The following is a 57,671-nucleotide window of genomic DNA, read 5'->3' on the forward strand; positions in this document are numbered from 1 at the left end:
ACTATTTAAGGCCTCCTCTAAGGTAGGATATAAATCAGAGAGCCTTTGTGTCACTTTGGCATGGGGAACTTGGCAAGCAGGCTCAAGCTCTTCCAAACTTTCTTCTAGCTCTTTTTTGGGTAAAGAGAGGCGGCGCTGCAACATAAAATAACCAATGGACTTTGGATGCATGTGCTCGTCTTGATCTTGGGAATTTTTAATGGCCAATGGAATGCTGGCATCAATCTCGATTGAATCTTCAAGCGTACGGATAGTAAAATCAAAGCCCTTCGCCTGCGCTATATATAATCGTCCTATCCACTCTTCCGGCCAATTGTTTAAACTCCAATCGACGACCTGCTGGGCGACTAATGACTGATGGACTAACGCCCCTATTCTCTCAAAAACCTTTTGCCCCATTTCTTTGATTAAAAGTTGTGAAATTTTCTCTCGAGATAATTTTTCTCCATGGAGAGAGTGCAAAAGCTTGTTATTAACGGTCAGGCTATTAAAGCGAGAACAGTCGACATAGAATTGAGAAGGAATAGAAAGCGTCTCCTCTGAATCTTCCAGTTTGTATGCCTTTGTCTCTAATAATGTCGGATCCACTAAAAGCATTCTCAATTGCTTATGCAAAGCAGGCGTATTGTCTTCCTCCCGAGAATGAAGAAAATGGCCTAATCGATTAACCAACTCCTTATAAGAGACGTCAGGAGAAAACTCTGTAATAGAAGCAGAGGGAGAATCGATCAGCACCCACTGATCTTCATCCTCTTTACATTCCTCTTCCTTTACCTCACTAGATAAGCTCGTCGGTTGAGCGGAAGCATTGGATAAACTAGAATAGAGCTGTGCGGGAACTCCATACATCATGCTTGTAATAGAAGACATGCTGATCCACCAATTATCTGAAGGAGATGTTTCTTTCGGGAGAATGCCCTTTTCTTTAGAAGGCTCTTGGGTAATGTCATCCCCTTTGTTTTTTTCAATCTGCTGCATAACAGATAAAAGATCTTGAATCGCTTGTTCAATAAAGTCAAATTCTCTTGTCTTATTTCCCCGGCTATTCCATAAAATGCCTAGCCCTTGAATGGCTTCTTGGATTTCATTCTCCTTTAAATCAATGTTTTGCCTGCCTTCAAAAGCATTTTGGACGAAAATTTTTACTTTATTTGTCAAGGTAGGCAAATAGCTTAAATCTTGCGTCCATCCGCTCCAAGTCGATAAGTAATCCGAGACTTTCTGCATACTTGAACGCGTAGAAGAAGGGACAACGGCAACCGTATGACTTGCTAAATAAAGATCGGAAGGAGTGCTTTCTACATGCACGAGATCTTTAAAACCATGTAAAATTGTTCTTGCTTGATCCAAATTAATTGATGATGAAAACATGATAAACCAAATGTAAATTATTAAATAAAAAACCATTATAATTTACATTTCTATAATAAAAATTAAACAAACATAAAAAAATAAATAAAAAATCAATTAAATCAAATTAAGAAAATACAAATAAATAGTAAATTATCAATTTAGCAACAAACTTAAAACTTTATTGTTAATAAAAATAAATCATAAAAATGGGAATTAAAAAAAAGCAGTGCGGTTGCACTGCTATGAAGTTTGTTTAAAAGATTCAATTCAGGTTATTAATGAACAAGCATCTAATTTTTGGCGTTAGCAGGAAGCGGGCACATGATTTTTAATTTTGCTTTAATCTTCTTTTCTTCACCTTTCACAATAGCCACTCCTGAGGGCATTCCAAAAGCAGGATTATAATCGTCTTGTATCTCGGAAACTTCTCCTTTCGCATTAAAGTGAATAAAGCGGCATCCCATGCCTTTAACCTCGTTTATCACGTTAAGGTAAGAGCGAAGCAACATCCTTGGATTGAATTGAATATAATTGGCAAAAGCGCCATCTGATTGTAAAAGGCTTAATTGTATATGAGCGAATGTGGCAGCGGGATCTACTTGAAGAGCAGAGATAGGTTTCAATTCTGTTTTAAAAGAAGATAAATAATTTTGATAGTTCGCCTCACTATATCTTTGTTTCCAAGTGAAGCTTTTGTTAGAAGGTAAAAATTTTTCCTTCAATTTTTTAAATCTCGAGGGTTTTTCATCTGTAATTTTTTTATATTCATCTGGAAATTCTTGTAAGACTAAGCTCTTCCATATATGATCTAAAGCTAATTTTGTTAGCTTATCCGATGAAGATAACGCGATCAATGTCTTCCTATCTCCCATTAGAGCGATATAGGCGATAATTTCATTGGGAAGCGTTAAAAAACTTATTGCACTCATTATTTCCTCTTTTATTTCAATAATATTATTTAGTTAACACTAAATATTATACACATAATTAATTAAAAATCACTGTTTAATTAATTAAATATAAACAGTTTATTCAATTTTTTAGGGATGTATGGGAATTCAAATTTGACTGGCATAAGAAAAAGGCTTGTTAGACTAAGCAAACCTGTGAATGGCGCAGGGCAGTCACCGTGGATAAAGGCGCAACCGGAATCTGCGGACAATACGGACAACCGTTTAAGCCACGTGAGTGGCGCAGCTTAAGGCGGTTGCAGATGATGTTAAATCCGTTCTTTTCAAAAACCGTTAAGGCAGCTGGAATAGCAGACGCGCGTTCTGGGTTGTCGCTTGGGCAACCTCTTCGATGGAAAGGCCTTTTAAAGAGGCGATAAAGGCAGCGGTCTCTATTAAAAAGGCCGGCTCATTGGGTTTGCCTCTGTATTTTTGGGGGGCAAGATAAGGCGTATCCGTCTCGATGAGCAGCTGAGAAAGGGGAACCTCTTTGGCGATTTGCTGAAGCTCGATGCTTTTTTTAAAGGTCACAATTCCGCTCAAAGATAGCATCCACCCTCTTTTGAGAACTTCTTCGGCCTCGGCAATCGTCCCCGTAAAGCAGTGAAGCACGCCTGGAGCATGGCGCTGGTTCATTTGATACTCGGCATCTAAGATTTCAAAGAAATCGGCAAAGGCCTCGCGGCAATGGATGACAACGGGAAGGCGGCACTCCAATGCTAAGCGCAGGTAGCGGCGCAGAAAATCTTGCTGAATAGGGCGGGAGGAGTGCTCGTAATAATAATCAAGGCCTGTCTCTCCAATCGCCTTCAGCTGGCCGCTTCTTGCATAAGCGGCAATCGCGTCAAAAACCGATTCGCCTTCTTTTTCCACGTCATGCGGGGTTGTAGAGGCTGCTTGATAGATCCAAGGATAGCGCTTGGAAAGCGCCAACCCTCTTTCTAAAGTCACCAAATCCGTACAAATATTGACAATAGACTGGACATGCGCCTGCTTGGCACGGTCCAATACGTCTTCCACGTGCTCAAACACGCCGGTATGGGTCAAATGGGCATGCGAATCTATCAAGGAAAACGCTGCGCCCGTCACTTTAATGCAATCTCCTCATCGGATCCTAGCGCCACATCTAAGTGCTGAAGAACAACTTCCGGCGTTAAGACTTGAGGCAGAATAAGGGGATCGCTTTGCTCGTCTTTACCATAAAGGACATAAAGCGGTACGCTATTGCGGCCGAATTTGCTCAATTCTTCGGTAATGACCGGATCATTTTTCGTCCAATCGGCTTTGAGCTTGACCACTCCGGCTTCGGCCAAGCTTTTTTCCACTTCGGCGGAAGACAGGACAAAATGGTTGGCTTGGCAAATCAAACACCATTTAGCTGTAAAGTCAATGAGGATGGGTTTGCCTTGTTTTCGCAGCTCAGCCACGCGCTCGGGCGAGAAGCTCTCCCAGCCATCCCACTCTCCTCCCTTGTGATGATTAGCAAGCGTCTCTTCTTTATACCAAGACTCGCGAGGAAACAGGATCGCTTGGCATCCTGCAACGACAAAAAGGCCGACAAAGGCATAAGCCAGCAGGCGTTTTTTGGAACTGATTACAGGACTGCACCCTTGGCCATAAATCCAGGCTCCGATGGCAAAGCAGAGGAAACCGGCGAGAAGGCAAATGAGCGAAAACGTATTGGTTTGCGCGCTAAAGACCCACATGAGCCAAAGAACGGTTGCCAAAAGAATAAATCCCATCAACTGTTTGAATATCTCCATCCAGGCTCCCGGTTTGGGAACAAAACGCAGGAAAGAAGGAAAAGCGGCGAGGAGAAGATAGGGAAAGCACATCCCTAAGCCCAGGGAGGTAAAAATCAATAATGCCTGAAAAACGGGCAAGGTAAAGGCAAAGCCAACAGCCGATCCCAAAAAAGGGCCCGTGCAAGGCGTTGCGACAGCGGTTGCCAAAACTCCACTAAAGAAAGAGCCTGTATTCCCCGATTGCTTATGAACCGTTTCGGCCTCTGTCTGCCCTACCCAAGAAGCAAAGAAGACTCCCCATTCAAACACGCCAAACAGGCTTAAAGAGAAAATGAAAAGAATGGAAGCCAAAATGACCACAAAGAGGGGTTCTTGCAATTGGAATCCCCAGCCGACTGCTTGTCCGTACGCTCTCAACATCAACATGACGGAAGCTAAAATCCAAAAAGAAATGAGGACGCCCAATGAAAATAGCAGTCCATGCTTGATGGTCAGTTTGCGGCTTTGGCCAGCCATTTTGACAAAGCTCATGATTTTGAAAGACATGACCGGCAAGACGCAAGGCATTAAATTGAGGAGCATGCCGCCTAAAAAAGCAAATAAAAGGGCCAATCCCAATCCGCCTTCAAACGAAAATTGAGCCGTAGAAACAATCGATCCGTTGCCGATGATAACAGGAGAGGACACCGACGGTTTCTCTGAATGGTCCAGCCAGCTAAGCAAATGCCCTTCACCCGCCTCTTGAATTGGACTGTCAATGTCAAAAGCCTGGACATTCTCATGCACGCCTTCTTGAGTATGCACGACTAAAACGCCTTTTAAAATCTGGCTCTTTGCCCCAATCTCATCGCTTCCCTTTAGATTGACAAAATAGCGATTTTTTTCCTTCGCACTAACGGCTACCGTCGGATCGACCGAATGATCGATCACATCTTTCTGCTCGGGAAAGAAATAAACGCCTGTGATCGTATTGGATGAGGCATGATGCTCATCATGTGGAACCTCTAATTGAACAATGCCCTCTTTGCGCACTGTTTGCACTTCTGCATGGGCTTTCGGCATTTTAGCCCGCGCCTTTTCAAATAACTCTGCCACTTCAGGCTTCGCTTGAGGCAAATGTGCCGCTATTTTAACAGGCAAAGACACAGGAGCGGATCCTGGCTGGCAGGTCAAGGCCGAGCAAACAAGCCATTTTACTTGCGCATCGAGCTGCATAGTTGAACCAACAGGAAGATCCAGGGGAGGCGTGATCGAACTGAGCAAGACAACTTCGCCCTTATAGCCAAATCCCACCATGTCGGCAACGGTAAATTTTTCAGGAAAGGGCCACTGAAGAGGACTGGCCTCAAATCCGGGAGGAAGCTTCCATTCCATTTTAAGAGGCATGCCTGCATCTCCTGGATTTTTCCAGTACACATGCCAGTCATCCTCAATATCGAGACGAACAGCGACCCAAAAGGGCTGACCGGGCTGAATCGTTTCTTCTTCCTGAATAAGTTGAACTTTTACGTGAGCAGGCCCGCCAAAACTTGCAAAAGTCTGTAAGGGCAAAGCCAACCCTATTAACAGTAATAAGAAACGGAAATAAGCTAACATTAAGCAACTCCTAACTTTATACGGCTCATCACTGAGCCTTTTAAATAAGGATGAAGTGTCTACTCATGGAGAATTCTAAAAAACTAGAACGCGCTGTCTTTAAAGTACTCTTTTAATCCCAAATTTTCCTCTCTTTTTTCTCATTTTGAATCAAAATGATCCAAAGAGGAGAAGGTTTCGAACAAAAATAGATGTCAGATTTCAATACTAGCTTTTAAAATCCCCGTATTAAGCAGAGAGTCATCAGTAATTTACTCTTTTATATTAGTCATTCTTGACAATATAGATTCTTATCGGTTATCAAATTTTAAACAAACAAGACAACTACAATAATAAATTTTTAATTTACAATCAAGTAAATTCATAGGAATGATAAAGGAATTATAAATGTATGTAAACCATAATATACTAGCTAGTAATCCTTTCTTTGAAGCGTATACTCAATCAGATGTTCTCGGCAAATTTATTTTTTTAGCCCTTTATGCCTTGTCCATTTGTAGTTGGATTGTATTACTTCATAAGATTTGGCTAACTTATCAAGCTAGGAAAAATGCCTTTCGTTTTTATGAAGCCTTTCAACTGCAGCGCCTCAATCCTTTAAGCCTTGACTGCGAAAATATCAATAAAAAGAAAATTCTCAATCCCTTTTTAGATCTTTACAAAGTACTGAAAAAACAATCTCTAGACGTGCTGGCTAAAAATCGTCATTTTAGCACGCTTCAATCTTCCCCGGCTACTCCAACGCCTAACGGACAGAATCCGACCGGCTATTTGAATTTAAGCGATATTGATTTTGTCGCCTCCCATTTATCGACTCAGATGGCCTCCCAAGTCAAATATCTAGAAAAAAACCTTTATATTTTATCCACAACTGTCAGCTTAGCCCCCTTCTTAGGCTTGCTAGGAACCGTATGGGGAATTCTGACGACTTTTTCCGAACTTCAAGCCCATCAAGCTGGAGGAGGAACCCACCAAATGGTATTGAGCGGCCTTTCATTGGCTTTAGCGACCACTGTTTTAGGATTAATTGACGCCATTCCCGCTTTAATTGGCTATAATTATTTGAAAAATACCATTCGCGATTTCGCTATGGATATGGAAGGATTCTCCAACGATATTTTAGCCGCCGTCGAGCTGCAGTATCGCAAAGTGGATGGATAACACCACTAAAAATTAGCACTAAAACTAATTTAGTGCTAAATTAGGACAAGAATTTTTCACTCGCGTCTAGTCGATTAACTCTTTGTAATTTAAGCGAGAAAAAAGCAATGACAAGAAGCCGCTTTTCGTTTTCCTCTTTTCAAACGCCGGATGAACCCACCGTCAATTTAACTCCTTTGATTGACGTGGTTTTTGTCATTTTGATTATGTTTATTGTCATTGCTCCTTTGCTTGAGCTGGATCAAGTCGAATTAGCCGACGCCCCGCATATGCCTTTGCAGACTTCTCAGTCAGTGCAAGAGAGTAGTCCCATTACCATTCACGTTCACCCGGATAATACGATTTGGTTCAATAATCAGCTTGTCAGCCTCGCGCAATTAAGGGAGCAGCTCAAGTTGGCCAAACAGCAGTTTCCAAAGATCAATCCGCAAGTTTTTCACGATAGGCGTGCGCAATTCGGCACTTATCAGTCTGTTAAGAATGCAGCAGAGGAAGCGGGATTTGCGCAGTTGGAAATTATTTTGAAACCGGCATAAGGCAAATGAGAAACAAGCATGCAAGGCCCTCTTTCTTCCCCTTCTTTTTTGGATTTGCAAAAGACTAAAGATCCTTCTTGGCTCTTTATCGCCTTATTTGTGATTGCCTGCCATTTGTTCGGCCTATGGCTTGGCCTCTCCTGGCCTGATGCCTCTCCTCATAAAGAGGCCCGCGCAAGAGTCATTGTCACAACGGTTCAACTGACCCCTTCTTTGCAACCCGTTTTGATGGCCGCTGTGGCGCAAATGCCTACGCCTGCTTCCCCTCCTCCGCAAGAAACAAAGAAGGCCGAAGAAGTGGAGAAAGAATTGAGCTTAGAGACACCTCCCTTTGTTCCCCTTATTCCCTTGCCAAGAGAAGCCCCCCCCTTACCCCCTCCTTCTCTTATGCCTACACCAGAACCGATACCGGAGCCTACGCCCCCCTCTTCTGAACCCGCTCCATCTGAAAGCAAAGAAGTAAAACCGCAAGAGGCCCCGCCTCCTGCTCCCAAAGCGGAAGAGAAAAAACAAAATCCGCCTGCTGCAAAAAAAATAGTCAAGCCAGCACCCAAAGAAGCGCCGGCAGAACCCAAAAAGCCAGCAACTGCCAAGAAACCGGCCACTCCGCTTCCTGCCAAAAAGCCGGCTGCTGAACAAGAAGCCAAAAAGCCGGCCAAAACGGAAGCCAATAAAAAAACGGAGGCCAATAAATCGGCCGCTGCTGAAGAAGCTGAGAAAAAGCGGCAGAAAGAGCAGGCTGCTGCCAAAGAAGCGGAAAAAAAGAGGCAGCAAGAGATAGCAGCAGCCCAAGAGGCGGCTCGCCAGAGAGAGAGAGAACTTCTTAGCAAAGCGAAGGAAAACCTTGCAAAAATGGGGGAAACGCGCGATAAAATTAATGCCGGCTCTTCTGTTAAACTGGAAGAAACTTCCATCCCCAAGCCCATCGAAAGCCTGCAGATTGACGCGCTTCCCGTAGGAGAGGCGGGTTCAGCGGCGCTAAGCGCTCAGGCCATTAGCTATCGAGACGAGATTGCCTTCCGGTTAAAATCAGGCTTGCGCTTGCCTGATTATGGAGCTGTCAAGATTAAATTGACCTTGAGCAAAACCGGGAAAGTCCAGCAAGTCGCCATTGTGAGCAGCGAAAGTCAGAAGAATAAGCAGTATATCGAGCGCGTTTTGCCCACTCTGCTGTTTCCTTCTTTTGGCAATCAATTCGAAGGGGCGTCTCAGTATACCTTTATGATTACACTTAATAACGACCACTAAGAGGATTTCTTAAAACTCATAATAGCCTATATTTGAGATTATTTTCTCCCTAGCAAGAAACGTGAAACAGAGGGACCATATAGAGTGAATATAGCCCCTCTATCTCACGTTTCCTTCTAAGGGAAAAGAACTCAAATCTAAGCCATTAGCAGCTTTAAGAAAGCCTCTAAGAGGGTCTTAAAACGCGAATTTGAATGGTATAGATAAGAAAAGGCCTGCTAACCTGAGTTTGCTAGACTAAACAAGCCACGTGAATGGCGCATGGGCAGTAGTCGTGGGTGAAGGTGCAGCCGAAATTCACGGACAACACGTACCAACCATCTTAAGCCGCGCGAGCGGCGCAGCTTAAGGCGGTTGCAGATGATGTTAAATCCATTCTTTTCAAAAACCAATCTTAGTGGTTTTAATACCTCCTCCAAGGGTGGATTAAAACCCATAATTAAAGGCTTTAATTATTCCATTTTTGAGGATTCCTATGCATATCGATCGATTTAAATTTTTATCTTTTTATTTGATAGGCTGGCTGGCCTTATCATGGATTCTACCCCTTCAAGCACAAGAAGAAGGGGATACGATCGTTGTACGGCTTGAAACGGAAAGTCCCCTTGTCCCTTTATATTTTCCTCCTTTGAGCACTGACCAAGCAGCCTTAACGGATGTTTATGCCCGTCAATTGGAGCAAGTCTTGGCCTTTGACTTGAACCACAACGGCTCAACCTACTTGGCCAAGCGCACAGCAGAAAATGACCAGCTGGCCCTAGGAGGCGAATTTGAGAGTGTCGGTTCCCTCAACGATTGGCAGGCGAAAAATATTTTTTACGTTGTCAAGGGACAAATCCGCGGAAAATCCCTCCACTTTTTAGTGTTGGACGTGAATGCACAAAATATTAAAACGCCGGAAGCGATTCCTTTGACAGGCGATCTAAGCCAAGACCGGCGCTTAATCCACCGCTTTGCAGACATGATGCACAAGGCCTTGTTTGGAACGGAAGGCATTGCGTCTACCCGCATCCTTTATACGATCAAGCGTCCTAATTCCAACAATCAAAAGCCGTTTGCAGAGGTATGGGAATCCGATTATGATGGAGCCAACGCAAGGCAAATCACCCAGGACAAATCGTTCTGCGTCACTCCCGCTTACATTCCGCCTAAGCCCGGCTATTTAACCGGTGGATTTTTGTACGTTTCTTATCAGCTAGGCCAGCCCAAGATCTATGTTGCCAATTTAAAAGATGGGGTCGGGCACCGCCTCACTTATTTAGGAGGAAACCAGCTCATGCCGGCCGTTTCCCAACAAAGAGATAAGGTCGCTTTCATCAGCGATGTGACCGGAAACCCAGACCTATTCCTGCAGCCCTTTAGCCCAGAAACGGGGGCGATAGGCAAGCCTCAGCAAATTTTCTCGGCCAAGCAAGCCACGCAAGGCTCTCCAACTTTCAGTCCCGATGGCAAGCGCATTGCCTTTGTTTCCAATAAAGACGGATCGCCTAAGATTTATATCATTACCATTCCACAACCCGGCACAAGCTTAAAAAACATTAAAGCCACGTTGATCAGCAAACAAAATCGGGAAAATTCCGCTCCTGCTTGGTCGCCGGATGGAAGCAAGATCGCTTATTGCGCCCGCTCTAAAGGCGATAGGCAAATTTGGATTTATGATTTTGAAACAAACCAGGAAAGGCAGCTGACGCAAGGCCCTGGAAACAAAGAAAACCCCTCATGGGCGCCCAATAGCCTTCACCTAGTCTTTAACTCTTCGGATGTCAATGACAGCAATTTATATTTAATCAATCTCAATCAAGCAGAAGCGAAACGATTGACCTTTGGTCCTGGAGAAAAGCGCTTTCCTAGTTGGGAGCCTCGCATCAAATAACTGGCAAAGGATAAAGAGTTTCTGGAAATTCTTCTTATTCGTTAAAGAAGAATTATCTAAGATGGCTTTATCCTTTCAAAAACACTTAACAATTGATAATAAGTAACTTAATAACCACCCACTCCTTTTATAAGTAAAGCAGGAGGCATATCCTTTATTTCTCTCTTGGATTTTTTTTGCTAATATGGGCGGGTTATGTTAAACTGCATTTCCACCAGCAAATTTCTTTTAGTTCTTTTAATCTCTAAGGAACAATTCTATGAAAATACAATTATTTTTACGCTTAATTACCTTGCTAGGAACAGTTTGCGTTTTTCAAAGCTGTGCTAGAACAAGTACAGACGTTTGGGAAGACACAAAATCAGCCGGCCGGCATGTGAATAGAGGGGTCAGAGCTCTCGGAGGCAAGCATGGAGACTCTCGTCAAATTCGCTCCAGAAACGACTTTGAATGCATTGACGAGGATTCTTGCTATCCTGAAGGAAATTTCCAAGACTGCGACTATCAAGACAATCAAATGTACAACACCGACTTTACTCAACAATCCGTCCCTGTCGCTGCTGACTTTATTCCTTTACAGGACCAAGCCAATGATGAAGTGGCGATGGCCGACGTCATTGCCCGCCAGCCAAGAGAAGCGCCGGGAGAGCCTGGAAGTTCAATTCCGGGAATTGAATATTTTAGAGATCCGAGCACCATTCCGCAATTGGCGAATCTTTTCAGACCCATCTATTTTGACTATGACAGCAGCTTAGTGAAAGGCCAAGCGAATCTGCAAGCCATTCACAGTATTGCTGATTTCCTACGCAGCCATCCCACTGTCTATGCATTCATTGAAGGCCATACGGATGAGCGCGGACCGCAAGCCTATAATTTAGCGCTGGGATCCCGCCGCAGCAATGCTGTGCGCAATATGCTCATTAACGAAGGGGTTAATCCTGACAATCTTTTCACTATTTCTTACGGAAAAGAGCGTCCCGTGGTGTTAGAACGCCATGAAGAAGGCTGGGCAAAAAACCGTCGCGTAGAGTTTAAAATCTATGAACGCTAAAATGTATTTGATGGGAATGCTCCTGGCATTCCCCTTTTTAGGCTTTGGAGCGATTCCGACTTCCTCTAATCGCTCTAATTCGCAACCGCGATCTGCTGCCGTTCAAATGGAGGAAGTGGATATTACTCCTCTTATCCGTCAATTCAAGACAGCGGTCGCCGATTTGAAGCATGAGATGAATAATCACGAATCAGAGATTCGCATGTTTGAAGAAAGGCTGCATAACCAAGAGATCGCCTTTGATCAAATTCGCCAGCAAATGGCAGATGATCTGCAATCGCATAAAGACTATACAAGAGCCGCTTCGATCAATCAGGAAGGCAAAGCAGCCGCTTTGGAAGGCAAAATTGATGCCCTTGATACGACTGTGAAAGGTTTAATTGCCGATTTACGCCAGATGAAGACGCAAGCTAATGATTCGGTCACTGTACTGGGACAATATAAGCAGAAAATCAGCGATCTGGAGCAGCTGATTGACGCGCAGAACAAGCACATGTCGAGCCTAGAAGCGGCTTTGCATTCCATGATGGATGTCTTGCAAGCCAAAGAAGTGGCTGCTCAAGAAATCGCAGCCAAAGCAACTGAAGCGGGCAGGACGTATAAAGTTCAGTCAGGCGATACGTTGGAAAAGATCGCTAGGGCCAATAAAGTTACAGTCCAGCAGCTAAGGGATTACAATCAATTGTCATCCGACCGTATTATGATTGGTCAAACGCTAAAACTTCCTTAATGGCCATGCCTGAGCTTGATTCTTCCTATCCGATCGGCCTATTCGACTCCGGGGTGGGCGGATTGACCGTCATGCAAGAGATCATGCGGGTTCTGCCGCATGAAAGCCTTGTCTATTTTGGCGATACGGCCCGGGTGCCTTATGGGAATAAAAGCCGCGAGACCATTATTCGCTATAGCATTGAAAATGCCATTTTTCTTTTAGAGAAGCAAGTCAAGCTTCTCGTAGTGGCCTGCAATACGGCTTCGGCCTTTGCGCTGCCAAAACTGCGAAAAATTTTTAATATTCCCATTATCGGCGTGGTCGAACCCGGCGCAGAAAAGGCGGTTTCGGTCACGCGCAACCAACGCATTGCCGTATTGGGAACAAAAGGGACCATCCAATCCAGAGCCTATCAAACGGAAATTCAGCGCCTTTTACCGCACGCACACATTTTTTCTCAAGCCTGTCCGCTCTTTGTTCCCTTGGTGGAAGAGCGCTTTCTCGATCATCCGGCCACGCGATTATTGGTCAAAGAATATTTAAGCGGCTTGCATCAGCAAGAGATAGATACGGTTTTGCTTGGCTGTACTCACTACCCCTTATTAAAACCCCTTATCCAGCAAGAATTGGGAGCACATATTCACTTGGTTGATTCAGCCACTACCTGTGCAGAAAAAATTGCCTCTATTTTGGAAACGCAGAAATTGCAGTCCCGCGCCTCTTCGCCTTCTCATGCTTACTATGTCTCCGATGATCCCGATAAATTCAAAGAGCTAGGAGAAAAGTTATTCGGGCAAGCCTTGCCCCATGTCGAGCTGCTTAATCATGAAAAATTCACTCCCTTTATTTACCATTAGATGAGGGAAGCAGATAGCGGATATGCCCAACTTAAATTTTAAGCAGTGGAAAGACGCGCAGCCTTTTATCCAAGACCGCTTGATTCAACCGGAAAATTCGCGCTGGGGACGGGCAATCTGCTACTGGTTCGAAAAGAAGGCGCAGGGGCATGTTTTTCAGCACGTCTATGCCGCTGCTTTTGATGCCTCCAATGGCGATCTTTATTTAGATTGCAGCCGATTTAAAATAAGCGTGAAATGCCTATGCCTGTCCGCAGTCTTTCCTGTTTGGATGGCAATCAAGACGGGTTATCACTTGGCATTACCGCTCTCGATTCCTTTGGAAGCTTTTAAAGCCCTGCACAAGGGATTCCGGGAGGACCTGTCATTTAAGCAAATGGCTCATGAAAGCGGATGGCATGTCGTCCGAAACATCGCTGATATCATTCGCACGCCTCTTTATGGAATCGCTTTGACCGTCATGTGCTTAGCAGGTGCAATCTTAGGCCTGTTTCTTCCCGATAAGCTTTACGATATCCGCAAAAGAATCGGCGAGCTTGAGAAAAGCTTGAATTGGCAGGATACGCAAAGTTTTTGGACACGCGCTGCTTGTTTTCAGCCATTTGAAAACTTGATGGATGTACATGAACGCAATAGAATTCATGCAGATACCCTTTATGAAGGAAATCCCGTCCTTCATGGGCTCAACAATTATGCGCGCGCACTTATTCAATTTAAGCGCCGCCAGCGCAACCTTTTCGAGGATTGCTACCAATTGCAAGATTCTCAAGACGTTTATCTCAGTCCAGCCTATCCGCTCGAAACGCCCCTCCCCGCTTCAATCTTAGCTCTATAAACCGACATCCAATAGAGAGATCCAGTAACCTGAGTTAGTCATTATCCTGCTGTCCGCTTCCCATGGCGGCGGTAAAAGAAGAGCAGGCCAATGAGCAAGACGAGTCCGCTGATGGAGAGGGCTGTAAAGGGAAAAGAGGGATGAGATACGATCTCTGCTTGGTCGAGCACGTATAATTGAATCAGCTTGCCCTCCCGATCGTAAACGGGATCCTCTTTGAATAAACCGCGGATGAAAAGGGCGTGCTGCGTAGGCAGATCGGCTAGAGGCATCTTAAGAAAGAGCTGATTGGATATCGTGGCTTGCGTTCCTATGCAGCAGCTTCTCAAGTTAGGTTGGGCAGCTAAAATCCACTGTCCGCCAGACGTTTGATACGGGAATCCCTTTATTTGAATGAATTGATTTTGATAGGCCGCCCGTTTGGCCGGATCGAGGAGTTGCTCGAAACTCACAGTCTCCGGTTGCTGGGCAGATAAAGCCGCCATCCATAATCCGATGAGGAGGGACAGGCAAAGCGCGATGCCATTTTTTAGCTTTTCTGCCATGTACCCTCCTCACCCTTATTCAGCATTTCCTATTTGAATAATAATTTTAAAAGTGCATAAATCCATTGCAAAGCGGCAATTTATTTTTTTATGACCGCCAAAAATTAGCGAGTGTAAACTATGTCCCATTTTCTTTTCACTTCCGAATCCGTTTCCATCGGCCATCCAGATAAAATTGCCGATCAAATTTCGGATGCCATTCTCGATGCGTGCCTAGCAGGTGATCCGAATTCCCGCGTCGCCTGTGAAACGCTAGTGACTAAAGGATTGGTCATGCTGGCGGGAGAAATCACGACTTACGCAACGGTAGACTATCAAGATATCGTTAGGCGGACAATCCAAGAAATCGGATACGACAACTCTCAGCTTGGGTTCGATTATCACTCCTGCGGCATTTTGACATCTATCAATAAGCAATCCCCCGACATTGCCCAAGGAGTGGATGAAGATCAAAACGCCTATAAAGAGCAAGGAGCAGGCGATCAAGGCCTCATGTTTGGCTATGCTTGCGATGAAACGCCAGAACTGATGCCGCTTCCCATTATGCTTGCCCATGGCATTGTCCGCGAGTTGCGCTATAAACGCCAGAAAGGAATCTTAAAATACCTTCGTCCCGACGCAAAAGCCCAAGTCACCGTGGAATACGATGAAAATCACCAACCTGTCCGCGTCCATACGGTTGTTCTATCCACCCAGCATGCAGAAGAGGCCGACCAAGCCACAATCATAAGAGATATGAAGGAGCTGATACGCCATTTAATCCCCTCCCATTTAATGGATGAGAATACGCTCTTTTATATCAATCCAACAGGCCGCTTTGTCATTGGGGGGCCAGCGGGAGATTGCGGATTAACCGGCCGAAAAATCATCGTCGATACCTATGGAGGCATGGGAAGGCACGGAGGCGGGGCCTTCTCGGGCAAAGACCCATCTAAAGTCGACCGATCAGCCTGCTATGCAGCCCGCTACATCGCTAAAAATATTGTGGCCGCCAAACTAGCCAAGCGATGCGAAGTTCAGCTGTCTTATGCAATTGGCATTCCTCACCCCATTTCTATCAAGATCGATACATTCGGCACTGCCACTGTCAACGAAGAACTTCTCAGCCATACTATTCCCTTGGTCTTCCATTTGACACCCAAAGGCATTATTCAAATGTTGGATCTAAAGCGTCCTATCTATCGACATACCGCTTATGAAGGCCATTTTGGGAAGATCGGTGAGAACTTTACTTGGGAGAAAACAGATCGCATTCAAGCGCTATTAAATGCAATCAAGCAAGAATCGTTTCTCTTGCATACCGAAAAATGCGAAGCCCAAGAATGTTAAAGGATGCATTATAACTCATCATAGCCTCGATTCAAGGAGATATTTTCTCCCAAGCAGAAAAGAACGCGAATCTAGGTCATTAGCGCTTTAATACACCCTCTTAGATAGCCTAACCATAGGGAAGTGTCTTTGCCTGGCCAGATTTTCAAATAAAGCATCAAAAGCTGTTCTCGGCCTCCAATCCGCTCCTTGCCTTAAAAAGTTTACTACAATTTTAAATTAGCCCTACATTTCATTAAATTAAACCAAGCTTACCTAAGCCATTAGCCGTTTTAAGACATCCTCTAATCAGAGATTTAAAAAGCCTGGGATTTAGCGGAAAATAAAAAATTTTCTTCGAAGATCGATATACTTATTTGCTTGATAATTTATCTACTAAAAACAATCAAAAAAAATTAAATAGCATTAAATAAGTTAAATAATTTTTTAATTGATTAATTAATAATAAAAAACTAGAATAAAGCCAACTTATTTCATCCTTACATTAAAAATAGAATTTTACTCATGAGCTTGATCTCCATTTCTCATTTTGCTGAGTATAATCACTTTAGTAGCCCTTTAAAAGTATACAATCCGACCTCTTCTATTACACTGGAGTATGTTTCAAGCCTCCTAGAATTTCATGGGCTAGTCCAGCAAACATTCGAGGATTATTTTCAAAGGGAAAAGCCTTCTTTAGCACAGTGGGAAAGGTTTAAAAACGATTATCTCATTCGAGAAGAGGGATCAACAACCACAATCAAGGTAAAAAGCACAAATATTGAAATGAGAGATAAGCGGCAAAAGCAAATTATTTTAGCCGTTACCAGTCTTTATCGTCATCTTCTAAAACAATCAGCTGTTCTCAATCAAACAGAAAGTCCTTCTTTTGCTTCTTTAAAAGAAGCAGGGACAGAATGTAAAGAGGAAGAGAAAGCACCTATCCATTATTTAAATTACCTAGCTCCTCTTGATTTTTCTTCCTCAAATCCAAAGCCCGGTCCCATTCAAATCTTGCCTAATGAAATCCTCGATCATATTTTCTCTTTTGTGATAAAAAGCTGGCAAGACATGGGACGCATTAGCTTAACTTGTAAGAACTTTGCCTATATCACTCTGGATCCAGGCTGTTTAAAACGCTATTTTCAACAATCCCCGGCTTTTTATCAAATTTCGCGACCGGATTTAAGTCGTCGTTTACTCGATTATACGCATTTTCATCCTACTCAACTGAATCCACGCCAAACAGATTTATCAGATAAAGACTTAGCAATTATTGCCAATCAAGGCTCGCAATTAAGCAATTTAATTTTGCAAGGAGGCTCCTTTACCGTTGAAGGCCTAAAAAACCTTTTACAAAATTGCCCTGAGCTGCAAACCATCGAATTTCACCGTTGCCATCTTGATCACATTGACGAATGCATCTCCATCCTTGGCTTGTATGCCCCTCAGCTTAAGCATTTGAGAGTGATTGATTGCCCCATGACCGACCAATCTTTACTCGCCTTAGCGGCTTGCAAGCTTCAGCTGCTTTCTTTCGAATATTGGAACAGCTTAAGCCAAGGAACCTTGACAGATTATGGCTTAATCCCTTTCTTTGATAGTTTGCCTTATCTGGAAACAGTAAAATTAACAGGTTGTCTGCATGCTACTGAAAATGCCTTGTTAGCATTAATTGAAAAGCCCATTCCTCCCACACTGGAAAAGAAAGGCTCTCGCTTAAAAGAAGTGGGCTTTTCTTATTGCGGCTATGCAGGCCAAGCATTGCTCGAGTCTCTGGCTGATAATTGTTTAAAATTAGAAAAACTTACCTTGGGGTTCGCTCCTTCCCTATGCACAACGAATTTATTACAAAAAAAACAAGGGCTTGTTCGCATCTTTCAAGACTGCAATCAGTTAAGCTCTATTAGCCTATCGGATTGCAGGTATTTGGATGAAGAGGCGTTTAAATTGCTGACATTGACACCTACCGCCTCTTCTTTAAAGGAATTAGAATTATACCGCTGCATTCGCCTAACGCCAATTTTTACCCAGAATTTACGCAATTGGACGCATTTAAACACATTTAAATATCAACCGTTCAAGCCTAAAGATACAGTAGAAACCCCTCCTCTCTTAAAAGCCACTCCTCTCTTATCCGAACTCGCTCATTTGAATTTACAGACCTTGAGCCTGGTGGACTGTCCTATACTGATGGACTGTCCTAAAAAGGAAAATTCCTTAAATAGCTATCTGGAAAAGAAGGGATCCTCTCTTAAGCATTTCGAATTGAAGGGTTGCGGATCATTCGGCGCCTCTTTGCTTGATAAACTTGGAGAGAATTGCCAAAACTTAGAGAACCTGGAACTATTGATTTCCCCATCAACAAATCCTTTTGACGATAAAAGTCTGGAAAAATTAGTGAAAGGGTGCCCTGCTTTACGCACCTTGCAGTTAAAATCTCCTTCTCGAAATAGCTGTGGCAGTTTTTCTCATCAGGCCCTAAACATACTAGCCAAGGGTTCCCCTCAACTCTGCCATCTCACCTTGGAAGGATTTCTGTTAGCTCCCTCTAAGGCATTTAATAATCAATCAAGCGAGAGCACAGAGCCAAAACCTGAAATACTAGGCCAAGAATCAGAGATACACAGAAGCTTAAAAGCCTTTACTAGGCGCTGTATCCATTTGACTCATTTGGGCCTGCCCAAAAACCAATTGAATGCCACAGATGCTCTCCTTCTTCTCAACGCTTTTTCAGCCGAAATGCGTTCTTTGGATATCGATCAAACATCTTGGTCACATCAAGAGAAAGTGATTGACGCAATTACACAGTGCAAGCGTTTGCAAAACCTGCAGCTTTGCTCTACGCTTATCACTCAAGAGCAGCTAAAACACGCTATTGACGCTCTTCCCCACTTGCAATACTTAGAGATAAGAAATGGCGAGCATCTACAACTTGATTCCTCCCCCCCCTCCTTTTTTCCTCCTTCTTTATTCGTTAAGAAATAGCTTCCTTCAAAAAGGCTATATTATGCGACCTAGGAACGATAAGGTATCCCTTCCTTTATAAAAAATAGGGATCGCTTGCCATTTTTCATCTGCGAGAGCTCACGTCAATCCAAAGAATAAAAAACTCAAAATCAGGTTAATCAGGTTAATAATGATATCTGAGGTTATTTTTTTCTTACTCCGACTTCTCTTAGAAAGAAAATAATCTTAGCTAGACAATTAGCAATTAAACAGTTTAATAATGACTGTTTACAAATTACCATCAACCAATAAAAACCTTCCAAACAACTAGAAAGCATTGAAATTAAATAAAAAACAAATTATCGACTAATTTTACATTAATTTAAACCCGCTTTAATACAAGTTTAACAAACCTGTCTTATAAATTACGTACAAATCTACAATCATTTTAATAAAAATTAAGACAGGTTTTAATGAACACTAATAATAATTTATCTCCAGTTATTTCTATACCGCAAATAGTCATAGATGGCTTGGACCCCCAATTGCAGCAATCTTCTGCATGTCCTTTAAAAAATCCATCTGCAATTCGTCAGAATGAATTAAAGCTCACGATTGGCAAAAAAGCCTATCATAAAGCAGATTCTTCTCAAGTCCCCCAAATCAGCGATATCCAAAAGCAGCAGATGATTGAGGGAGTCTCCACTGATTTGGAAGAAATGGATGACTGGATAAATGAGGAAGATGGCTTCGACAATGCGCCTGAATTTGATGAAGCCCCTGTTGAGCTTAATATTGGAACTTTTGTTAAGACGCCTTCTTCTCCTATTGAAGTAGATACAACAGAAGTGGAAAAAATTTTGATGCCCCAAAAGCTTAGCAAGCATAAGCGCCAAAAGGCCAACCGAAAGGCAAGAACCGCCTTGCGTTTAGAACAAGAAAAAGAAAAGAAGCGCATCGAACAAGAAAAACTGGACATGGGTTTTACTTTAAAATCTTTAGGATGCGATCGCTTTGCCCTTGTCAATCAACTCAATAAAGGAGAGGAAGACGGAACTGGGCTGGCAGAAGATTTTAGAAAGCTAGGTCAATTCCGACAAAAGACAATGGGTGAACGCCATGTATGGAAGCGCTTAAATGCTTATTTGGTGATGGGCCGTTACATAGCTGAAAAGGCTCCTTATTTGACAGAATATGAACTGCCCTTTCATCAAAGGGACCAGTATGCGGCTGTTTCCTATGTCACACCGCCTGGCTATAAAGGTCAGAAGTCCCAGTATAGCACCTTTGAGCGCGTCCATATCGCCATGCTTAGCAAAATTGTCTTACAAAAGGACGAAAAGTTAGTAAAAATGGTTGGATCTGTAACGGTTAAAGGTAAAGAGACCTCTTTGCATCATTTCTTCAATCTCTGCGATATCGCGCCTAAAATGCTCAATGCGATAGACAGCTATGCGGAGCTGCTTTTAAGAGAAGATGCCATTTCTCTCTTACAGGAAGTAAAGAACGAAGAATGCACGGATCTCGAAGCTGCTGATGAATTGGCTAGAAGATACGGCTATTGCTTGATTGAATTGCAAGATCGCATTAGCGCTGGAGATACGCGCATTCCAAGAGGATTTCCCTTGAAAAGAGAACTCCGCGATTCGCTTTTAACTATTTTCAAGGATAAGAAAGAAGCGCTAAAATATATCGATGGAATGCTGGAAGCAATCATCGAATTTCGCAAACAATCTGCTCCTGGACTAAGAGAATTATTTAACCCTACTCCTTCCCTTTACTAAATTGTGATTGTGAGGCCTTTCTTTTAAAAAGAAAGGCCTCTGTTTTATCGATTTTCAAATAAATACCCCATTTGTTTTAAAGATTTTTGAGCGGAAAAAGATCTGCAGTTATTGCCCTATTTTTTAACACTTATCTTTTAAGCATTCCTCTTAAAAAAACTCCAAACTCAGGGAATAAGCCTGCCCACCAATTCTGTATCAACAAACCTTACCTAAACCACTAGTGTTTTTTTCCAGATCATTAAATTCTTTTATTTTTAATTTAATTTTATCAAATTGATAATTTCATAAATTAAAAATTTGTTTTAAATTTAAAAAAATAAATCATAATAAAATCAACACAAACTATTAATCACTTAATAAATTACAATATGATTTACAACTTCTAATTAATTGATAGATTGACTCATCTTTTTATTGCATTATTAGGAAATCGTTATTTGCTCTAGATAAGCTCTAGGGGAGGCAATGAATTTATAAAACAAGCCGAGGAGAACTTATGAACAACTTACAAACCATCGCTCTTAATGCTTGGATAAATCAGATTCCAAGAGAGTTGACGAAAGAGGATGAGAAAGAATTGGAAAAACTTCCAGAAGACATGGATCCTCAAATATGCCTGCAAGTTTGCTTAAAGATTTTCGAGCAGAAAAAGACCTCAGGCTATTGCCCTATTTTTCCAATAATTATTTTTCGCAGATTCCATCTATGAAGGAGATTGATAAGGGAACGCTTACCACCGATCGAGTCGTGCAAATCCTTTTAAAGGCCTTCCCAAATTTAGAAAGCCTTGACTTATCCGAGCAAAAAATAGCAAGCTTAAGTCAATTAAATTTATTTGGTCAAGACAAGAATGCCCATTAAAAAAAACTTAATCTTTCCAACACTGATATTGATCGCTTGGATGGCTGGGGTTCCCCTCATATTGAAGAGTTAGATTTAAGCGGTTCTCAAAAGCTGCCCGCAGAAGAACTTCTTAAGCTCAAAGATAAATATCCAAATCTTAAAAAACTTGATGTGAGCGAGACTAGTATTCGCACCTTGGATGGTTTGGAACTCCCTCATCTTGAAGAGTTAGATTTAAGCGGTTGTCGAAAGCTGCCCACAGAAGAATGTCTTAAGCTTAAAGATAAATGTCCAAATCTTAAAAAACTTGATGTGAGCGAGACTGATATTCGCACCTTGGATGGTTTGGAACTCCCTCATCTTGAAGAGTTAGATATAACCGATTCGACTTTATCAGAAAAAATTAAGGGTCTTAACCTCAAAGATAAATTCCCAAATCTCAAAAAATTTAACGCTTCATCTCTTCCGTATTAGAAGGCAGGCTAATAGCCTGCTTGCTACTCCCTAAACTGAATATTTTAGATAACATTATACAAGAGACTTCCAATCGTTGGAAGTCTCCAAATTAAGCCGCCTGTTTCAACAAACAAGCAATTGCTACTCAATGCAAGTCTAAGACTAACTTGCGTTTCTCTGATAATCAGCCTAAAATGAGTCAAGGTCAAAGGCCTTCTTGCTTTCTTTTAACCTGAGTTTTGAGTTTTTGCGTTTGGATTGACAGGAAAGCTCTCGCCGGTGAAAACATCCCTATTTCTTAATATTGACCGCTTTGTCATTTATTCATCTCCGAGGCTGTGACAGTCAAAACGGCAAAAAAATTCAAAACTCATAGTCATTTAAATAAAACCGATTAAATTAAAAAATAAATATTGTATAATAAAAAAATATAAATTTTATAAATTAACCTTTAATTTTATACAATCATTTATTAATTAAAGAAAAGAGGAAGAATAATGTCTATTCACCCTTGGCAAGAGACTTATCAGGCCTTAACGGATTCCGCTCTTTTTGATAAAAGCAAATCAAAGAGCGAACAATCCTATTTACGCGTTAAGCAGACAGGCACGGGAGAAAAAATCTTAGAAGTGGCGCATCTGAGTTTTCTCGAACGCGTACAGGCATGGCTGGGGTTTGGCAATGCCAGTTTAAGAAACATTCACAAATTTTTATCCTCGGACGAGGGAAAGACGCAATTGAATACGATTTTCAATAGCGGAGGCAGAATTGATAAGCAAAAGCTTATTCAAAACCTGAACACTTTGAAAACTAAGTCTGCACATGCTTTTTCTCCTTTAAATCGAGTTAAATCAGCCGCTCGCTTGATCTTACCTGCCCATATAGAAGAGCCCGAGAAAAGCCTTGCAAAACACGCAAATTTTCCAAAAAAAACTGTGCATTTTGATCTTCCTTTATCAGCAAAAGAGATTAAAGAGCAGGCTAATGAAAAAAGAGAGCTTTCCCATTCAAGATCCGTAGCAAAATCCGATCCAAGGTTAGCCTTTGCCTCAACTCCTAAAGTCCGAACCAATTTGGCTGAGCAGCGCCCTCAATGGGTTCCTCAGACTGTTGTTTCTAAAATTGGAACGTTGAGCACACAAAACTTTAACTTTAGTTGCCTGTCTGACGCACTTTCTTCTGCAGATAAGGAAGCACGGCTTAAATGGTTTTTCTCGCAGCGAAAATATCCTCCTATGTCTGTAGTGGGAATAGATACGGTTCGTCCTGTGGCGGGAATAAAAGATCCTTCTACTTGTCCTACTCAAGATGGTTATGCCGCAAGTCCCGGTGCTCATGGCCCTCATAAGTTGCTCTTTCTTTCCGACGAGAAGATTAGCCATATTGCAGACTGCCAATCCGTTCGTTTCACTTCAGAAGATGAAATTCCAATAGGCGTTTATGCAGATGGGAAAACAATGATTCAGCAACAAGCTAATCGCGGTTGTGTGGCCGCTTGTGCAGCTATGCTAGTAGAAGACCGCGGAAGAAATTGCGATATCGAAGCCCTGCATAGAACAAATCTTGCTAATGAAGAATCTTTCTTAACATGGATACACCAGTCAGGATTAAAAGGGGAGTTAGCGACCCTTAAGGCCGACCCCAATGAACTTAAAGCTTTCGTTCAAAAATACGGCTCCATATCAATCCGCATTACGGAACCAAACATCGGCAACCATCAAATTATTCTAGATGACATCGATGCAGAAAATGCAACTATTCGCGATCCCTTCCATGGCTGGCGCATTACGATTCCAACAAGCGAATTGATAAAAATGGCAGGCAAAAAAATAGAAGCTGTCTATATTGAAAACACCTGATCCTCTCTTTCTCAGAAAAATTTCTTTCCCCAAAAAAGTCCTCTACTCATTTTCTATTAAATAAACCTTCCCCACCTTTTTCCATTCTTTCGCTTCTTTATAGGCTTATTTCAGCTTAATAAAAAAAATGCTAAAACCCCCTCAATGGAAAGCGAGAAGCAATCATTGAATTCCACGAGCCATCTGCTACGAGACTAAGAAAATTAGTTAAATTTTCCCTCGCTCTTTTAAACAAAAAAAATAATTAATTTTAAAATTAAATACTGTATAATAAAAACAAATAAAGTAATAATTAATTACTAAACACAACTATTCAAATAATTAAAGAAAGAAAAAAATCATGTCTATTCACCCTTGGCAAGAGACTTATCAGGCCTTAACGGATTCCGCTCTTTTTGATAAAAGCAAATCAAAGAGCGGACAATCCTATTTACGCGTTAAGCAGACAGGCACGGGAGAAAAAATCTTAGAAGTGGCGCATCTGAGTTTTCTCGAACGCGTACAGGCATGGCTGGGGTTTGGCAATGCCAGTTTAAGAAATGTCCACAAATTTTTATCTTCGGAAGAGGGAAAAACGCAGCTGAATACGATCTTCAACAGTGGGAACCGTGTGGATAAGCAAAGGGTTATTCATAACTTAAACACCTTAAAAGCAAAGTCTGCGCATGCTTTATCTCCTTTAAATAGAATTAAGTCGGCCTCTCAATTCATTTTACCCACAGACGTAGAAGACACGTCTTCGATCAACCTAAGGCCACAGGAAGCCGAGCCTGGATTGCCAAAAAAGACGGTACGCTTTGATCTCCCTTCCTCAGAAGAGGAGCCTAATGATCAATCCCTTAAAGACCATCATTCCGGGTCACCCCAGATAAATGATATACCAGAACCGCCACGCAAAATTTTAAAATCCAATGCAGGCAGACCTTTACCCTTAGAACCAAAATTAGGGTCCGTATCCCTTAAAATTCAAACCAACTTGGCTGAGCAACGCCCTCATTGGGTTCCTCAGACTGTTGTTTCCAAGAATGGAACGTTGAGCACGCAAAATTTTAACTCTAGTTGTATGCCCGACGCGCTTTCTTCTGCAGATAAGGAAGCGCGGCTTAAATGGTTTTTCTCGCAGAGAAAATATCCTCCCGTATCAAGAATAGATACGGTTAATTTCAGTGGTATAAAAGATCCTTTGACTTATCCTACCCAGGATGATTATGCTGCAAGTGCTAGTGCTCATGGCCCTCATCAATTGATTTTTCTTTCTGACGAGAAAATTAGCCATATTGCGGAATGCCAATCTATTCGTTTCACTTCGAAGGAAAACATTCCCATAGGCGTTTATGCGGATGGAAAAACGATGATTCAACAGCAAGCCACTCGCGGCTGTGTGGCCGCTTGTGCAGCCATGCTAGTAGAAGACCAGGGAAGAAATTGCGACGTCAGAAGCCTTCAGGAAACAAATTTAGCTGACGAAATACGCCTCTTAGCATGGATAAACAAATCAGGCTTGAAAGGAGGAATAGCCACCATTAATGGCAGCCCTGCAAAGCTTAGGTCTCTTATTCAAAAACATGGCTCTATATCAATAGGAATCAGCGATCGCGATATTGGCAGCCATCAAATTATTCTAGATGACATCGATGCAAAAAAGGCGACTATTCGGGATCCCTTCCATGGCTGGCGCATTACAATCCCAACAAGTGAATTGATAAAAATGGCAGGCAAAAAAATAGAAGCTGTCTATATTGAAAAAACCCAGGATACCTGATTTTTCTCTCTTTTTGCTTAACGTAAAAGAAAGGAAGAGCCGTCCTGTCTTTTTGACGTTTCAAACCTAGCTTTCTAGTTAACTAACATTTTTCCTTATCCTTTTGCATTCTTTTGCTAGGCAAATAGTGTGCAAGCGGGAATAATAGGCCTATCAAATTCTTTTAATTTATTCCTTCACCTTTGCTTCTTAATATGCCTAGTCCATCTTTTAGCTTTTCACAGATCACGATTCTTGCCCAAGAACTTCAAGAAAAATTAACAGACGCTGTCCTTATATCTTGTACTTTTGTTCATCCGAAAAAGTTCTGGCTGAATTTTCATAAAGAGGACCACCCTCAAGCTCTTCTGTGGTGTTTTGAACAGCCATTCGTCCGCTTTCACCTCTCGCGTTACCCGTTTCAAAAAGCGCTTCCCTTTTCCTCCTTGCAAAGCGAATTGGCCGGTCTGACATTAACCAGCGTCGACATATTGAACCAAGACCGCATTCTCAAATTAAGCTTTGCTTCTGCTGATCGGATGCGTGTTCTCATTGGCGAATTCTTTTCCAAGCATCCCAATTATTACTTGATCAATGAAGAGGGAAACATTCTCTTTTCCCTTTTTCCTCTCTCTTCGCCTTATTACCGGCTGCCTCCGCCTGTCCCCATCCCCTCTTCCAGTTCCTCTTCTCCTTTGCCAAATTCTGAGTCCGTCGAGCAAGCTTATCGACAATTGGAAAGGGAATGGGAATTTGAAAAAGAAAAAAAAGCTGTGGAAGCCCGATTGCTGCGCATGCAGGCACACTTAAAACGAAAGAAAACGCAATTGGAAAGCCAATGGCAAGCCTGTTCCACGTGGGAAAAGGTCAAGCATGAAGGCGAGCTGATTAAGGCGCATTTTGCCCAACTCAAGAAAGGTTTATCGCATTTAGAAGTCTGGGATTGGTTAGTGGACAAACCCTATACGCTTATCCTTAATCCGACTTGGACACCTCAGGAAGAAATGGCCCACCGCTTTAAGCGCGCTAAAAAGCTGCAAGCAGGCCTAAGCCATATGGCGGAACAAATCAATAAAACCGAGCAAGCCCTCTTAAAAAATGAGCAAGCGCTTGAAGAGGTGGAACGCATTCAAACCAAAGAAGAGCTGCTCCGCTTATTCTCTATTCCTGCCCGTGCTCCTGCTGTAAAAAAACAGACGACCCCTCTTCCGCCTTATCGAGAATATGTCTCATCAAGCGGCCTATTGATTTGGGTGGGAAGAAATGCTAAAGCCAATGATTCCTTGACCTTTCGCTTAGCCCGAGGATCGGATTGGTGGCTTCATGCGCAAGGCTTTCCTGGATCGCATGTCCTCATTCGCACGCAAAAAGGCCAAGACCCCGATCCGGATGCAATAGCAGATGCCATTCAGCTCGCTCTTTATCATAGTCAAGCAAAAGAGCGGCAAGAAGCAGAGATTTGCCTCACCCAGAGAAAGTACGTGTCCCGTTTGGGAAAAGGGCAGCCAGGGAAGGTTCAAATTTCCAAGCACAAGACAATCTGGGCCCGGTTCGATCCTCAGCGGTATCAGGCAATCAAGCAAAGACGGCAATTGAACGCGGACGATTAAAAAGGATTGGCCAAAAGATTTGGCCAATCACTAGACAAACCTGGCTGCGATGCAAGTTCAACCAAAGTTTGGCAATTCTGCATGGGTCAAAGCGGCCCAGGCCCTCGAAAAAAGCGATTTAAAGGCATTTAAGGCCTCTTGCCAGGCTTAAACATCTTTCGAGACTAAAGAAAGCTTTAATCTTCATCCTTAAAGCGATAGCCGACACCACGGACGGTCTCGATCCCATCAAAATTAGGACCTAATTTTTTGCGCAAGGAAGCAATGTGCACGTCTATATTGCGGTCAATGATAAACGCTTCATCGTTTTGCACATCATCCAATAATTGGTTGCGTGTTAAAACCTTTCCACGATTGAGCAACAAACGGCGCAAAATTCCAAATTCTGACAAGGTCAAGGCGATCGATTTATCCCTTTTGCGCAACAAATAACGGTCGACTTCCATTGTGAAATCACCGAATGTAAGCACTTTTGCTTCCTTTTCAGGTTCTTTGCCACGTCTCATGACCGCTTTAATGCGAGAAAAGAGAACTTTTAATGAAAATGGCTTGGCCACATAGTCGTCAGCGCCTAATTCCAAGCCTAATACGACATCCAATTCTTCACTCTTAGCCGAAATAATAATGATAGGAATATGTTCAAAATCGGGATTGCTTTTAATTTTCCGACAAACATCCAATCCATTTAAACCCGGCAACATAATATCCAAAACAATGATATCCGGCCTTTCTCTTTCGACAGCCAAATAACCATTTAAACCGTCCATTTCTACATGGACCTTATAGCCAGCAAGCTCAGCCTGCAGCTTAATAAGCGAAGCAATATCTTCTTCGTCTTCTATCAATAAAATTTTTGTTTTTTGCATCGTTAACTCCAGGTCACTTTAAAAAAAATATATTTTGATAAAAATCATATTTAAATTTTAATTTCTATCAAGAAACTTTAGCAAATAAACTTATCTTAATCTCTGTCTTCTCTTTTAGAATACACTTATTTTGTTGCTCATTTTCACAAAAAATGCATTTTCTTCATAATCTTTATATCTATTATACATTCAAATAGTATATTTAATAAAAAAAATATTTATCTTCAATTAAAAGATTGTTAAATTTTAATTAATCAAACCTTTTCAAATTTTTTATTACTTTTATGTAAAACCAGTTGTACTATAAAGATTTTTTTCCGACTTCAAAAATAAGAAGGTAGAAAAAGCCTCTTCATTTTTTTATTTTTATCTTTATTTTTTTCTTTTTTCTCACTAGAATGGTTATAAATTTTTCTAACCTTTTACCAGCTAAAGGCCCTATGCTATACGTGATCCTTTTATATGCTTTATTTGCAAGTGTATTTACAATAGCCAAAACCGGATTAGAGTATTCGCAACCCTTTTTTCTAGTCGGTACGCGCATGCTATTAGCTGGTTGTATTTTGTTGGGTTATCAAAAATTTGTGAAGAAAGAAGTTTTTTCTTTTAATCGGCAAACGTGGTGGAAAATCCTGCAGTTGGCAGCTTTTAACATTTATTTAACAAATGTATTTGAATTTTGGGGCTTAAAATATTTAACCTCTTTTAAAACTTGTTTTATTTATAGTCTTTCCCCTTTTCTCTCGGCTCTATTTTGCTATATGCTTTTTTCTGAAAAACTTTCGCCTAAAAAATGGATGGGTTTGCTAATTGGATTTATGGGATTTCTTCCCATTTTAATGAGCCATACGAGCAGTGAAGAGCAGACAGGGCACCTTCTCTTTTTCTCATGGGCTGAATTATCCGTGATGATGGCGGCCATTTGCAGCGTATACGGTTGGATTGTTCTCATGCAGTTGGTGAATCAGCATAAGCTTTCTCCGGTTACGGCTAATGGAACAAGCATGTTTGTAGGAGGGGCCTTTGCCCTTGTGCATTCGCTAATCGTTGAAGACTGGAATCCCATTCCGGTCACCAATGTGACCATTTTCTTGGAATGCACGCTTTTGCTCATCCTCATTTCCAATTTAATCTGCTATAATTTATACGGAACGCTTTTGAAGCGTTATTCGGCAACATTCATTTCTTTTGCCGGTTTTACTACTCCTCTCTTTACGGCTTTGTTTGGATGGATCTTCTTAGGAGAAGTCGTGACTTGGCCTTTTTATGTATCTTTTGTGATTGTGTTAGCTGGTCTTTTTGTATTTGATCAAGATGAATTGAAGCAAAGCTATCAAGACAAGTTACTCGCATCCAAGCCAAGCGAAGCGTAATTAAAACCTTTTCTAGAAAAGATCTCTGTTTGGCAATAGCCTGGACTATTGCCACTTCATTTCCAACTAGAGAGGGTATAAAAATTTCAAGATTATCAATTTATTAACGCTCTGAAAGAATCCTTCAAAAAAGGTTTGTCTAAAATTTTGCTATCTGTTTATAAAACCTTTTTTGATCACTTTAATAAATTAGAGGGTTATGACGACTCCTGTAGCGGAAAAAGAAGTTCTAATTGAATTTGATAAAGAATTTTATAAGGATCGAATTCAGTCTTTAATTAATCCGGCTATCCATAGATTTCAAAGAATTTTAAAGTCCTATACTTTATTTAATCTATTTTTTATTTGTCTGCTGATAGCAGAAGTGATCTATTTTTTTGTTCATCTGACAGTTCTCCTGCAAACATTTGTTTTAGCCATTCATTTGGCTTTGATTTTTGCCACGCTATTTTCCTATTTTACTTTGCGCATGTATTTTCAAACGCGGAAGACGGAGCAATTGATCGAGCTAAAAAATGACTTTGTGAAGGCTTGTCAAGGAGATTTAAATGACTCCACGGACATCCCCGAGCAACACTTAACTGTTGCTTACGCTTGCTGTAAATTAGCAGCGGATCTGCATGGCAAAGAATACACAATTTACACATGTCCTTTTTGGCTGGATTTTCTTTCTTCTTCTCTTGAAAAGCTTTGCTGTTGGCTGCATTGGCCAGATGTGCATACCATGAAAGAATTGCTCCTCCAAGCTTGCATTGAACAGCATATTAAGCTTGTTCGCCTGGAACCCACGGATTTGGAAGCCCATGCAGGCCTTGCCAATGCCTACGTCATGCTATCCGGCCTTTATGTTGATCCCAGGACGATTGAAGGGTTGGATGATGAACGTTGGATACCTCCGAACAAATATAATCGCGTTTTCCAACAAAAATTTCGTACAACGGCAGAAAGGGCGATTGAAGAATTTAAAATTTTAAGCGATTATGCCCCCCACGATCCCTGGGTTCATGCCCAGCTCGCTTATAGCTACCGAGACCTGCAAATGCCTATAGAGGAAATCAAGGAATATGAAATTATTCTTCAACTTTGCCCAGAAGACAAAGAAACCTTGTTTAAGCTAGGAAAACTTTATTTTGAACAGGGGCTAAATGCTAAAGGCCTGCAAATTTATGAAACATTAAGAAGATCGAATTATAAGAAAGCAGAAAGCCTAATTCATTTTTATGGAGCCTATTCGCATCCTATCGGATCTTAGAGACTGTCGGCGATCTTAAAGGGCGTATGAAAACCGCTAATGACCTAGAGTCGAGTTTTTCCCCTAGAAAGAAGTCCGATAGAGGGAGGGCCCCTATTAAATTCAATATGCCCCGCCCTTAATCGCCCGCTAGGGAGAAAATAATTTCAAATATCGATTATTATGGGTTTTAATATACCCTCTAAAAGGCTATTATGACTTTCAAACCTCTCTTTTAGAAGTTTGAGAAATCCTTTTAAGGCCTCTTGAAACACACTGATAGCTTGAATCCGAGGTCTTTTATTAAGGAAAACACTCTTAGGGCAAACCAATATAAGTGTTTTTAAGTCCTTTGACCAAATGCTTCAATACTTGGGTTAGGCTGACAAGACTATTCTATTATCAAAGAAGGAAACCTAAATTATGTTTTGTTCCCAATGCGGCGCGAAGGTGGAGAAAGATTATAAATACTGCCCTTCATGCGGAGCTCATCTGGCTGTTAATAGTCCTTCCCTTTCTCCGGCTTCCCCATCCTCTCCCCCTCAATCCGAAGAACAGGCTGTCCCAACGCAAACGGTTAAGAAAAAACCCATGCCGCTTTGGTTCAAAATTCTTATTGCCATCTCTGTTATTGCCCTTATAGCCGTTGCAGCAGGTATTTTATTTACAGAAAGGCTTGTCGATGTCATCGATAATCAATTATCGGCATTGCGGCAAAATGATGTTTCCAAGGCATATTATGCTTATACTTCTAAAGATTTCCAAGCGGCAACCTCTCTAGAGCAATTCCGCCATTTTATTCAGGCTTATCCGGCCTTTTTACAAAATCAGTCCGCTCACTTTACACAGCGCTCGATTGAAAATAATATAGGAACGCTGAAAGGCAACTTAACCTCTGTCGACCATGTCAATACGCCTATCGAATACAAGCTTATTAAAGAGGATGACAAATGGAAAATTCTCAGCATACGTTTGCTGAAGCCGGGCGTTATGCAGCATGTCCAAACCGATACGGATATGCAAGAGATCATCGATGTAGCCAAAGCCCAATTACAAGCTATCCAGGACCACCAATTAGAGGGCGCTTACCAGCAATACTCCTCAAAAGAATTTAAAGAGGCCACCTCTCTCGAAGCTTTTCAGGATTTCATCAAGCGCTATCCCATTTTAAATCACTATCAAACCGCCTCTTTCCATAAGCCCAATATTAGAAATGGAGTGGGAACGCTTTCTGCGATTTTGCAGTCGGATCAACTGGCCGCTTACGTGAAATATTATTTAATTTATGAAGATCAAAGCTGGAAGATATGGAGCATGCGTATCCTCTCTCCTTCGGAAGAACTAGAGGAAGAGCAAGGCCAGGCCAATAAATCGGCCGCAACAAAAAAGGACAGCAAAGAAAAAGCCAATAAAGAAATGAGCTTTGGAAACATCAGCTTGGGAGATGAAGTGGATGACCAGGGAATCATTGAGACCCCTCAAGACGCGTTCGATTCGGATTTAAGCGATTTATATATCAACCTTGAAATTAAAAACGGATTAAAAGGCAGCACCATTTATCTTAGCCTTCAGCATTTAGAGAGCGGATCTTCTATTCCAGCAAAAGCGACCATTGAAGACAATGGAGATACTATGTTAATGTCTGTGTTCTCTCCTCCAAAGAGCGGCTGGCCTAAAGGACATTATAAGTTAATTGCCACTACTTCTTCGGGGCTGAATAAAGTCATTGACTTTGAGATCGAATAAACTGGAAGGACTCCAACAGGCATTTAAGAATACCGTACAATGCATATTATTGCTGGCTTGTATCGAAACCAACGACTAAGTGTTCCCAAAGGGGCGGAAACGCGCCCTACAGCCAGTCGGCTACGAGAGTCTCTTTTTAATATTTGCCAAGGATTTATTGAAGGGGCAAGGTTTTTGGATTTATTTGCCGGATCGGGAGCGATCGGCTTAGAAGCCCTTAGCCGAGGCGCCGCTGCCGTTACCTTTATTGATTCAAGCAAAGAAGCGATTCGCTGCCTCAAGCAAAATGTTGCGCATCTTCACGTGGATTCCCAATGCCAAATCATGCAAGGCCAAGTCTTTTCTTTGCTCGAATGGCTTGAAAGACACGGCAAGCAATTTGACATTATTTTCGCCGATCCTCCCTATAAAACAGCCGATCCTCTGGAAAGAGAATCCCAGATTTGGTATAGCGAGAAAATCATTCGATGGATTGATGAAAGCCCCTTATTGGCTCCGCATGGCGTCCTATTTGTGGAAGAAGATGCCCGTTATCAACCAAACTTGCTGGATTTAAAAAAGCTTCAACTGAAAGACAACAGGCGCATGGGCCATACCGCTTTGCAGCGCTATGAATGGGTTTCCTCCTCATCGGAATAAGCGGGTGTATTACACCCCGTCATAATCGATGGTTGAGATTATTTCTCTCGAGGAGGCAATAGAAGCCAGCGGACAATAGGGAGTTAATATCGGCCCTAGCCCTTCTCGCTTCTTAAGGAAAAAGAACTCGAATTGAAAATCCTTCACTCACTTGTCTATAAAGGATAGCTTTTATCTCTTTATGCCCCTCCCTAAAATTTTCTAATTTTTATTGATTTATTTTCATTCTACGCATACAAGAAAGGGCACTCTATTTTTGACAAGGAGTTGAAAATGTTTAAATCCCTCGTTACCCTTGCTGCATGTATCTCAACAGCCTTAACATCTTTAAGCTTTGCAGATTGCTGCCAAAGCCTGGAATTGGGAATAGGCTGGAGGCGTGATAACCTGAACTGGAAATTGCGCCATTTAGATAGTTATTATGTTTCTGCCGATGTTGATTCGCATATTCATTTCAAAGACGTTGACATGTATACAGCGCACGGTCAAGCCAAATGGGTAGGCTCAGAATACTATATCCGCCTATCGGGGGATTATGGAACTAGCCAGAAGGGAAGAGCTTATGAGCATTTTCATATGAATAGCTCCCTTTTTTATGATTATGAACCAATTTTTGTCTCCACAAGTGATCGCATTAAACGCCGCAGCGAAGCCTATGACTTCGATCTTGCCGTTGGCTATCCGCTAGAATTTTGCAACTGCCGCTTAAGCGTCGTTCCGTTAATTGGCTTCTCTTATCACCGGCAACGCCTGCGCGTTAAAGCGGATCATTCTTCTTCTCATTCTTCTTCCTCCTCCTCTTCCAATTACCATCTTCCCAGCTCTTTTCCATACGATTATAGCGGCTCGACCTTCCTTGTCGATTCATCCAACCCTTTCGGTTATCCAAGCTCCTATTCCGATCCTTTTTCCAGCCCTTCGGATCCTTGGATTCCTAGCGCAATTGGCTTGAGCACAGTCAAGCGGACAAGCTCTTACCGCTTTACTTGGTACGGATTTTATGCCGGATTTGATATGGCCTATGCATTGGATCCATGCTGGACACTTTTCACAGAGTTTGAAGGTCATTTTTTAGACCGCTGCCACCGCAAGCGCAAATCATGGACGGGCGTTTACTTTGTAGACACATACCATCGAGAAAGCTGGGCTTATGGCTTTGACGCAAAACTTGGAACGGCATTTTCCATGTCAAATTGCTGGTACGGATTGATTACAGTCAATTATAAATGGTGGAAAGGCCATGCTAAACGCGATGAATTGCACTGGAAGAATGTTGGCGTCGATGTAGGTTTAGCTTATGAATTTTAAGCATAATTTGATAAGGAAAATTTATGCTCCATAGAAAATTGCCACAGATGATTGTATGCTTATGCCTAGTTTTGCATTCCTTTCTAAATGGCCAGCCCTTCACTTTTGAAAATATAGATGAACAAGACTTTGACGTTCCTATCGAAAAGCCTTATGACCTGGTCATTTGCGCCCTGTTTCAAAATGAAGAGCTTTTTATGAAGGAATGGATTGAATATCACAAGCTGCTAGGCGTCCAGCATTTTTATTTATACAATAATTTAAGCACGGACCATTCCCTGGAAATTTTGAAACCTTATATAGAAGCCGGAGAGGTCGATGTCTTTCACTGGCCCATTAAAACGTCCAATCATTCTGAAATGAATGCCCTGCAAATAGCCACTTACATGGATGCGTTGCAGATCGCCAAAAAAACGGCGCGCTGGGCAGCCTTTATTGATATAGATGAGTTTTTAGTTCCCATGAAGACAAACAGCCTCATCCGTTTTTTGCAAGATTATGAGTCCTATCCCGGAGTCATTATCAATTGGCAAATGTATGGAACAAGCGGCTATGACGATATTCCAAACGGCAAGCTGCTGATAGAAACGCTTCTTTTTAAAGCCCAGACTAACTCTGTGGAGCATCAATACTTTAAATCGATTGTTCAGCCCGCTTTTGTTTCGCATGTAACAGAGCCGCATTCCTTTCATTTTTTCCCCGGCTTTTTTGCGGTCAATCCAGAAAGAACTCCTCATACGGCTTCCGGAGTAGGCATCCATCCTTCTATTTGCATTGACCGCATCCGCATCAATCATTATTGCCTTGGAACCAAGAATTGGTTCATTTTTAACAAGCTTCCACGCCGAGAGAAATGGGGGATGCCTAAATTAACGCCTATCCAATTAGAAAATTTATTTAACCAATTCAATCAGGTAAAAGACGAAAGCATTTTGCGCTTTGTGCCCGCGCTGCGCAAAAAAATATTCCCTTTCCAAACACAAACCGTCGAAAGCTTTTTAGAAAATAAAATGAATGAAGAGAGGATAGGCGCTGCTTGAGCAAGATGAATACCGCTCTTTTTCTCGGCCCTCTTTGATGATGGCAAGGCTAATCGGAGAGGGCATTAAACGCTTTCCAACCAACATGGCGAATAGGGAAGGAACGCACATGTCGATTTTTGTCAGTTTTGCGCTCCTAACGCCTATCCCTTTTTCTAAGCCTTCACTTCCACCATTTCATTCACTTCGCCTGGCAAGGAGAATGTCGCTGAAATTTGCAAGAGAAAGAAAATTCCAAGAACAGCTAAGGCTTTAACCGGGGCATAATCGGTAAAAAGCGTACTCATGAGTCCTACTCCTCCTGGCCCTAACCCCTCGGACACGCACCATACAAGCCCCATTAGAAAAGCGCTCACTGAACCGGGATGGTTGGGCGCAAATCGCGTTCCAAGCGAAACAGCTATGGGATTAATGAGCGTCAGCGAAGCGCCTAATATGAAGAGAGAGAGGAGAACAATGCTAATCGAAATTCCGCCTGAGAAGAGAATGAAATAAAAGGCAACAGAGCTAATAATTCCTGCATACAGCATGACTTGGCGGGCTGAGTATTTATCGGCTAAATAACCGGCTGGAACCATGACGCACGCCCCGCCTAAAATAAAGCACAGATGCCCTCCGCCATAGCAAACCCATTCCATATGCCCTAAAGTTCTTAGCGCATCCGGCAAAATAAAAATTGTCCCCCATACAATAGATTGATTGGCCACTTGCGAAAGATACAAAGAGCGAAGAGGAGGAAACTTGAAGAAAGATCCAAAGTCTTTTAAAAAGCCCGCATGCGAGGGAGCAACGGCAGACGGCTTTGGAAAAGGATAAAAAAATAAAAGCAGAGCGAGAAGTAAAAGCGGCAATGCCAATAGATAAGTTTGCTTATCCCAATCCTTATATACATACATGAAAATCAACTGGCTGAAGGCCAATCCTACGCTTCCCCCTGAAGCAAAGATTGTCATGAGCAATCCCCTCTTTGAAGGAACCAATCCGGTCATCAGACTGGCTCCCGAAGGATGAAAGCAACCGGAGCCTATGCAAGTCAGCAAATAAAGACTAAATAAAGCAGCATAATGCGTAAAATAAGCTAAAAAAGCACTAGCAGCTGCCAAAACTAGCCCTAACGTGAGAATACTTCGCTGATATCCCCTATCGCTTAAAGCGCCAAAGAATAACTGTGATCCCTCTCCCATAAAGGCTCCAATAGCAACAACCAAGCCTGCTTTGGCAAGATCAAGCTGGGCTAAAGACTTATAAACAGGCCAAATGCCCAGCATCACATCCACTAACAAATGTGCAGCCCACACAAGAATTAGTAGCGGAAGAAAAGAGAGAGGGCGACTGGGTGTAAGAGACATATTAACCTTAAAACTAATTATGAATTTAAAACTTCAACAGATCCCTTTCCATCGTTCGCATATTTTTTTGTCGGATCCGGTAAGAAGAACAAAAAGGCAAAGGCGGCAAGAAACAGCACGCTTAACATTTGCATGGCTACTACAGGGGCATTTTTTTCCATATAAGAAGCCAAAAGGCCGGCAAGTGTAGGACCAAATCCCGCCAAACATGTACAGCCACCCATATATAGCGCACTAATAAAACCGCTTGCCTCAACGGGGACCAAGGCGTTTCCTCCTGCCACAACAACCGGAACAACAACTCCCATCGATCCCCCCAATAAAAGCAACAGCACGATAACAGGAGGAAGAGAGAGGGTTTCAATTGCCAAAAAGTAAGATAAAACCACTGCGCTGATAAAAATAATGACGGCCAAAACAAGGCGATATCCCCATTTATGGACGCAATATCCAATAGGAAGGCTGGCTATAGCAGAGCCTATCACAAAGTAAAAATATCCTCCTCCTAAGCAAAACCACTCCTCATATCCTTTGATTTTTAGAATATCAGGCAGCAAAAAACTAAAGGAAAGAACAATAACCTGCAGGCACAACTGAATAAAATAGAGCAGGCCCAGCTGAAAACGATAGGGATGAATAATTCTAAGCATATCCTTAAAATGAATTCTGCGCTCTTGTTTTTTGATGGCCGGAAAGCGAAAACACAGACAGCCTAGCGTTACACAAAGAATGGGCACTGCTAAAAACCACGTTTGTCCCTCAAATTGGACAAAGAAATACCTAAAGACATATTGACTAATTGCAGCCCCAATCATTCCCCCACAGGCAAATAAGGCGATCAGAAAGCTCTTATATTTGGGTACCCATCCAATAAGCATGCCTGAAGCAGCCGGATGAAAAGCACCCGAGCCTAAAAAACAGCATAAGATAAAAGTAAACAGTATCCATTCATTTTCTACATAACTTAGAAAAGGAATGGTTGCCGTTAACCCTATGCCAAGGACAAGTAATTTTTGATGATGCCCTTTATCGCTCAAAAAACCAAAATAAAGCTGCAATCCCTCTCCGATAAACATGCCCAAGCTCGCAATCAACCCAGCTACCACTAAATCAATTGTCACCAATGTCTTATAAACAGGCCAGACTCCAATCATAAAATCCATGATCAAATGAGCCATCCAAATCACGGATACTCCTAACCATAGAGTAGTCTTGTTATCTTCCATTTAAGCTATCTTCCTCCCGTTATAAACGACTTAAAAGACTATATCATATTAAAAAATTATTTAAAAGATAATTATAATTCACCACTAGAAATTAAACGATTAAAAACACATCAATTTATTTTTATTTTATTATCAAAGAAAATCAATTAACTCAGTTAAATTTAAAATTATTTATATAAAGCATACGCGATTGACTCTGTCAATTTTGTTTTTCAATTTTTATTTGGGATATTCTGGCAAGACAGCCTTATAAGAAAACGATTCGGACTTTTCTTAGAAATCCGATACGCCTTTTTCGCTTTTCCGTTTGTGATAGACAAAAAATTATTAATACTCTTATTGTTCGATTAATTCAACAAATCACTTGATAGCTTTCCGCGCTGGAGAATAGTATGCAAAAAAATTCCTTCCTCTCTCAATCTCTGTTGTCTATTTTTTTATTCGCCTCTTGCTTACCTCTTACAAGCTGCTCCATTTATTCAAACAGCGATGTTGCCATGAATGACGTGGACGCTTATCCCTATCCCTCAAGCCCGCCTGTCGATTACTCCTATTCTTATTCTTATAATGAGAATGAATATCCTTATGAATACCAAGACACTTACCGTACCTCCAGAAGTACAGCGGGACATTATCAATATGATTCATCGGGAAGAAAATTTGGAAATATGACTTATTATAATGGCTATTACAATACGACTTATAATCCAGGCGACTTTACATCTGGAATAAGCAGCTATCCTGGAACAAGCACAGGGCCTGGCGTAGACAATGGCTATAATGCAACACCTAATGGGATTTATAATACTCTGGATCCCGTCACAGGGCGCTATCATCCTCGAAGGAATTAAAAAGCCCTAAAATAGAAAGTTCCCAAAAATTTATAAATGGAGGAGTTATGAACAAGAAGAAAGATTTAGTCAAAGTTGCCTTTGCAGCTTTTGCATTAGCAGCTAGCTTACCTGTCGATGGCCAAGCAGCAACTGCCCAAGAATCAAAAGGCGTATTCTTAGCCGTTGCCGGCTGTGGAGCAGCTTCTAGTTCCGGTTGCGGAGCAGCTTCTGGCGCCGGTTCAAGCGGCGGCTCTGGTATTGGTTCTGGCGGAAGCTACGGCAGCGGCATGAGCGGCAGTTATAATTCAAGCAGCGGAAATTATGGCAGCGGCTATAACACAGCTGGAAGCTCGGGATGGAGATCAAACGCTGGATACAATAACCCAGAAGACGAAAGCTATGGCAGCGGCTATAACACAGCAGGCAGCACAGGAAATGCAGGATGGGGCTCTTCAAACGGAAGCAATTATGGAAATACGCCTAATCGTCCTGGCAATGGAACAGGAAATGCAGGCTGGGGCTCAAGCGGGAGCAATTATGGCAATACGCCTAATCGCCCTGGAAACAGCTATAACACAGCAGGCAGCACGGGAAATGCAGGATGGGGCTCTTCAAACGGAAGCAATTATGGCAATACGCCTAACCGCTCTGGAAGCAGCTATAATACAGCAGGCAGCACGGGAAATGCAGGATGGGGCTCTTCAAACGGAAGCAATTATGGCAATACGCCTAATCGCTCTGGGAGCAGCTACAGCAATGAAAACAATGATATGAACAGATAATTACACATACTTTAAGGAGTTTACCATGGAAAAAAGAAAAGATTTAGTAAAAGCGACTTTAGCAGCTTTCTTGCTCGCATCAACCCTTCCAATAGATGGCCAAGCAGGACAAGTGGCAGGAGTACAGGAAACATTTTTAGCAGTTGCCGGATGCGGCGCTCATGGATGCGGCGGATCTTCTTCTAAAGAAGTTGCTGATAACACCAGCTCTTCCGACAGCTACAATGCTCGTACCAATAGTTATGGAAAAACGGGCACGAATGGAAGCTATACTGGCTCGACTTCTAATACAGGAACAGGTAGCAGCTATGATACAACCGGAAAAACTGGAAGCTCAGGCTGGGGCTCCTCTTCAGGCAGCAGCTACGACACAACCGGAAAAACTGGAAGTCCAGGCTGGGGCTCTTCTTCGGGCAGCAGCTATGACACAACCGGAAAAACTGGAAGCTCGGGCTGGGGTTCTTCTTCGGGCAGCTATGACACAGCTGGAAAGACTGGCAGTTCAAGCTGGGACTCTCCTTCAGGCAGCAGCTATGACACAACCGGAAAAACTGGAAGCTCGGGTTGGGGTTCTTCTTCAGGCAGCAGCTACGACACAACCGGAAAGGCTGGAAGTTCAGGCAGAGGCTCTTCTTCGGGCAGCAGCTATGACAATACAAGCCGCTCTAGCACCAATGGAAGCAATTATAATCGCCCCGGAAGCTCTAGCGATTATAACAGCTATGATATGAATAGAAAATAAATTCCAAGGAGCAAATAAGGAATGGAAAAGAAAAAGGCCTTAACTCAAACCGCCTTAGCTGCTTTAGTACTAGCTTCAGCGCTTCCCATTGATGGCCAAGCCGGACAGGTGTCTGGTACCCAAGAGACATTTTTGGCTGTGGCGGGATGTGGAGCAAATAAATGCGGATCCTCTCCACGACGAGGAGAAGTAGCTGATAATGCAACGGGCAATGAAAGTTATAATACCCGAAGCAGCACCTATCAGTCTTCTAGTAATTATGGGAATATGGGTCCCGGTTCAGGCTATACAGGCACAAGCTCAGGCATGGGTACAGGCGGTAGCGGCTATAGCGGAACAAGCGGTTATGGAGGAAGCACAAGCGGCAACTTCGGAAAAACAAGCGGAAGTTATAGCAATACGGATGCGAGTCGTATGAATCGTGATATCGATTCAAGCCGTAATACCAATGAAACATATAATACTTATCGTACTTATAATGATTCTTATGGTAGTTATGACTCTAATCGTCCTTATAATGCCAACCCTGGTAAGGAAAATTATCCTAGCTATAGAGAAAGTTATCGCAATTCCTCTTATGACGTAAATGTTGGGACTCCTTATGGAGCCGATGTACGCGTCAACCGTGGATACAACACAAGCGGCGAGTATGATTATAATCGCACAAATGTGGGGGATGTTCCTGCCTCGGAAACTTTGACGGAAGCGGATCTATTAGGTATGCTTAGCCCTCAAGGCCGGGCTATCTATATGAGCTTAGACGCCGAAGGCAAAGCCCTAGCTCTTCAATTGGCAAGCCAAGAGACTTATCGTGATAAGAACTTAGCTGTCAAGGAAGCGCAAAGACGAGTCAATGAAAGACGCGGTTTAATGAACCGTTAATGCTTTCTTATCCTTATGTGCGCAACAAACCGTTGCGCACATTTCTTTTTTATGTGATAAGGCTTTTTTTATCTCACCTTGTTAGGAGTCAACATTTCATGAAAAAGCGAGAATTAAGCCGCATCATGCTAGCCGGCATCACCACCGGCATGGTTCTTGCCCAGCAAACGCTACTAGGTCAACAGTCTTCTTCTGCCTCTCAAGAAAAAGCGCCAAGCTCAAACTTTTTAGAGCTTGTTGCCAGCACAAAGGGGAATATTACCTATCGTCCCATGACAGAAGATGATCTTCTGCTTGAATTGAATCAAGAGGGAGCCGAGCTTTACAAGTCTTTAAGCCCGGAAGGGCAGCAGCTTGCTCTAAAACTCGCCAGCCGCGCCTGCAATGGAATGAATGACTGCCGAGGCGAAAATGCCTGTGCAACAGACAAAAACAAATGTGCTGGCCTAGGCCAGTGCAAAGCGCTGACTAAATGTGCTTTTTCGGATAAGAATCTAGCGATTAAAGTCGCAGCTAAAAAAATGGCAAACAAGCGTCAGGAGCTGCAAGGTTCCCTTTCGTAGGGATTCCTTCATTCATTAAATCTATTAATTTTATTTACTCTTAAAAGAGTTTTTCACTTGCATCATTTGAAATTGCCAACAGGTTGAACGAGGATTAAATATTAAATGAAACCGCGTGAATTTCCTAACTTAGGCATTGGCATTGGCCTGCGCATTCCTCACTATGAGGATATTTTCCGTCTTCAGCCTTCTATTGATTGGTTTGAAATTATCAGCGAAAATTTCATGGTAGAAGGAGGCAAGCCCCTCGAAAATTTAGAAAAAATTCTGGCGCATTATCCGGTTGTCCAGCATGGCGTCTCTTTATCGATAGGCGGTCCGGCTCCTTTAGATTTTGATTATCTTAAAAAGCTTAAAGCCCTGACAAAAATCACGCGCACGCCCTGGGTGTCAGATCATCTTTGCTGGGGACATCAGCCAGGAGCTCACTACCATGACTTACTTCCCCTTCCCTATACTAAAGAGGTCATTCGCTACGTTGCAGAAAGGGCGCACATCGTGCAGGACTATTTAGAGCTCCCCTTTGCTTTAGAAAACTTATCTTCCTATGTTGCCTTTAAGCAAGACGAAATGCCTGAATGGGAATTCTATTCCGCCGTTGTCGAACAGGCAGATATTTACATGATGCTCGACGTGAATAATATTTATGTTTCAAGCCGTAACCATGGCTTCGATCCTAAGGCTTACTATCAAAATATTCCGCTAGACAGAGTCATTCAAATCCACTTAGCCGGGCATAGGGATTTTGGAGATTATGTCCTGGATACTCACGACCATCCCGTGAGGAATGAAGTGTGGGATCTTTACGCAGACATTTACCCCTTAACAGGAGGCGTCTCCACTTTGCTTGAGTGGGATGACAACTTCTTATCATTTGAAGAGACATGGGCTGAGGCCTTAAAAGCCAAGCAGTTTCAACAAAAGATCCATGACAAGCATACTTTACCCCCTTTATCCGCTTCTATTTCAAAGGCAGGTGTTTTATGAATCAACAAGCGCTTGAGAAAAACTCGATTGATGCGCCTTATTCTTTAAAGTCATCGCAGGAATGGTTTGCCAGTGTAATCACCTATCCTTTGGCGGAAAACGATCTGATCAATCCCACGGCCCCGAGCGGATCTTTAATTGCCGAAGAAGCCGCACGCTATATTCTTCCCAGCCCGACTTTGCCCCCGCATCAGCGTATGCAAATTTACAATCAGCAATACTGGTGGCGCCTGCTCAATACCTTGCACGCTAATTTTCCCCTAGTCACTCGCTTATTTGGCTATAATGCTTTCAATGAAGAAATCGGTGTTCCCTATTTGCACCGTTATCCTCCCCATCATTGGTCTCTGACGTTGCTGGGCGATCGCCTTCCTCTATGGATTGAACAGTACTATCGCGCCCCTGATTTGCCCCTTGTTCAGAATGCCTCTAAGCTCGATTGGGCCTTCACTCTTAGCTTTATTGCTCCTCACTATTCTCCTTTAGACCTCAACTCTCTTATCCAGGGTGATCCCTCAAGTCTGCTCTCTTATACCTTTTACTTGCAGCCTCATATTCATCTATTTAAATGGGACTACGATTTGTTGGCTTTTCGCGAAGAATTTCTTAAAAAAGAGGTGGACTATTGGACTGAAAATCGCTTCCCTAAGCTTCTAAAAAGAAAAGCGTACTGTTTTGCCCTTTTTCGCACGCTTAAAAACAACTTGGCTTGGCGCGAAATTACACCGGGCGAGTATTTACTGCTTGAGCTTTTTCAAAAAGGAGCGAAGATAGAAGAGGCTTGCGCACATATTGAAAGCCAAGAAGAAAAGCTTTATGACCATGTGGCGGCCCATTTACATCAATGGCTGCAGGATTGGACTCGCCTAGGCTGGCTGACTTTGCAAAAGAACGAACAGGAATGATTAATCTTAACTTGAGTGTGGAGTTTTTTGCCCTTTCGACTGCGTCAAAGCCTCGGAGATGAACAAATGGCAAGCGCTTTCATCGTTTGCAGGTTCCCTCTCACCGTTAAGCTTTAGTTATTCGATCTCTACCTCCGTTTAGCTGAATGCTCATCAGTACCGTTGCTGGCCATATGAACTTCAGCTTTGGACAACCTATTCTTTGAATTCCAAAAATTATAAGATAGAAAGGAAAAATATTTGTCCTTAATAGGCCCTGCTGCCAATTAGGCAATGGACCGGATTCGACATGATTTTTTCTTAAAAAGAATTCGAATATCAGTTCATTGGCTAAGTGACAACAGGCCTAGACAAACTAAAAATAAACCCCTAACCCTCCGCCTATCTTAAAGCCGCTTGCATTAAAATGCCGATTGGCAAGGTTATTGGTCGTTTGGGTATCCGAATGAGAAAAATAAAAACGTTGTGAGAAGTAATCGACAAAAAAATCTAAGAAAGCTTCTTTTGAAATCGTATATTGAAAACCTGCTTTAATCACCCCGCCAACTCCATTTCGGCGAATCACTTTTTTAAAGGAAAAAGAATCATCGAAAAAAGAATTGTCGAAAAAAGAGTCATAAGACGAAGAGTAATCGCGATCATTTTTAATCTTAAGAAAAGAATAGCAGGCGCCCGCTCCAAGATACACATCCATTGCACATGTCAGCGGATAGATTGCCTTAAAGCCTATGCTTAAAGGTAAGACATACATTTTAGAGTGATGCTTGAATCCCGCATAATAATCATCTAGATGCCCTCTTTTACACATCCAATTGACTCCAGCCCATGCTTCTATATAATCAGTTACCTTAGTCGATGCTTCCACTTGGTAATCAATCCATGCATTAGAATAAGCTTCTCGGGCTTTTTTATTGGAAGGATGAAAATAGGCTCCTCTAATTTCCAATTTCCAATCCGATGCAAATAATCCAAAAGGCAATAAAAGAAGAATAAGAAAAGGATAGACTTTCATACGTGTACTAGTGAGGTTAAGGTTAAAGATGAAGACAAGCGAGATTAATTGGAGAAGTTATAAGAGAAAGGACAGGTTCTGTCAAGATTATACGCAAGACAACTCAAAATTAACGTATCGTCCCCCTTTTGCCAGGACATATCCCTAAATGCCTAATAACCTATGTTTGGATTATTTTCTCCCTAGTAAGCGAGAGGAGTTGGCGGGCAATATTCACTCCATATTGTCCGCTAACGCTTATTGCTTACTAGGAAAAAAACTCGCATCCTTGTCCGCATTTATCTATTCGGATTTAGAGCCCTTGGCCTTGATCCCATTTGCCATTGAAACCTTATTCCCTTCCGCTTCCCAGCCTTCAACGCCATCTATATATCTAAGCACATGAGTATATCCCATTTTGATCAAGCGCTCAGCCATGATCTCGCTAATGGGACATTCTTTATCTGTGCAATAGACCACGATAGCGGCTTCTTTGCTGGGAAGCGCCCCTTTGATCGTCTCTTCGTTCGCATCAAAAGGCACGGATTTAGCTCCTGGAATACGCTTGCCATCATCGTCATCCGATGGCCGAGCGTCGACGACCGTAATCAAAGAAGGCTTTTTTAGAAGATTTTTAAATTCATTTGTATGAATAATTTTATAGCTTTGAGCCAATTTTTCATATTTCTTCTGGACAGTTGGATCAATAATATGAGGTTGAGAGCTATCCTGGGCATACAAAAAACCATGGGTCAAAAAGGTTGCCACTAGAAGAGTTTTTGTTTTCAGCATAAATCCTCACTATTCTTTAATTTCTGTGTTCATTTTTTATAGATGCTCTTAGCAAAATTTATTTGCCAGAAATATAATCAATAATCTTTTGCCGGAAGCCTGGAATTCTAAAAATGATTGATCGATAAGAAATTAAAATCTTCAATTTTTTAATCCTTTTATAGCTTCCTTTAAGCTAGGGCGTATCCTCAAACTGTTAAGGGTTTAAATTGCCTGGATGACGCCATTGATTTTCCTATATGAGTTTTAATACATCCGTTAAGTTTTATGTAAGAATTAGAATAAAGCGTGGCCGAAAATAAAAAGAGGCTTTAAATTAAGGTGAGATAAAGGGACTATATGAAGTGAATAGGATCCTCTATCTCACGTTTCCTTCTAAGGGAAAAGAACGCAAATCTAGGTCATTAACAGTTTTAAGAAATCCTCTAAAGCTCCGCAAGCAAGGGTAAATGAATGATGATTAAAAGCCGCTTCTTTGCAAATGGCCGCAAAATGCCTAAAACTTCAGATTGATAGCACGTATATAAGCCTATGCAGCGATTTAAACAAGGGGAACTCGAGTGGCTGGAATTTGATTTACTGGCCGATATTCCCACTCTGAGACATGCTGTTTTTTTGCGGCATGGAGGGTGCAGCGTCGGCCCCTTTGAAAGCTTAAATGTCAGCTTTCATGTCGGCGATGAAGAAGCCCGAGTCCAAGCCAATATTGCCATTATTGAGGGTCAGCTAAAGGAAGCTGCTCCCAATTGGCAAAGGATGGTATGGGGAAGAGGATGCCATGGAAAGCATGTCGCGTTTGTCGATTTGAATTCTTCAAGAGAGATTCCGCAATGCGATGGGCTGATTTGCGCGACGCCGGGACTTTCCCTCATGATGACGCATGCGGATTGTCAAGTTGCGCTTTTTTACGATCCTAGGCATCATGCCATTGCCAATATCCACTCCGGATGGCGAGGCAGCGTCAAAAATATTTATGCGGAAGCGATCCATAAGATGCAGCAACAATTCGGCTCTAATCCGACCGAGCTATTGGTGTGCATTACTCCCAGCTTAGGACCGGATGAGGCCGAGTTTATTCATTTCACTTACGAGCTGCCTGAAGAATTTTGGCCTTTTCAAGTCAGGCCGACTTATTTTGATTTTTGGTCTATTAGCGAATCTCAGCTGCAGGCAGCCGGCATCCTTCCCCATCATATTGAAGTCGCTCGCTTAAGCACATATTCGAATGCTTACGACTTTTTCTCTTATAGGCGTGACAAAATAACGGGCCGTCATGGCACGAGCATTACTCTTCTCTAAGAAGCTGTATTAAAGACTGTCCCCTTCTTATCTTTTTTAATTAAGTCGCCTTCATGCTGAATATGATAGCAAACCTCGGCTCCAAAAATTAAAATCAGCCAGCTATAATTGAGCCAAAATAAAAAAAGGGGAAACGCTGCAAAGCTTCCGTAAATCGCTCCATAACTGGCCACATTGATTTGAAACTTAACGTAAACCCATTGCCAAAACACATAGATGATTCCCGTAAAAATTCCCGCCAGAAAGCCTGCCTTCCAACACACGCGCGTATTGGGCAAGTAAATATAGATAAAACTCAAAAAACTCCAACTAATCAAATAAGAGAGAATTTGAAAGAAATACCCAACGGCGGAACTAAAAAAAGAGAGAAATTCAACGGATTTGACAGTTGAGATGGCATAAGCGGAAAGATAGAAAATAAAGCTGCTGGATCCGACCAAAAAAATGGGGAAACATAAAATCATCGGAATATAGCTTTTGATTTGCTGCCACAGCGTAGGAGGCTTTTTTATCTTCCAAATTTCATTAAAGAGAAAAGCGATATTGCCGATCATTCTTATAACGGTCCAAAGAAGAAGGGCAAAGCCAAATCCAGCAATAATCCCCCCTTTTGCTTGTTTAAGAGTGGAATGGGCAAATTCGATAATTTTCTCGGCCACCTGCGGCTGAGTGAGGAATTGCTTTTTTACCTGCTCCGTAAACCTTTCCTCGAATCCAAGCTCCTGAGCAATGCCAAAGCCAATGGCAACGATGGGAATTAAGGAGAGCAAAAAATAAAAAGTTAGTGTGGAAGCCTTGTCAAAGCCTTTATCGGCAATAAAACCTTGAACGGAAGCGAGCAAAATTCTTAAGAATCGATAAAAAAACCTTTTCAATGGATTTTTTTCATCCCGCTCTTCCCAAATATCTTCTCGGAAAAAATCTATTATTTTCTTAAATTTCTTCTTCATTTTAACTCTTATTTAAAATGATCGTCTTTTTTCCGATTTCCCTCGCTTTCTTGGCCTTTGATAGTCAGGCTCGATTAATCGCTTTTCAGCCATATTGTCCTTATGCTGCAAGAGCCGTCTGATTTTTCGCCATCATTAAATTAAAGCAAGCCTGATAATAAGTTTGGGGATTAAACGCGTCTTCTCCCCTATGCTCTTGCTGCGGGAGAGCAAAACTTTCCAAGACTTTATCCTGCCAGCAATCGGGCAAGATGCCGGGCGTGGCATGCATGCGATAAAGCGCTAACATTTTAGCCCTCACCTCTCTTTTTAATTCGTCTTCTTGATGGCGGTTATAGTCTCCGCTTCTTCTTTTTTGAATGCGTGCCCACTTAAGACAATTTTCATAAACCGCCCGCGTGTCTTCGCACAATTTTACAAGATGGTCCTGGTAATGCTTGTCCTGATAGCCTGTCGGCAGCCTTTGCGAGAGATAGCGCGTTTCTCCTGTTTGGATCATATGCTCAACCTCTCCTCGATAAAACTGAGCCACAGCATGCTCATTCAGCTTAGAGACATGCATTAAGAAAGCTAAGACAAAAGGATTTCCTTTTGCCGCTTGGTGGCAGAAGAGTTCCCAAGCATCATAATCCGGCTGTCCCTTCTTCAGAAGATGTGTGCTCTTAAGGACTCCTTGTTCATCGAATAACAAATAATCTAGAGATAAATTTTGAGAGCTTGCCCCCCACCTAGTCTGGCAATAAAGATGATTGGCCAGCACTAAAGCGATCTTTTCGTCCTGTTCCGCCAACTTGGCTTCATGACTAGTCCAAGCATAATCCCTTAAGCCTGTATGCAATTTCTCAACAACGACGCATCGTCCCAACTGATCTAAGCCATGGATGGGCTGTCCGTCAGCGGTTATTCCGATTCTCTCGACGATTGCAGCGGAGCGCACTCCCCAATGCTCATTTTCATTCTGCGCTTTGATAGCTTCCATCTTTAATTTAAAAGGGTTGTTTGATAATTTAACCACATGTCCGGCATGCTCTTCACCTGCTAAGGCAAAGACCTTGTATTCATCGTCTATCATTTTATCCGGACTGAGCAAGCAGCCCAGTATCAACTGCTTTCCATTGCATTCGATGGAATCTCCAGGCTTTAACTGCTCTCTCCAATCCATATATGCCGGATCTTCGCGCTTTAAAAGCTGGCATCCCCATCGATCAAGCTCCAACAATAAACAATCCAAGGAGTAGTCCTGCCGGCCTTGAATACGGACAGCTTCCACAATATCCTCTAAAGCTCTGGCAAAATCCTTAAAAAAAATTTCCCCTTGCTTTTCATTCAAATTCTCAATCCATTGGCGAAGCGCCTCCTTGTCTTGCATGCTAAGCAAATCGGGGCTCTCCATTTTAGACAAAGCTGCAACAGGAATGCCTTGCCCCAAAATTCCCTCTAGAGCAGTGCGCCGCTGCTCTCTTCGAAGGGCTTTATATATATTCTTATTTAATATCCAGGAATCTGGATGCTGCTCCATCATTCGCTGCAAAGGCCTTCTTAAATCGACTTGACTGTCTTTAAAAAAGATCTTCCAAAATGGGTGAGTAGCTTGATGAAACTCGCAAACTGCCTGCCGATTAAATGCCTCCTCCCCCTCTTCTAAGGGAGCCTGCTGCATGGCGACTTGAAAATAATCTAGATAATTTTGCAGGTTTTGCGTCGGCACGCCTTCTTTGAGTAGATGGGCCCGGTAGCTATCAAGCCGTCTTATGCGTTCAGCATCCGCGATAGGCTCAGGCCGATTGAGCTCTAACAAGCGAATCCGATTGACAAGCTGCCTTTGGCGAGCTTGATAAGTGAATTGGATTGATTCTTGAAAAAGCCGGTGAATGATGTTTTCCAATACGTCATCCAAATGCGGCTCTTGGGCGGGATTGCTAAAGAAAGATTTTATCCACTTGACTAATTGGTTCCACCATTTGACTATTCTTCCCATCCATGTCCCTTGAAAAGCAACGGCAGATGAGGATAGAGGATAAAGATTAAGCTGCAAAGAAGCAGGACAAGCGCGCAGGGAGGAGTAAATCTCTCCTAAATTGGATCTAAGATCATTAAAACAAGGTGCTGGCATAACAATTCCCTTTTAACCTGAGTGTTGAGTTTTCGTGCCTTTGAACTGCTATGATAGCTCTCGCAGATGAAACGACAAGACCTATCATTAATATAGGCCGGTTTTGCCATTTATTGATATGCAAGGCTTTGATGCAATCGAAAGACAAAAAAACTCAAGACCCAAATTGTTAGCCGAGAGCCGGATATTTGAATGCCAATTCCCCATCCTTCAGCTAGAGGAAAATTATAAAAAGGATCAATCCCATTTTTTCGGTGAAAAATAAGCCTGCGTGATCGCCTTCTTGAGCTGATCAAAAGACAATTCCTCTCCAAATGTATAACGATAGACTTCTGAGCGAATGGCGGCATAGCGCTCCTGATCAAAAGGCAGCTGCGAATCCATTATTTGATAAAAATCTTTATATTGCTCGGGTTTGATTTCAAAGCCGCAGCGATATAAAAAGAGATTGCGGTCCGTTTTGGCATCTCTTTTTCTTTGATTGAGGAAAAACATAGGCCGATTAAAGGCTAGGAAATCATACCCGATGGAAGACATGTCTCCCACATACAAGTCCGCTTTGGACAACAGAGGATAGACCAGGGGAAAATCCTGCACAAAAACGACATTGTCCTTTTTCTCATACTTGCCCATCATTTGATATAAGGCCGGGCCATCTGTCTCTTCCAATGCCGGATGGATCTTGACAAGAAGATTATAGCCAGAGGGAAGATACTCAAAAAGAGGCTGGGCCTGCATAAAGGAAGTGGTATGCTCTTGATCATGGCAGGTAGGGGCATATAAAATGGTAGGCTGCTTTTTTGCAAAGCGACTCCAAACTCGCTCCTCGGCAATTTGGTCGAAAAACGCTTGATGCATGCGGTAATAGGCATAACGATAATTGCCCGTTCTGACCGTTGCATTTAAGTGCTGGGCTATTCCCAGTTCCTTGAACAAATCCAGCATGTTCTCGCCATAAATGAGCGTAATATCTTCCCATACGCACTTTTCAAGCCAGAAAATTTTATCGGAAAATCCATGCGGGACATGCACATTGCGCACGTCTTTATGGTAGGCTTCTTCTAGCCCTTTGAATTTAGAGTAAAAGTCATGCCGGTGCCAAGGCTCGGATTGAAAGAATACATCAAAATGCTCGATAAGATAATGCGGCGTGACATCCTCCCAGTTAATTAGCAGGGTTTTGAGACCGGGATAAAGCCGCCTTGCCTCCTCGTCATGCCGTTCATCGGTCAGCAGCAAGGGAATATCCATTGCCACGCAAATTGGGGCGAGATGCTCTGTTAAATGAATATAGGTATTGGGATTTAACCCAATCCCCTTTTTATCTACTTTGCCCATTTTTTCCTCTGCACCCGCTTAAATTAATAAAGAAACACCCTTCAAGGCCTGATGAATGAATTCCGATCGCTTATGAGGAATATTCTCTTGGCTAATTTTTTCTTTGAAATGGCAAAGCAAGTGCGCACGTCTGCAGTTGAAAAAAAGCTCGTTTAATGTTTCCTGAGAAACCCCTGTCAGCCACTCGAGCTCCAATCCCAGCTTGAGCAAGCTTAAAGCCTGTAAAGCTTCAATGGCCTCTAGTTGATAAGAATGCAGCAAAATGGCGTAAGCCCGGCTGACCTTATCTTTAAGAGTAGACATTTCGGAGCTGTGCTCTTGCTTGAGATAGGTGCGGGCGCTTTTTTCTTCTACAACCAATTTAGTAGCCAAGGAACGCATAGAAGAGAGGATCGTCTCCTCAGTCAAGCCCAATGTATAATTATTATGGAATGCCACAATATCGCCAATAATTTCAGAAGGGTCGCCCTGCAATCCCGTCAATTCAATTCCCTCATCCTTATTCTTCTTGATCGCCTCATCCAAGCGATCCGTGTAAATGAGACCCGGCAAGTGCAAGAAAATATAGACAATAAAGGCCGTGCCGCACTGCGTCGGATCGGATGTTAGAAAGCCGAATTTGGGAGAGAAGGCAAAATTGACGGTTTTATTCAATTCGTTTTCAAGCTTGACCAAGCGATCCCACGCCCCTTCCAGTTCTTCTCTTGGATCAATCCATTGCAGCATTAAGTGATCGCGCAAATTGAGGACAGCTAAAAATTCGGCCGTTTCATCTAAAATAAACGCCTCTCCCGTATAGGCTTGATGAAAGTCTGCGTTAGCCAGAAAATGCTCGACTAAGAATTCTTTTTCTACCGGAGACATATCCTCCGCCTTAATAAGCTGAGGCTGACGGAGCTGCTCGTTGGCTAACAAGCTATGGGCAAGCAAAGCAATAATTTGCTTGCGCTTATCGATCGATAACTTGCCCGGAAATTTGAATTTCTCTACATTGCGATTTAAAGTCAAAGTAGACCCCAACCAAATACTATTGGAATTTCCTTTCCATGGACTTTGACTGCATAGCAAAGGATGATTACTATTCTGGCTGGACATGGGTATCTTCCTTATCCTTATTTTCTGGGCTTCTTTTGTCTTCATTCTCTGTCAAGGCTTTGATTTGGTCTCTCAGCCACGCCGCCTGCTCATAGTCTTCCCTCTTCAAAGTTTCTTTCAACGCTTCGTTAAGCGCTAATAGGCGCGAAGAAGGATTAATCGCCAAGCTTTCTCCAGGTGCCCGGCCAATATGGATAGGCATGGTCTTCTTAGTCAAAGAAATACGAGGGGATAAGCGATTGGCAGCCTGCATTTCAATTAATAACACATCTTCAAATACTGTATAGCATTCCGGGCAGCCTAAGCGATGCCCGCGCTTCACCTCTTCCAGCGTAGTCCCGCAATTGCCGCATGCAACCCCTGCTTCCCCGCTGCCCTGAATTTGGATAAGCTCCCTCGGCCCTGTTCCATGCAACCTGCGCTGCAGCTCAGGACAATCCGCACACATGCTGGTATGGGTAATGCTGTGACCAACGATTTCCGTATAACGAACGGCTATAGGCTTTTTACATTCGCTGCATTCCAGCGGCCTATCAGGAAAATGTTTATCAGGTTTCTTTTCAACCATGTTAAAAAAGCCCTCTCCTTTCAATGAGAAGCAATTGTAATAATGGAGATGCTCAAAGCATTTCCGAATGCTAAGCGATCATTTAAGCCAATACATTTGCTTTAGAGATTGCCTTCCTTATGCGCAAACGCCCTCTAAGCCAAACGATGGGAAGTCCTTAACAAACTTTTAGAAAATTCAACTTCAAAGCTTTTTTACGCTAAGAGGAATATGTCCCCTCGATAGCCTATAGTTGAGATTATTTTCTCCGTAGGGCGAAGTTCGAGTAAGAGAGCCATATTGGATTGAATATATGGCTCTCTTACTCGAGCTTCATTCTAGGGAAAAAAAACTCGAATCTAGGTCATGAGCGGTTTTAATACACCCTCTCAGAGACTGTTAGAAATTCTCTCAGGACAAAACTGCCGCTTAAGTAAATAAAAATAAATTTCACTATAAGAAAAAAAAAATCTTAAAGCAAGGCAGAACTGAAAGAGAAGGAAGGACAATTTAATAAAGGGAGTGAAAGAGATAAAAGCATGGGGAAAGGATAGGAAAACACATAAAAAATGTGAGTCTTGATGGACTCGAACCATCGACCCCCTCATTAAAAGTGAGGTGCTCTAACCAACTGAGCTAAAGACTCATATATATGTGATGACCCCAAGGGGATTCGAACCCCTGTTATCGGAATGAAAATCCGGTGTCCTGGACCTGGCTAGACGATGGGGCCAGTGAAGACTTAAGTAGCGTTTTTTGCAACGCGTTTTAAGTTTTCATCCTTCGTTTTATCGAAGAGGCTTTATCTTACATAAAGCCTCATTTTTTTTACAAGCACTAAATTGTGGAAATCTCTTTTTCTTTTTTTTCCGAGAGTTCATCGGCTTCTTTGCAGAACTTATCTGTCAGATCCTGAATGCCTTTCTCCAATTTCTTCATCGCATCTTCTTCCATTTCTCCATCCGCTTTTTGTTTGCGAATATGCTTATTGGCATCTTGGCGGATCGTGCGGATGCTCACTTTCGTCTTTTCCCGCTCATCATGACAAATCTTGGCCATTTTTTTGCGGATCTCTTCCGTCATTGGAGGAATTTTAATGCGGACAGAGTGGCCATCGACAATAGGCATGAAGCCCAAATTGGCCTTCTCGATAGCTTTGCCGATTACGCTTGCGTTTTGCGGATCAAAAGGCGTGATCAATAATTGGCGCGCCTCTGGAGTTGAAATGGCCGCAATGTCTTTTAAACGCATTGAACTGCCATACACGTCTACCATGACGTGTTCGACCATGCCGGGATTAGCTCTTCCGGTGCGAATATTTTTTAGATCGTTTTTGAAATGTTCGATCGCGGCTGTCATCTTAGCCTTCGTTTGATCAATAATACTCATACAATCTCCTTTAAAGGGATAATATTTAATAGATTAGCTTTGCCGGTTATACCGAAGCGCATTCAAAATGCAAATTTTCGACTGGCGTAAAAGCGCGCAATTGAACTATTTTCCGCGGCTTTGACGCAATTCAAATTCATTTTTTGAACTCAGTCCGGTATCGAGGTTGTAAAGCCTATTCCCCTTCCTCTATCAAAGTTCCATGGGTAAAATCGGTTAAGACTTGTCCAATGTCGTCTTCCAATAGGCGTTGCATATTGAAAACAAAAATGGGAATTTGGCTGCTACGGCATAAAGCAATAGCTGTAGCATCCATGACTTGCAATTTTTCTGCAAGAACCCGTGAATAAGAGATTCGCTCATATTTCACCGCATCCGGATATTTCAAGGGATCTTTATTATAAACTCCATCGACCTTAGTCGCCTTCAGCAGCATATTTGCATGAATCTCGCTTGCCCGAAGGGCAGCTGCCGTGTCGGTTGTAAAGTAAGGATTGCCCGTTCCCCCGACAAAAATGACGATATTCCCCTCCGACAAATACTGCAGCGCTTTCGTCCAATTATAAGGCTCTGCCACTTTGGGACATTCCAAAGCGCTCATCACACAAGCTTTCGCCCCTCGGGCAATGAGCGCCTGCTGAACGGCAATGCCATTAAGAAGAGTGGCCAGCATGCCCATATGATCAGCCGGCGTGCGCGGCATCCCGGTTAAACGCAAATCAATGCCGCGGAAAATATTTCCACCTCCAATGACAACGCCAACTTCCATATTTAACTGCTGAATTTTTTGAAGATAAGAAGCCACCTGCATGCAGGCGTCTTGATGGATGCCAAATCCTTGCTCTCCTAATAGAGTCTCTCCTGACAACTTAAGTAAAATACGCTTTTTAGTCATGAATGTTCTACCGCAAACTCACTTATGCTAAGAGGAACGATTAAAACCCATCATCACCTATATTTGAGATTGTTTTCTTCCTAAGGAAGAAACTCAAATCGCGTCATTAGCGGTTTTAATCCATCCTCTAAAAATTTATTTTATTTAAAATTTATCGCGTCTCGTTGATGAATCCAAAAGGATGATCGCCTCCCTCCTACCGAATAAATCGATTCGCTTCACCGGTATGCAATTTTAAAAACATATCCTCTCCAGAGCCATTAAGGCATCATTCCAAAAGCAGGAAAAATAAGCCTTCTTTTCACCCGTCTATTCCGAGCTTGATCAATTGAATAAAAAATTTGCATACGCGTTTCTAACCCCGTTCAAGGATATAACAAATTTTTGCCTATTTAGATAGCCTTTCTATTTTTTTCCTTCAGGATAAGACTTTTGCTAGTTTACTCATTTAATCATTCCTTTATAAAAGATTAATCCTATTAAATTTGAAAAGAAAAAAAAGTTAATTTATAATTTTTATCTTTAATAATAAAATAACTAGGCAAGAGGTTAGAAATGGTGTCTATCTATCCGCAAATGCGAGGCGATTTTTACTTTAGACAGTTAAATGCTCAAGAGTGGGAAAGACAGCTAGACATAGTGATTAATCAAAACAATGGCCAGTATCTGGGTTTTAAAGAGAAAGAGGGATTTGTTTATTTATCGCTTGTAGGAAAAATTACTCAATTTGTCAAAGGCCTTTTGGGCTTTACCGATGAAGGCAACCATGAGCGCGTGAATGCCGAATGGTTAAAGCTTCTTTACGTCGGAGAGTCCCGCGGATTGCTAACAGAAGAAAAGCTCACTTGCCTGCACGGGCGCCTCTATTCTTTTCAGCATAAAACGGATCCTACCATCCGCCAGCTGTTTCAAGAAATTGTGAATAACCGCGCATCTGCTTCTCTTTACAACCTAGAGCACATGCGCACCATTCTAATCAACTATCACACCCAGCATGCCCATCAATTGGCTCCCAGCTTTTGGCACCGCGCCTTTCATAAACCCTCTTTAGATCCTCACCAGCATGTTCATTTCGGAGATATCTCACTCCATTTAGCCCAGCAAGCGTTAGCTGAGACCCCTTCAGATCCTCACAAAGCCTTTCAATTTCTATTAGAAGCCCATCATCTCAAAAATACGAATCCCAATTTTCAGAATAAGTTGGCCGTACAATTAAAATCATTTTTAGACGAATTTCCCAGCCATCCTGCAGTCTGCAACCACGAGTCCGCCATCCAACAAGTTTGGCTAACCCTTGCAGAAACAGCTTATATCAATAACAGACAAGCAGATGCCCATTCTTATCTTTCCAATGTGTTAAATGACCAATCTAGCGAAGCAATTAAGCGCCAAGCTGCAAGGATTTATTTGGATTACCAGGACTATGCCCGTTTAGAACCCTTTTTGCCAATGCTGCAGCAAGTTAGCAATGAAGGCGCTTCTTTTTATACCAAGCTGGGAAAAGCTTATTGGCACTTCCATCGCTACCAAGAAGGCGTAAATGCATACGAAAAAGCCTTAGCGCTTATGCCGCAAACAAGAGATGCCCAGTCAGAGAAGGCTGCTTTGCATGCAGAGATCGGCAACGCTTATTTAGATAGGCGGGAAGGCTTGAATCCGGCTAATCACGTGACCTGCGCAATTACGCATTTGCTTCAAGCGCATCTTCTTCGCCCAGCTAATCTTGCCTACCAGCAGCAGCTCTATCGGGCTTATATGCAATACTGGAAGGAAGCTCCGGACTCCTTTGCCGTGCTTTACGCCCAAGACTGGCTATCCATTTTGCCCTCTTGGCAGCAATTTACCCCTTTAGACAAGCAAGCGGATATGCGAGCGCAAATCCAAGATGTCTTGATTAAATGCACCGAACAAGAATTCTCTGTTCATCACAATTCGGAAGCCCGCGTTTATCTTAGAAAAGGGCTGCAGCTCTTCGGAGATCAGCCTGAATATATTGTACGTTTGCTAGATGTCTGCCTTAAATACAAAGACTATACCATCATCGAAACAGAAGCGGACAAATGGACACAGGAATATTCTTTGCATCCTTTGATTCAAGCAAGATTGGGAAGCTTTTACTGGGATAGGAATAGAGGAAAAGCCATCGAACATTATGAAGCAGCTATTAGAGCATTCCGGCATACGCACGCACGTTCAGCGAACCTAGAGGAAAAGTCTATCTGCGAAACGCATATGGCTGAACTGCAAGCGAAAATAGGCAACCACCAACTGCAAATCGAACCGGGCATGTTTACCTCCGTTCCTTATGAGGAAGCCATCAGCCGCTTGGAAGAAGCTGCCCGTTTAAATCCTTCCTTATATGCCGCCCAACTTTCACAAGCCTATCTAGCTGCAGCAGCAAATGAGAAGCAAAAGAATTTTATATTTAGAGATGATAATAAAATCTTGCTCTATTATGCAAAGGCCTTCCAAACCTTTCCCCAGAACGAGCCTTATCTAGCCGAATTGATGGGGGTTTATTTAGACAGAAAACGGATGGACGAAGCCGTTTCCTTATTTCAAAATATCCAAGCCCAACCATGGGCCCGCCATTTTATGCTCCCTCCCGAGCGGTTTTATGCCTTAGCTAAAGCATTAGCTAATGTCGCCCCTATCCTTAGCCTTAATTGCTATAAGAAAGCCTTTCAGTTAAAGCCTGAGACTAGCTCTTATAAGAGAGACTTTTACCAGTTTACTAATCAAATGGCAGAAACGCAGCTTGACAAGTTGAATGCA

General features: G+C 42.4%; 49 protein-coding genes and 2 tRNA genes (2 of these 51 running past the window's edge). 32 read left to right on the top strand and 19 right to left on the bottom strand.

Features of this window, described 5'->3' with window-relative positions; translation table 11 throughout:
- The 4 genes from BN3769_RS13105 to BN3769_RS13120 all read right to left on the bottom strand — a co-directional run.
- Positions 1 to 1,371: the 5' portion of a hypothetical protein gene (locus BN3769_RS13105; protein WP_154017926.1), read on the bottom strand. The gene continues 9 nt to the left of window position 1, outside the view; only the first 1,371 of its 1,380 coding nucleotides appear in the window; it begins with the start codon at positions 1,369 to 1,371; the stop codon falls past the left edge of the window.
- Positions 1,372 to 1,643: 272 nt separating this feature from the next.
- On the bottom strand, positions 1,644 to 2,282 hold the full coding sequence (locus BN3769_RS13110) for a hypothetical protein (RefSeq protein WP_068471285.1): 639 nt from the start codon (positions 2,280 to 2,282) through the stop codon (positions 1,644 to 1,646).
- Positions 2,283 to 2,597: 315 nt separating this feature from the next.
- Entirely contained in the window at positions 2,598 to 3,392 is a 795-nt protein-coding gene (locus BN3769_RS13115; protein ID WP_195155584.1) for a TatD family hydrolase, read from the bottom strand.
- A complete protein-coding gene (locus BN3769_RS13120; protein ID WP_068471286.1) occupies positions 3,389 to 5,644 on the bottom strand; it encodes a protein-disulfide reductase DsbD family protein in 2,256 nt (751 codons plus the stop codon). Before BN3769_RS13120 ends, BN3769_RS13115 begins: the two co-directional genes overlap by 4 nt.
- A gap of 387 nt (positions 5,645 to 6,031) precedes the next feature.
- Here BN3769_RS13120 and BN3769_RS13125 point away from each other — a divergent pair, with 387 nt between their 5' ends.
- The 8 genes from BN3769_RS13125 to BN3769_RS13160 all read left to right on the top strand — a co-directional run bounded on the left by BN3769_RS13125 (position 6,032) and on the right by BN3769_RS13160 (position 13,917).
- Positions 6,032 to 6,805: a MotA/TolQ/ExbB proton channel family protein gene (locus tag BN3769_RS13125; RefSeq protein WP_068471287.1), complete on the top strand. Its 774-nt coding sequence runs from the start codon at positions 6,032 to 6,034 to the stop codon at positions 6,803 to 6,805.
- Positions 6,806 to 6,912: 107 nt separating this feature from the next.
- Entirely contained in the window at positions 6,913 to 7,341 is a 429-nt protein-coding gene (locus BN3769_RS13130) for an ExbD/TolR family protein (RefSeq protein WP_068471288.1), read from the top strand.
- A gap of 18 nt (positions 7,342 to 7,359) precedes the next feature.
- The gene (locus BN3769_RS13135) at positions 7,360 to 8,589 is read left to right on the top strand and encodes a hypothetical protein (RefSeq protein ID WP_068471289.1); all 1,230 of its coding nucleotides are present in this window, start codon (positions 7,360 to 7,362) and stop codon (positions 8,587 to 8,589) included.
- A 475-nt stretch (positions 8,590 to 9,064) separates the two neighbouring features.
- A complete protein-coding gene (gene tolB, locus BN3769_RS13140; protein ID WP_068471290.1) occupies positions 9,065 to 10,462 on the top strand; it encodes a Tol-Pal system protein TolB in 1,398 nt (465 codons plus the stop codon).
- 259 nt (positions 10,463 to 10,721) lie between these two features.
- Complete coding sequence (locus BN3769_RS13145) at positions 10,722 to 11,513, top strand: OmpA family protein (RefSeq protein ID WP_068471291.1); 792 nt, start codon at positions 10,722 to 10,724, stop codon at positions 11,511 to 11,513.
- Positions 11,503 to 12,243, top strand: a complete 741-nt coding sequence (locus tag BN3769_RS15095; RefSeq protein WP_068471292.1) for a LysM peptidoglycan-binding domain-containing protein — start codon at positions 11,503 to 11,505, stop codon at positions 12,241 to 12,243. Before BN3769_RS13145 ends, BN3769_RS15095 begins: the two co-directional genes overlap by 11 nt.
- A 5-nt stretch (positions 12,244 to 12,248) precedes the next feature.
- Positions 12,249 to 13,082 carry a glutamate racemase gene (murI, locus tag BN3769_RS13155; protein WP_068471507.1) on the top strand — a complete coding sequence of 278 codons (834 nt, stop codon included), beginning with the start codon at positions 12,249 to 12,251 and terminating at the stop codon, positions 13,080 to 13,082.
- A 22-nt stretch (positions 13,083 to 13,104) separates the two neighbouring features.
- Positions 13,105 to 13,917 carry a hypothetical protein gene (locus BN3769_RS13160; protein ID WP_068471293.1) on the top strand — a complete coding sequence of 271 codons (813 nt, stop codon included), beginning with the start codon at positions 13,105 to 13,107 and terminating at the stop codon, positions 13,915 to 13,917.
- A 41-nt stretch (positions 13,918 to 13,958) separates the two neighbouring features.
- Here BN3769_RS13160 and BN3769_RS13165 read toward each other — a convergent pair whose 3' ends face one another.
- Entirely contained in the window at positions 13,959 to 14,462 is a 504-nt protein-coding gene (locus tag BN3769_RS13165; protein ID WP_068471294.1) for a hypothetical protein, read from the bottom strand.
- Between the two features lie 120 nt (positions 14,463 to 14,582).
- Here BN3769_RS13165 and metK point away from each other — a divergent pair, with 120 nt between their 5' ends.
- From metK to BN3769_RS13205, 9 genes are all read left to right on the top strand, one after another.
- A complete protein-coding gene (gene metK, locus BN3769_RS13170) occupies positions 14,583 to 15,791 on the top strand; it encodes a methionine adenosyltransferase (RefSeq protein ID WP_068471295.1) in 1,209 nt (402 codons plus the stop codon).
- A 504-nt stretch (positions 15,792 to 16,295) separates the two neighbouring features.
- Complete coding sequence (locus BN3769_RS13175; RefSeq protein WP_068471296.1) at positions 16,296 to 18,758, top strand: F-box-like domain-containing protein; 2,463 nt, start codon at positions 16,296 to 16,298, stop codon at positions 18,756 to 18,758.
- Between the two features lie 434 nt (positions 18,759 to 19,192).
- The gene (locus tag BN3769_RS13180; protein WP_068471297.1) at positions 19,193 to 20,503 is read left to right on the top strand and encodes a hypothetical protein; all 1,311 of its coding nucleotides are present in this window, start codon (positions 19,193 to 19,195) and stop codon (positions 20,501 to 20,503) included.
- A 499-nt stretch (positions 20,504 to 21,002) separates the two neighbouring features.
- Entirely contained in the window at positions 21,003 to 21,215 is a 213-nt protein-coding gene (locus BN3769_RS13185; RefSeq protein WP_068471298.1) for a hypothetical protein, read from the top strand.
- Entirely contained in the window at positions 21,212 to 21,367 is a 156-nt protein-coding gene (locus BN3769_RS14855; protein ID WP_154017927.1) for a hypothetical protein, read from the top strand. The genes BN3769_RS13185 and BN3769_RS14855 overlap by 4 nt, the downstream gene beginning before the upstream one ends.
- A 36-nt stretch (positions 21,368 to 21,403) precedes the next feature.
- A complete protein-coding gene (locus tag BN3769_RS13190) occupies positions 21,404 to 21,823 on the top strand; it encodes a leucine-rich repeat domain-containing protein (protein ID WP_068471299.1) in 420 nt (139 codons plus the stop codon).
- A gap of 479 nt (positions 21,824 to 22,302) precedes the next feature.
- Positions 22,303 to 23,664 (top strand): cysteine peptidase family C39 domain-containing protein, encoded by a 1,362-nt coding sequence (locus BN3769_RS13195; protein ID WP_068471300.1) that lies wholly within the window; start codon positions 22,303 to 22,305, stop codon positions 23,662 to 23,664.
- A gap of 340 nt (positions 23,665 to 24,004) precedes the next feature.
- Positions 24,005 to 25,426, top strand: coding sequence for a hypothetical protein (locus BN3769_RS13200; protein WP_068471301.1), 1,422 nt, complete (start codon positions 24,005 to 24,007; stop codon positions 25,424 to 25,426).
- Between the two features lie 194 nt (positions 25,427 to 25,620).
- The gene (locus BN3769_RS13205; RefSeq protein WP_068471302.1) at positions 25,621 to 27,015 is read left to right on the top strand and encodes an NFACT RNA binding domain-containing protein; all 1,395 of its coding nucleotides are present in this window, start codon (positions 25,621 to 25,623) and stop codon (positions 27,013 to 27,015) included.
- Positions 27,016 to 27,191: 176 nt separating this feature from the next.
- Here BN3769_RS13205 and BN3769_RS13210 read toward each other — a convergent pair whose 3' ends face one another.
- Positions 27,192 to 27,881: a response regulator transcription factor gene (locus BN3769_RS13210; RefSeq protein ID WP_068471303.1), complete on the bottom strand. Its 690-nt coding sequence runs from the start codon at positions 27,879 to 27,881 to the stop codon at positions 27,192 to 27,194.
- 440 nt (positions 27,882 to 28,321) lie between these two features.
- On the opposite strand from BN3769_RS13210, the gene BN3769_RS13215 reads away from it, so the two are divergent.
- The 6 genes from BN3769_RS13215 to BN3769_RS13240 all read left to right on the top strand — a co-directional run bounded on the left by BN3769_RS13215 (position 28,322) and on the right by BN3769_RS13240 (position 35,218).
- Positions 28,322 to 29,254, top strand: coding sequence for a DMT family transporter (locus tag BN3769_RS13215; RefSeq protein ID WP_068471304.1), 933 nt, complete (start codon positions 28,322 to 28,324; stop codon positions 29,252 to 29,254).
- Positions 29,255 to 29,453: 199 nt separating this feature from the next.
- Positions 29,454 to 30,506, top strand: a complete 1,053-nt coding sequence (locus tag BN3769_RS13220) for a tetratricopeptide repeat protein (protein WP_068471305.1) — start codon at positions 29,454 to 29,456, stop codon at positions 30,504 to 30,506.
- Between the two features lie 402 nt (positions 30,507 to 30,908).
- Complete coding sequence (locus BN3769_RS13225; RefSeq protein WP_068471306.1) at positions 30,909 to 32,231, top strand: DUF4864 domain-containing protein; 1,323 nt, start codon at positions 30,909 to 30,911, stop codon at positions 32,229 to 32,231.
- Between the two features lie 39 nt (positions 32,232 to 32,270).
- Positions 32,271 to 32,870 carry a 16S rRNA (guanine(966)-N(2))-methyltransferase RsmD gene (gene rsmD / locus BN3769_RS13230; protein ID WP_068471307.1) on the top strand — a complete coding sequence of 200 codons (600 nt, stop codon included), beginning with the start codon at positions 32,271 to 32,273 and terminating at the stop codon, positions 32,868 to 32,870.
- 273 nt (positions 32,871 to 33,143) lie between these two features.
- On the top strand, positions 33,144 to 34,178 hold the full coding sequence (locus tag BN3769_RS13235; RefSeq protein ID WP_068471308.1) for a hypothetical protein: 1,035 nt from the start codon (positions 33,144 to 33,146) through the stop codon (positions 34,176 to 34,178).
- Positions 34,179 to 34,201: 23 nt separating this feature from the next.
- The gene (locus tag BN3769_RS13240) at positions 34,202 to 35,218 is read left to right on the top strand and encodes a glycosyltransferase family 92 protein (RefSeq protein ID WP_068471309.1); all 1,017 of its coding nucleotides are present in this window, start codon (positions 34,202 to 34,204) and stop codon (positions 35,216 to 35,218) included.
- 155 nt (positions 35,219 to 35,373) lie between these two features.
- Here the strand turns inward: BN3769_RS13240 and BN3769_RS13245 are convergent, their stop codons facing one another.
- Entirely contained in the window at positions 35,374 to 36,567 is a 1,194-nt protein-coding gene (locus BN3769_RS13245) for an MFS transporter (RefSeq protein ID WP_068471310.1), read from the bottom strand.
- Between the two features lie 17 nt (positions 36,568 to 36,584).
- Entirely contained in the window at positions 36,585 to 37,793 is a 1,209-nt protein-coding gene (locus BN3769_RS13250) for an MFS transporter (RefSeq protein WP_068471311.1), read from the bottom strand.
- Positions 37,794 to 38,185: 392 nt separating this feature from the next.
- On the opposite strand from BN3769_RS13250, the gene BN3769_RS13255 reads away from it, so the two are divergent.
- The 7 genes from BN3769_RS13255 to BN3769_RS13285 all read left to right on the top strand — a co-directional run bounded on the left by BN3769_RS13255 (position 38,186) and on the right by BN3769_RS13285 (position 43,487).
- Positions 38,186 to 38,644 carry a hypothetical protein gene (locus BN3769_RS13255; RefSeq protein WP_068471312.1) on the top strand — a complete coding sequence of 153 codons (459 nt, stop codon included), beginning with the start codon at positions 38,186 to 38,188 and terminating at the stop codon, positions 38,642 to 38,644.
- A gap of 47 nt (positions 38,645 to 38,691) precedes the next feature.
- The gene (locus BN3769_RS13260) at positions 38,692 to 39,408 is read left to right on the top strand and encodes a hypothetical protein (protein ID WP_068471313.1); all 717 of its coding nucleotides are present in this window, start codon (positions 38,692 to 38,694) and stop codon (positions 39,406 to 39,408) included.
- Positions 39,409 to 39,433: 25 nt separating this feature from the next.
- Positions 39,434 to 40,150, top strand: coding sequence for a hypothetical protein (locus BN3769_RS13265; RefSeq protein WP_154017928.1), 717 nt, complete (start codon positions 39,434 to 39,436; stop codon positions 40,148 to 40,150).
- Between the two features lie 21 nt (positions 40,151 to 40,171).
- Positions 40,172 to 41,032 (top strand): hypothetical protein, encoded by an 861-nt coding sequence (locus tag BN3769_RS13270; RefSeq protein WP_068471315.1) that lies wholly within the window; start codon positions 40,172 to 40,174, stop codon positions 41,030 to 41,032.
- Between the two features lie 98 nt (positions 41,033 to 41,130).
- The gene (locus tag BN3769_RS13275) at positions 41,131 to 41,595 is read left to right on the top strand and encodes a hypothetical protein (protein WP_154017929.1); all 465 of its coding nucleotides are present in this window, start codon (positions 41,131 to 41,133) and stop codon (positions 41,593 to 41,595) included.
- A 105-nt stretch (positions 41,596 to 41,700) separates the two neighbouring features.
- Positions 41,701 to 42,582, top strand: a complete 882-nt coding sequence (gene bufB / locus BN3769_RS13280; protein WP_068471317.1) for an MNIO family bufferin maturase — start codon at positions 41,701 to 41,703, stop codon at positions 42,580 to 42,582.
- Positions 42,579 to 43,487: an HvfC/BufC N-terminal domain-containing protein gene (locus tag BN3769_RS13285; protein ID WP_068471318.1), complete on the top strand. Its 909-nt coding sequence runs from the start codon at positions 42,579 to 42,581 to the stop codon at positions 43,485 to 43,487. Before bufB ends, BN3769_RS13285 begins: the two co-directional genes overlap by 4 nt.
- A 355-nt stretch (positions 43,488 to 43,842) precedes the next feature.
- Here BN3769_RS13285 and BN3769_RS13290 read toward each other — a convergent pair whose 3' ends face one another.
- Positions 43,843 to 44,499 (bottom strand): hypothetical protein, encoded by a 657-nt coding sequence (locus BN3769_RS13290; RefSeq protein ID WP_068471319.1) that lies wholly within the window; start codon positions 44,497 to 44,499, stop codon positions 43,843 to 43,845.
- Between the two features lie 282 nt (positions 44,500 to 44,781).
- The gene (locus BN3769_RS13295; RefSeq protein WP_068471320.1) at positions 44,782 to 45,270 is read right to left on the bottom strand and encodes a rhodanese-like domain-containing protein; all 489 of its coding nucleotides are present in this window, start codon (positions 45,268 to 45,270) and stop codon (positions 44,782 to 44,784) included.
- 531 nt (positions 45,271 to 45,801) lie between these two features.
- Here BN3769_RS13295 and pgeF point away from each other — a divergent pair.
- Positions 45,802 to 46,569, top strand: a complete 768-nt coding sequence (gene pgeF / locus BN3769_RS13300) for a peptidoglycan editing factor PgeF (RefSeq protein WP_068471321.1) — start codon at positions 45,802 to 45,804, stop codon at positions 46,567 to 46,569.
- Here pgeF and BN3769_RS13305 read toward each other — a convergent pair.
- The 9 genes from BN3769_RS13305 to pyrH all read right to left on the bottom strand — a co-directional run bounded on the left by BN3769_RS13305 (position 46,566) and on the right by pyrH (position 54,896).
- On the bottom strand, positions 46,566 to 47,519 hold the full coding sequence (locus BN3769_RS13305; RefSeq protein ID WP_068471322.1) for a YihY/virulence factor BrkB family protein: 954 nt from the start codon (positions 47,517 to 47,519) through the stop codon (positions 46,566 to 46,568). The genes pgeF and BN3769_RS13305 overlap by 4 nt on opposite strands.
- A gap of 100 nt (positions 47,520 to 47,619) precedes the next feature.
- The gene (locus BN3769_RS13310; RefSeq protein ID WP_068471323.1) at positions 47,620 to 49,632 is read right to left on the bottom strand and encodes a hypothetical protein; all 2,013 of its coding nucleotides are present in this window, start codon (positions 49,630 to 49,632) and stop codon (positions 47,620 to 47,622) included.
- 237 nt (positions 49,633 to 49,869) lie between these two features.
- Positions 49,870 to 50,970 carry a CDP-glycerol glycerophosphotransferase family protein gene (locus BN3769_RS13315; RefSeq protein ID WP_068471324.1) on the bottom strand — a complete coding sequence of 367 codons (1,101 nt, stop codon included), beginning with the start codon at positions 50,968 to 50,970 and terminating at the stop codon, positions 49,870 to 49,872.
- Between the two features lie 18 nt (positions 50,971 to 50,988).
- Positions 50,989 to 52,065, bottom strand: a complete 1,077-nt coding sequence (locus tag BN3769_RS13320; RefSeq protein WP_068471325.1) for a protein arginine kinase — start codon at positions 52,063 to 52,065, stop codon at positions 50,989 to 50,991.
- On the bottom strand, positions 52,049 to 52,633 hold the full coding sequence (locus BN3769_RS13325) for a UvrB/UvrC motif-containing protein (protein WP_068471326.1): 585 nt from the start codon (positions 52,631 to 52,633) through the stop codon (positions 52,049 to 52,051). Before BN3769_RS13325 ends, BN3769_RS13320 begins: the two co-directional genes overlap by 17 nt.
- A 551-nt stretch (positions 52,634 to 53,184) precedes the next feature.
- Positions 53,185 to 53,258: transfer RNA gene (locus BN3769_RS13330), tRNA-Lys, on the bottom strand.
- A 12-nt stretch (positions 53,259 to 53,270) separates the two neighbouring features.
- Positions 53,271 to 53,345, bottom strand: a tRNA-Glu gene (locus BN3769_RS13335).
- A gap of 104 nt (positions 53,346 to 53,449) precedes the next feature.
- Positions 53,450 to 54,001: a ribosome recycling factor gene (gene frr, locus BN3769_RS13340; protein WP_068471327.1), complete on the bottom strand. Its 552-nt coding sequence runs from the start codon at positions 53,999 to 54,001 to the stop codon at positions 53,450 to 53,452.
- Positions 54,002 to 54,176: 175 nt separating this feature from the next.
- Entirely contained in the window at positions 54,177 to 54,896 is a 720-nt protein-coding gene (gene pyrH / locus BN3769_RS13345; RefSeq protein WP_068471328.1) for a UMP kinase, read from the bottom strand.
- A 555-nt stretch (positions 54,897 to 55,451) separates the two neighbouring features.
- Between pyrH and BN3769_RS13350 the strand changes: the two genes are divergently transcribed.
- On the top strand, positions 55,452 to 57,671 hold the 5' portion of the coding sequence (locus BN3769_RS13350; protein WP_068471329.1) for a tetratricopeptide repeat protein. 582 nt of this gene lie beyond the right edge of the window; the window shows 2,220 of its 2,802 coding nt (coding positions 1-2,220); it begins with the start codon at positions 55,452 to 55,454; its stop codon lies off the right edge, out of view.

This window comes from Candidatus Protochlamydia phocaeensis (assembly GCF_001545115.1).
Lineage (GTDB): Bacteria > Chlamydiota > Chlamydiia > Chlamydiales > Parachlamydiaceae > Protochlamydia_A > Protochlamydia_A phocaeensis.

Bases quoted from the DNA above. Each gene is read 5' to 3' on its own strand.
- BN3769_RS13110 (WP_068471285.1), bottom strand. From the start codon at position 2,282: ATGAGTGCAATAAGTTTTTTAACGCTTCCCAATGAAATTATCGCCTAT.
- BN3769_RS13120 (WP_068471286.1), bottom strand. From the start codon at position 5,644: ATGTTAGCTTATTTCCGTTTCTTATTACTGTTAATAGGGTTGGCTTTG.
- BN3769_RS13125 (WP_068471287.1), top strand. From the start codon at position 6,032: ATGTATGTAAACCATAATATACTAGCTAGTAATCCTTTCTTTGAAGCG.
- BN3769_RS13130 (WP_068471288.1), top strand. From the start codon at position 6,913: ATGACAAGAAGCCGCTTTTCGTTTTCCTCTTTTCAAACGCCGGATGAA.
- BN3769_RS13135 (WP_068471289.1), top strand. From the start codon at position 7,360: ATGCAAGGCCCTCTTTCTTCCCCTTCTTTTTTGGATTTGCAAAAGACT.
- tolB (WP_068471290.1), top strand. From the start codon at position 9,065: ATGCATATCGATCGATTTAAATTTTTATCTTTTTATTTGATAGGCTGG.
- BN3769_RS13145 (WP_068471291.1), top strand. From the start codon at position 10,722: ATGAAAATACAATTATTTTTACGCTTAATTACCTTGCTAGGAACAGTT.
- BN3769_RS15095 (WP_068471292.1), top strand. From the start codon at position 11,503: ATGAACGCTAAAATGTATTTGATGGGAATGCTCCTGGCATTCCCCTTT.
- murI (WP_068471507.1), top strand. From the start codon at position 12,249: ATGCCTGAGCTTGATTCTTCCTATCCGATCGGCCTATTCGACTCCGGG.
- BN3769_RS13160 (WP_068471293.1), top strand. From the start codon at position 13,105: ATGCCCAACTTAAATTTTAAGCAGTGGAAAGACGCGCAGCCTTTTATC.
- BN3769_RS13165 (WP_068471294.1), bottom strand. From the start codon at position 14,462: ATGGCAGAAAAGCTAAAAAATGGCATCGCGCTTTGCCTGTCCCTCCTC.
- metK (WP_068471295.1), top strand. From the start codon at position 14,583: ATGTCCCATTTTCTTTTCACTTCCGAATCCGTTTCCATCGGCCATCCA.
- BN3769_RS13175 (WP_068471296.1), top strand. From the start codon at position 16,296: ATGAGCTTGATCTCCATTTCTCATTTTGCTGAGTATAATCACTTTAGT.
- BN3769_RS13180 (WP_068471297.1), top strand. From the start codon at position 19,193: ATGAACACTAATAATAATTTATCTCCAGTTATTTCTATACCGCAAATA.
- BN3769_RS13185 (WP_068471298.1), top strand. From the start codon at position 21,003: ATGAACAACTTACAAACCATCGCTCTTAATGCTTGGATAAATCAGATT.
- BN3769_RS14855 (WP_154017927.1), top strand. From the start codon at position 21,212: ATGAAGGAGATTGATAAGGGAACGCTTACCACCGATCGAGTCGTGCAA.
- BN3769_RS13195 (WP_068471300.1), top strand. From the start codon at position 22,303: ATGTCTATTCACCCTTGGCAAGAGACTTATCAGGCCTTAACGGATTCC.
- BN3769_RS13200 (WP_068471301.1), top strand. From the start codon at position 24,005: ATGTCTATTCACCCTTGGCAAGAGACTTATCAGGCCTTAACGGATTCC.
- BN3769_RS13205 (WP_068471302.1), top strand. From the start codon at position 25,621: ATGCCTAGTCCATCTTTTAGCTTTTCACAGATCACGATTCTTGCCCAA.
- BN3769_RS13210 (WP_068471303.1), bottom strand. From the start codon at position 27,881: ATGCAAAAAACAAAAATTTTATTGATAGAAGACGAAGAAGATATTGCT.
- BN3769_RS13215 (WP_068471304.1), top strand. From the start codon at position 28,322: ATGCTATACGTGATCCTTTTATATGCTTTATTTGCAAGTGTATTTACA.
- BN3769_RS13220 (WP_068471305.1), top strand. From the start codon at position 29,454: ATGACGACTCCTGTAGCGGAAAAAGAAGTTCTAATTGAATTTGATAAA.
- BN3769_RS13225 (WP_068471306.1), top strand. From the start codon at position 30,909: ATGTTTTGTTCCCAATGCGGCGCGAAGGTGGAGAAAGATTATAAATAC.
- rsmD (WP_068471307.1), top strand. From the start codon at position 32,271: ATGCATATTATTGCTGGCTTGTATCGAAACCAACGACTAAGTGTTCCC.
- BN3769_RS13235 (WP_068471308.1), top strand. From the start codon at position 33,144: ATGTTTAAATCCCTCGTTACCCTTGCTGCATGTATCTCAACAGCCTTA.
- BN3769_RS13240 (WP_068471309.1), top strand. From the start codon at position 34,202: ATGCTCCATAGAAAATTGCCACAGATGATTGTATGCTTATGCCTAGTT.
- BN3769_RS13245 (WP_068471310.1), bottom strand. From the start codon at position 36,567: ATGTCTCTTACACCCAGTCGCCCTCTCTCTTTTCTTCCGCTACTAATT.
- BN3769_RS13250 (WP_068471311.1), bottom strand. From the start codon at position 37,793: ATGGAAGATAACAAGACTACTCTATGGTTAGGAGTATCCGTGATTTGG.
- BN3769_RS13255 (WP_068471312.1), top strand. From the start codon at position 38,186: ATGCAAAAAAATTCCTTCCTCTCTCAATCTCTGTTGTCTATTTTTTTA.
- BN3769_RS13260 (WP_068471313.1), top strand. From the start codon at position 38,692: ATGAACAAGAAGAAAGATTTAGTCAAAGTTGCCTTTGCAGCTTTTGCA.
- BN3769_RS13265 (WP_154017928.1), top strand. From the start codon at position 39,434: ATGGAAAAAAGAAAAGATTTAGTAAAAGCGACTTTAGCAGCTTTCTTG.
- BN3769_RS13270 (WP_068471315.1), top strand. From the start codon at position 40,172: ATGGAAAAGAAAAAGGCCTTAACTCAAACCGCCTTAGCTGCTTTAGTA.
- BN3769_RS13275 (WP_154017929.1), top strand. From the start codon at position 41,131: ATGAAAAAGCGAGAATTAAGCCGCATCATGCTAGCCGGCATCACCACC.
- bufB (WP_068471317.1), top strand. From the start codon at position 41,701: ATGAAACCGCGTGAATTTCCTAACTTAGGCATTGGCATTGGCCTGCGC.
- BN3769_RS13285 (WP_068471318.1), top strand. From the start codon at position 42,579: ATGAATCAACAAGCGCTTGAGAAAAACTCGATTGATGCGCCTTATTCT.
- BN3769_RS13290 (WP_068471319.1), bottom strand. From the start codon at position 44,499: ATGAAAGTCTATCCTTTTCTTATTCTTCTTTTATTGCCTTTTGGATTA.
- BN3769_RS13295 (WP_068471320.1), bottom strand. From the start codon at position 45,270: ATGCTGAAAACAAAAACTCTTCTAGTGGCAACCTTTTTGACCCATGGT.
- pgeF (WP_068471321.1), top strand. From the start codon at position 45,802: ATGCAGCGATTTAAACAAGGGGAACTCGAGTGGCTGGAATTTGATTTA.
- BN3769_RS13305 (WP_068471322.1), bottom strand. From the start codon at position 47,519: ATGAAGAAGAAATTTAAGAAAATAATAGATTTTTTCCGAGAAGATATT.
- BN3769_RS13310 (WP_068471323.1), bottom strand. From the start codon at position 49,632: ATGCCAGCACCTTGTTTTAATGATCTTAGATCCAATTTAGGAGAGATT.
- BN3769_RS13315 (WP_068471324.1), bottom strand. From the start codon at position 50,970: ATGGGCAAAGTAGATAAAAAGGGGATTGGGTTAAATCCCAATACCTAT.
- BN3769_RS13320 (WP_068471325.1), bottom strand. From the start codon at position 52,065: ATGTCCAGCCAGAATAGTAATCATCCTTTGCTATGCAGTCAAAGTCCA.
- BN3769_RS13325 (WP_068471326.1), bottom strand. From the start codon at position 52,633: ATGGTTGAAAAGAAACCTGATAAACATTTTCCTGATAGGCCGCTGGAA.
- frr (WP_068471327.1), bottom strand. From the start codon at position 54,001: ATGAGTATTATTGATCAAACGAAGGCTAAGATGACAGCCGCGATCGAA.
- pyrH (WP_068471328.1), bottom strand. From the start codon at position 54,896: ATGACTAAAAAGCGTATTTTACTTAAGTTGTCAGGAGAGACTCTATTA.